Below are 57,671 nucleotides of genomic sequence, written 5' to 3' on the forward strand. Positions count from 1 at the left end.
CGCGCTGCCGTTCTTCGGCATCGTCTCGGAGATCCTCCCGGTCTTCAGCCGCAAACCGATCTTCGGCTATAAGGGCCTGGTCTACGCGACCATCGCCATCGCGGCGCTGTCGGTGACCGTGTGGGCCCACCACATGTATGTCACCGGTGCGGTGCTGCTGCCGTTCTTCGCGCTGATGACCATGCTGATCGCGGTGCCCACCGGGGTGAAGTTCTTCAACTGGATCGGCACGCTCTGGCGAGGGTCGCTGACCTTCGAGACCCCGATGCTCTGGAGCCTGGGCTTCCTGGTGACCTTCCTCTTCGGCGGGCTCACCGGCATCATCCTGGCCGCCCCGCCGCTGGACTTCCACCTCTCCGACACCTACTTCGTGGTGGCACACTTCCACTACGTGGTCTTCGGCACAGTGGTGTTCGCCATGTTCGCAGGCTTCTACTTCTGGTGGCCCAAGTGGACCGGCAAGATGCTCAACGAGCGTCTGGGCAAGATCAACTTCTGGATGCTCTTCGTCGGCTTCCACGGCACCTTCATGATCCAGCACTGGCTCGGCGTCATGGGCATGCCGCGTCGTTATGCGGATTACATGGTCGAAGACGGGTTCACCACGATGAACCAGTTCTCCACGGTGTTCTCGATGCTGCTGGGTGCTTCGCTGATTCCGTTCTTCTGGAACGTCTGGATCACCTCGCGCAAGGGCAAGAAGGTGCTGGTGGATGACCCGTGGGGCTTCGGCGGCTCGCTGGAGTGGGCGACCTCCTGCCCACCGCCGCGGCATAACTTCTACTCGCTGCCGCGGATCCGCTCCGAGCGTCCTGCACTGGATCTGCACCACCCCGAGCTCGCGGATCGTCATACCCTGCAGACCCCTGCGGGCAAGATCTTCGGCCCGGCAGATCAGTCGGATAAGGAAGGTGTCTGATGAAGGCAAATATCGGATTGTTCCTGGGCCTGGGCGTCTTCGTGTTCATCGTGGCCTTCATCTACGGCTTCTGGAGCGGATGGTCAGACCTGGCCGGATTCCCGCTGCTGCTGCTCACCGCCGGCATGGGCTTCATGCTCTGGTTCTACCTGCGCATGGTGGCGAAGAACCATGACGTGCTCGACGGGGACAACCCGGAGGGCGAGATCGAGCACATGGCCGGCAACTACGGGGAGTTCGCTCCGTGGAGCTGGTGGCCGCTGGGCCTCGGCTTCTCCGCAGCGTTTGCCTTCTTCGGGCTGGCCATCGACTGGTGGGTCTTCTTCCTCGCCCTGATCCCTGGCCTGTTCTTCATCACCGGCTGGGTCATGGAGTTCAACCGGAAGCGCTACGCGCACTGATCCACACCGACACCCGTCACAGCAAGGCCCGCCGTGAGCACAGACTCGCGGCGGGCCTTGCTGTGTCCCGGTGCAGGAGCTGGCGGGTCTCGTCCGCCGGCGCACCACGCGTTGCGTAGAATTCTGGCTATGACGATCCGCCCCATCACGATCCACGGTGAACCAGTCCTGCATCGACGAGCGCAGGAGGTCGAACGCATCGACGACTCCATCCGCGAGCTTGTCGCCGACATGATCGAGACTCAGGACGCCGCCCACGGTGTCGGGCTGGCGGCCCCGCAGGTCGGCGTCGGGCTGCGCATCTTCACCTACAGCTTCGCCGACTCCGGGGATCAGCCCTCCCGCGGAGTGATCATCAACCCGCGGCTGCGCCTGATCGGCAAGGTCTCCAAGGAATCGGCGGACCCGGAGGAAGAGTCCGAGGGCTGCCTGTCAGCCCCGGGATACAACTACCCGCTCAAGCGCAGCGAGCACGTGGAGATCACCGGGCTCGACCTGCGCGGAGAGCCGCTGCAGTTCGAGGCCACCGGCTGGTTCGCCCGAGTCCTGCAGCACGAATACGACCACCTCGACGGCTATCTCTACGTCAACCGGCTCGACCCGAAATGGGCTCGGCGCTGGAAGAAGGTCGTGAAGAAGGAGGGCTGGAACCAGCCCGGGCTGACCTGGCTGCCCGGGGTCGACCCCGACCCGTTCGGCCACGACGAGCCCGAGGAGCTGGCCGAGCCCGAGGGACTGGCCCGACCGGAGGACGCCGGATCTTCGGAGCGGGGCCTCAGCTCACACCCTGGCTGAACTCCACCCAGCGGCGCAGCACCTGCGCGGCGGCGCCTGAATCAAGGGCCTCCTCAGCCCGGCGCATATTGGTCCTCAGCCGCTCCACCAGCGGCCCGTCGGCCGGCTCATCGAGACTGGTGAGCCCTCCTGCGGCATTGAGCACGACGGCGTCGCGCACCGGCCCAGGCTCCCCGGAGAGCAGTCGGTGCACGATCTGGGCGTTCTCGGTGCCGGTGCCCCCTCGCAGGTCCGCCACCGCCACCCGGGAGAGTCCCACGTCCTCTGGCTCCAGGACGGTGTGTGAGACCTCACCGGAGCGGACCTCCCAGATGTCGGTGGCCGCAGAGGTGGTGATCTTGTCCCGACCGTCGCGGCCCCGGAACACCAAGCCTCGGGTGCCGCGCATGGCGAGCACCTGGGCCATCTTCGGGGCCAGTGTGGGACTGGCGCAGCCCAGCGCCTGGGCGGTCACCCGCGCCGGGTTCGACAGCGGCCCCAGGAAGTTGAACACCGTCCGGATTCCCAGCTGGCGCCGGACCGGTCCCACATGTCGCATCGAGGGATGGAAGCTCTGCGCGAAGAGGAAGGTGATGCCGACCTGCTCGGCGGCCCGGGCCACCTGCTCTGCGCTCAGGCTCAGGTTCACCCCGAGCGCCTCGATCACATCGGCGGCGCCGGCCGTGCTGGAGGCGCCGCGATTGCCATGCTTGACCACGCGAGCCCCGGCGCCGACCGCGGTCAGCGAGGCCATCGTGGAGATGTTCACTGTGCCCAGCATGTCCCCACCGGTGCCCACGATGTCCAAGGTGGGCCCGGGGATGCTCAGCGGCACTGCCTTGTCCATCATGGTGCTGCTCAGCCCGACGAGCTCCTCGGCGACCTCACCCTTGGCGCGCAGCGCGACCAGGAAGGCCGCCACCTGCCCGTCGCCCAGGGCGCCGCTCATGAGCTGCTCCATCGCCCAGGCCGAGGTGGCGGACGTGAGGTGCTCCCCGGCGAGCAGGGTCTCGAGCAGCTCCGACCAGCTGGCGGGCAGCGCGGGGCTGAGGGGGAGCGGATCAGGGGAGTGTGGAGGTTTCACAGCCCCAGACTATCGGCCGATTCCGTGTGGAGTCCGTCCAATTTCGACACGCTGTAGAAATATTGTCGACTTTTTTGACCCGCTCCACCTTGGCGGATCCTGGGAATGGCGCGGAATCCGCCCCCTGACAAGGATCTGGAACCACGCCATAGTGGTCAACGGTGTCGCAAATCCTTGGGGTTTCAGGACATAATGAATGCGTGACGTCTGCAACCCAAGCCCCAATCGCTCCGGCGCGAACCTTGCCGAACCGCCCGAACATGGTGTCCGTGGGCACCATGGTCTGGCTCACCAGCGAGCTCATGTTCTTCGCCGGCCTGTTCGCCATGTTCTTCACACTGCGTTCCACGCAGTCTGAGATGTTCGCCGAGGGTGCCAGTGAACTGGACATCCCGCTGGCCACCACGATCACGGTGATCCTGGTCGCCAGCTCGGTGACTGCTCAGTTCGGTGTCTTCGCGGCCGAGCGGCATCAGCCGCGCCGCACCGGAGGCGCGTTCCAGATCCAGCACTGGGGCATGGTCGAGTGGTACATCCTCTCGTTCATCATGGGCGCGATCTTCATCGGCGGCCAGACCTACGAGTTCGCGGTGATGGTCTCTCACGGGATCACCGTCTCCTCGAACGCCTTCGGCTCCGCGTTCTACATCACCACCGGCTTCCACGGCCTGCACGTGGTCGGTGGACTGATCGCCTTCCTCTACGTGATCGCACGGGCGTACTTCAGCGTGAAGTTCACCCATAAGGAGGCTCACGCCGCCGTCGTCGTGTCCTACTACTGGCACTTCGTCGACGTCGTGTGGATCGCGCTGTTCGGCATCGTCTACCTGCTGCCGCTGTTCGTCTGATCCACACGCCAGCCTCAGCACCCCAGCCTGTATCGCATCGAAAAGTTAGGAACCGGCACGTGAAGGCACTCTCACAGAAGCGTCGCCACCCACTCGCGGCAGTGGCGCTGCTCCTCCTGGGCCTCTTGCTCACTGGAGGGCTCTACGCCGCGGCGACCTCCATCAACGACGCGCAGGCGACCAACGCTGCCGAGGCCTACTCCGCCTCAGACGTGGAGGAGGGCGAACGCCTCTTCGTGGCCAACTGCGCCACCTGCCACGGCATCAACGCAGAAGGCTCGGATGCCGGTCCGTCCCTGATCGGTTCCGGCGCTGCCGCCGTGGACTTCCAGGTCGGCACCGGCCGCATGCCGATGCAGATGTCCGGCCCGCAGGCCCAGAAGAAGCCGGCTCAGTTCAATGACGAACAGACCATGCAGCTCTCGGCCTACGTCGCCTCCCTGGGCTCCGGCCCCGCAGTGCCCGACGAGGAGTACCTCGACGTCGAGCAGGGCAACATCGCCCGCGGCGGCGAGCTCTTCCGGATCAACTGCGCCATGTGCCACAACGCAGCCGCCGCCGGCGGCGCGCTGACCGAAGGCAAGTACGCGCCCGCCCTTGACGGTGTGGAGTCCAGGCACATCTACGCGGCCATGGTGACCGGTCCGCAGAACATGCCCGAGTTCAACGACTCGAACATCCCTCCCGAGGACAAGCGCGACATCATCGCCTTCCTGAAGAACAACGAATCTCAAGGCGTGCCGGGCGGGTTCTCGCTGGGCTCGCTGGGACCGGTCTCGGAGGGTCTGCTCATCTGGACCCTCGGACTGGCCCTGCTGATCGGTTCGATGGTCTGGCTGACCTCACGGTCCTCCTGAGCATCACCGGCAGCACCTAAGCACCCCGCACACGTAAACACTGAAGCAAAGGACGAGAACCATATGGGCGAGCACGGTAACGGCGGTCCTAACTCGGGCGCCGTCATCAAAGCAGGTGAGGGAAGGTCGAGTGGCTACGCCATCGACAACCCGGGCCTGCCCCCGCACCGCCCGCGGTTGAGCGACGCGGACGAGAAGGCCGCCAAGCGCGCCGAGCGGCAGGTCTCTGCGCTCTTCCTGATCTCGATCATCGGTACCGTGATGTTCTTCGTCGGCTACTTCGCCGTCGGCGTCACCGCCGGTGATCTTCAGATGCTCCGGCTGCAGAACACCCTGCTCGGCCTCGGCGTGGCCTTCGCCATGCTCGGCATCGGACTCGGCGTCGTGCAGTGGGCCCGCGCCCTGATGCCCGACCATGAGGTCATCGAGGACCGCAAGCCGCTGCGCAAGGAAGCAGACCGCGCCGAAGCCGCCCAGACGATCAATGAGATCGTCGACGAGACCCAGATCAAGCGTCGGCCGCTGCTGCGCAACACGCTCATCGGTGCCGCTCTGCTGGCCCCGCTGCCCGCGGTCATCGTCTTCCGCGATCTCGATCGTTCCGAGGACTTCGGGCCCGAACGGATGCGCCACACGATGTGGGAAGAGGGAGTGCGCCTGGTGCGCGATCCCACCGGCACCCCGATCCGCGCCTCCGACCTCACGGTCGGCTCCGCGGTGCACGCGATCCCCGAGACGCTGCGCGAGGTCTCCGGTCACGGCGATCGCCTGGCCGAGAAGGCCAAGGCCGTCGTCCTGCTGATCCGGATGAACCCCGACGATTTCGAGCCCGTGACTCCCGGTCGCGAGGACTGGAAGTACGAGGGGATCATCGCCTGCTCCAAGGTCTGCACACACGTCGGCTGCCCGGTGGCGCTCTACGAGCGTCACACGCACCACCTGCTGTGCCCCTGCCACCAGTCGACCTTCGACGCCGCTGAGGAGTTCAAGGTCATCTTCGGTCCGGCAGGCCGGCCGCTGCCCCAGCTGCCCATCACAGTCGACGATGAGGGCTTCCTCATCGCTCGCAGCGATTTCACCGAACCCGTCGGCCCCACCTACTGGGAGCGTGGCTAAAACTCATGAGCACTCAGTCTCTAGAATCTAAGTACACCGAGGAGCAGTACTCCGAGGTGGATCAGTACCAGCCGGCGACCCGTACCGGCAGGATCGCGAACTACGTGGACACCCGCGTGGGCGGTACCGGCATGGTGCGGGAGTTCGGCCGCAAGGTCTTCCCGGACCACTGGACCTTCATGTTCGGTGAGGTCGCGCTCTACAGCTTCGTCATCACCGTGATCTCCGGGGCGTTCCTGACCTTCTGGTTCGACCCCTCCATGGCCAGCACGCGCTACGACGGGTCCTACGTCCCGCTGCAGGGCGTGGAGATGTCCACCGCCTACAGCACCGCGCTCCAGCTCTCCTTCGATGTGCGCGGCGGCCTGTTCATGCGCCAGCTGCACCACTGGGGTGCACTCATGTTCGTGATGGCGATGGCCATCCACATGCTGCGCGTGTTCTTCACCGGCGCCTTCCGCAAGCCCCGCGAGCTCAACTGGGTGGTTGGCTGCACCCTGCTGCTGGCAGGCCTCGGTGCCGGCTTCACCGGTTACTCGCTGCCTGATGAGGTGCTCTCCGGCAACGGCCTGCGCATCATCGACGGCATGCTCAAGGCCATCCCGATGGTCGGCACCTACATCTCCTTCTTCCTCTTCGGCGGCGAATTCCCCGGCGACGAGGTCATCCCCCGTCTCTACTCGCTGCACATCTTCATCATCCCGGCAGTGATCCTGATCCTGATCGCGGTCCACCTGTTCATGGTGGTCACCCACAAGCACACCCAGTACCCCGGCCCGGGCCGCACCGAGCGCAACGTGGTCGGCTACCCGATCGGTCCGGTCTACGCCGCCAAGGCCGGTGGCTTCTTTTTCGTGGTCTTCGGCGTGCTGGCTCTGCTGGCCGGCACCTTCCAGATCAACGCGCTCTGGAACTACGGGCCTTATGACCCCTCCCCGGTGCAGGCGGGCACGCAGCCTGACTGGTACATCGGCTGGTTCGACGGATTGCTGCGCCTGATGCCGGGTTACATCGGCGACATCCCGCTGGAATTCGTGATCCCGACGCCGTGGGGCGGCAACAGCGTGGCGACGCCGGTGCTGGTCACCTTCCTCCCGATCACCGCGCTCCTGCTGGGTCTGTTCGTCTGGCCCTGGATCGAGGCCTGGATCACCGGTGACAAGAAGGAACACCACATCCTGGACCGGCCGCGCAACGCCCCCGGCCGCACCGCCTTCGGCATGGCCATGATGATCTGGTACTTCGTGATGTGGGCTGCCGCGTCCTCCGACCTGATCGCGACCCACTTCTCGCTCTCGTTCAACGACGTGCTCATCTGGCTTCGAGTGCTGTTCTTCGCCGGACCGATCCTCACGTTCATCATCACCAAGCGGATCTGTCTGGCCCTGCAGCGCAAGGATCGCGAGATCGTGCTGCATGGCAACGAGGCCGGTGTCATCGAGATGCTGCCCCACGGTGAATTCCGTGAGAAGCACACCCGGGTCAGCGACTACGAGCTCTACACCCTGGTCGCCTACGAATCTCCCGAGGTCACCCCGGCCCGCCCGAACGCCAAGGGCAAGGTCGGACTCCTGGAGAAGTCCCGGGTCAGGCTGAACCGGACCTTCTTCGAGGATCGGGTCGCGCCTGTGAGCCGCGAGGAGTACATCGAGGCCCTCTCGCACGACGACCACGGCACTCCCGCAGAGCTGCCTGCCGGCTCCGTCGGAGCGATCGAGTCCCGGAAGAGCTGATCACCCGGGGGCACCGATGATTCGGTGCCCACCGCGCAGAAGCGGCCGTCTCCCTCTCGGGAGGCGGCCGCTTCTGCGTGTCGCGTGAAGTCACCGGGCCGACGGGTGTGGGCTGACTTGCTCGGGCGAACTCAAACTGGGCCCGGGGGAGTCCAGCCTCAGGGCCAGTGGGTGATCTCTGCGGGGCGGCGCATGCCCGCTAGGTCCGGTCCGCACCCCGGATGATCATGCGCAGCTTCTCCAGCCGTTCGGCGACGGCGCGCTCGGCTCCGTTGCCGGTGGGCCTGTAGTAGTCCACACCGATCAGCTCATCGGGCACATACTGCTGGGTCGCGACGTGATGCGGCTGGTCATGGGCGTAGACGTAGCCCTTGCCGTGGCCCATCCGGTGTGCCCCGGAATAGTGTGCGTCGCGCAGATGCGGCGGGACCGAGCCGGATCTGCCGGCCCGCACATCGGCGATGGCGGCGTCGAGCGCCTTATAGGAGGCGTTGGACTTGGGTGCGGTGGCGATGTGCACCGTGGCCTGGGCCAGCAGGATCCTGGCCTCTGGCATGCCGATCAGCTGCACGGCGTCGGCGGCGGCCATCGCGGTCAGCAGCGCCGAGGGGTCGGCCATCCCGACCTCTTCGCCGGCGGCGATCACCAGGCGTCGGGCGATGAAGCGGGGGTCCTCTCCGGCCACCACCATCCGCGCCAGGTAGTGCAGCGCCGCGTCCGGGTCCGAACCGCGCAGCGACTTGATGAAGGCCGAGACGATGTCATAGTGCTGGTCTCCGTCCCGGTCGTAGCGCTGCACGGCGAAGTCCATGGCCTGCTCGGCGTCGCGGGCGGTGATCAGCACCGGGGAGCCCGACGCCCGATCGGCGGCGGAGGGGTCATCCACGTGGGCCGGGTCGCCGTCCTCACCGTCGTGGGCGGCAGGAGCGACGCCGTCATCGGCCGCCGGAGCGACGCCGCCATCGTCGGCAGGATTGGCGGCGGCCTCGCCGTCCTCGGGGGAGCGCCCCATGGCGACGGCGGCCGCGGCCTCCAGGGTGGTCAGCACCCGGCGCGCATCGCCGCCGGCCATGCGCAGGATATGGTCTCGGGCCACGTCTTCGAGCGCGAAGGCCGAGTCCAGGCCACGGGGGTCCTGCAGCGCCCGGGTGATCAGCCCGGAGAGGTCGTCCTGGGTCAGAGAGCGCAGCGTGAGCATCAGTGACCGGGACAGCAGCGGGGCGATGATCGAGAACGAGGGATTCTCCGTGGTAGCGGCGACCAGGATCACCCAGCCGTTCTCCACCCCCGGCAGCAGCGCATCCTGCTGCGCCTTGTTGAACCGGTGGATCTCATCGAGGAAGAGCACCGTGGTGGTCCCGCGCAGGTCCCGGTCCTCCAGCGCGCGGTCCATGACCTGCCGGACGTCCTTGACGCCGGCCCGGATCGCGGAGAGCTCCACGAACTTCCGTGAGGCACCCCTGGCGAGCACATGGGCCAGCGTCGTCTTCCCGGTGCCGGGAGGGCCATAGAGGATCACCGAGGAGGCCCCGGCGGGGCCGCGGTTGCCCTCGGCCAGCACCCGCAGCGGAGAGCCCTGCTCGAGCAGGTGCTGCTGGCCCAGGACCTCTTCCAGCGCCCGGGGACGCATCCGCACCGCCAGCGGCGTATGCCGACGACGCGCGCCCGTCTGCGGCGTGGCGGCGGGCGCGTCGTCGAAGTCGTCGGAGGCGAAGAGGTCCCCGGTGATCGGATCGGCCACTGCGCCTCCTAGGGCTGGCTGCGTGGACGGATTCGAGAAGAATCCGTTTCAGAGTACCTGGCGGGGGCTCAGGCCTGAGCCTTCGCCTTCTCCTGATCCTTCGACTGGTCCTTGCCCGCGGCGGTGCCTTCGGCCTTGGTCTCAGTCTCGGGCTTCGGTTCGGGCTTCGCGTCCACACCGGCCTCCTTGCGCTGCTGGGCGGTGATCGGAGCGGGTGCCGCGGTGAGCGGGTCGTAGCCGCCGCCGGACTTGGGGAACGCGATGACCTCGCGGATGGAGTCCTCCCCGGCGAGCAGGGAGACCACCCGGTCCCAGCCGAAGGCGATGCCGCCGTGCGGCGGCGCGCCGAACTTGAACGCGTCCAGCAGGAAGCCGAACTTCTCCTGGGCCTCGTCCTCGGGGATGCCCATGACCTTGAAGATCCGCTCCTGGACGTCGCGGCGGTAGACGCGCAGCGATCCGCCGGCGATCTCGTTGCCGTTGCAGACCAGGTCGTAGGCGTTGGCCAGGGCGGAGCCGGGATCGGTGTCGAAGCTCTCTGCGAACTCCGGCTTCGGTGCGGTGAACGCGTGGTGCACCGCGGTCCACGCCCCGGAGCCCACTGCCACATCGCCGGCGGCCTGGGCCTGCGCGGCGGGTTCGAACATCGGAGCATCGACCACCCAGACGAAGGACCATGCCGTCTTGTCGATCAGTCCCACGCGCTCGGCGATCTCATTGCGTGCCGCGCCGAGGAGTCCGCGAGAGGGGGAGACCTCGCCCGCGGCGAAGAAGATGCAGTCTCCCGGTGAGGCGCCGGTGGCGGCGGCCAGCCCGGCCTTCTCGGCCTCGGAGAGGTTCTTGGCCACCGGGCCGCCGAGCTCGCCGTCCTCGCCGATCAGCACATAGGCCAGGCCCTTGGCGCCGCGCTGCTTGGCCCACTCCTGCCAGGCGTCGAGGGTGCGGCGGGGCTGCGAGGCGCCGCCGGGCATCACCACGGCTCCGACGTAGGGCGCCTTGAACACCCGGAACGGGGTGTCCTTGAAGTACTCGGTGAGCTCGGTCAGCTCCAGGTCGAAGCGCAGGTCCGGCTTGTCCGAGCCGTAGCGCGCCATCGCCTCGTGGTAGGTGATGTGCGGGATCTCGGCGGGCAGCTCCACGTCGATGAGCTTCCAGAGCCGGCGCACCAGCTCCTCGCCCAGGGAGAGGATGTCCTGCTGCTCCACGAAGCTGGCTTCGATGTCGAGCTGGGTGAACTCGGGCTGACGGTCCGCGCGGAAGTCCTCGTCGCGGTAGCAGCGGGCCAGCTGGTAGTACTTCTCGAAGCCGCCGACCTGGAGCAGCTGCTTGAACAGCTGGGGGGACTGCGGCAGCGCATACCAGGCTCCGGGCGCCAGGCGCGCCGGGACCAGGAAGTCGCGGGCGCCCTCGGGGGTCGAGCGGGTCAGCGTGGGGGTCTCGATCTCGGTGTAGGACTCGTGGTGCAGCAGGTCCCGGGCGACCCGGTTGGCCTCGGAACGCAGGCGCAGCGCGCGCTGCGGGCCGGCCCGGCGCATGTCGAGGTAGCGGTGGCGCAGCCGCGCCTCCTCGCCGATCTCGACGTGTTCATCGATCTGGAAGGGCAGCGGGGCCGAGGTGTTGAGCACCGTGACGGTCTCGGCCAGGACTTCGACCTCTCCCGAGGGCAGGTTCGGGTTCTCGTTGCCGGCCGGGCGGCGCTCCACCGCACCGGTGACCTGCAGCACGAACTCGTTGCGCAGCGGATCGAAGTCCGCCTCCTCGCGCACCACGACCTGGGCCACGCCGGAGGAGTCACGCAGATCGAGGAAGGCCACCCCGCCGTGGTCTCGGCGTCGCGCCACCCATCCGGTGAGGGTGACGGTCTGGCCTATGTTCTCGGCGGTGAGGGAGCCGGAGGTGTGTGTGCGAAGCACGGTGTCCTTCCTGAGGGATCAGTTGCTCGAGTGCGGGCCTGCGGCCCGGGGAGTCAGTCGGTGGCCGATTCTACTATCCGCGGGAGCGCGTCCTGGGCCGGGGGCGTCCAGCTGGCCGGATCGGCGGGCGTCTGCGCGCCGGTGCGGATGTCCTTGACCTCGTGGCTGCCGTCGTCCTCGGTGAACCAGACATAGGGGATGCCGCGGCGATCGGCGTGGCGGATCTGCTTGCCGAACTTCTCGGCCTTCAGCGCGACCTCCACGTTGATCCCGCGGGCGCGCAGCGCATCGGCCACGTCCTGGGCGGCGCCCCAGTCGGCGTCGGAGCGCAGCGCCACGAAGACCGCGGCGGGAACCTTGCGGCTGGCGGAGAGTCCGCCCTCGGCCAGGATCCGGGAGACCAGCCGGGTGACCCCGATGGAGAGCCCGACGCCGGGGAAGGTGCGCTTGCCCTTGGAGGCCAGGGATTCGTAGCGGCCGCCGGAGCAGATCGAGCCCAGCGACTCGTGGCCGATCAGCACGGTCTCGTAGACCGTGCCGGTGTAGTAGTCGAGGCCTCGGGCGATGGAGAGATCGGCGGTGACCCGACCGGGGACCCGCTTGTTGAGCTCCGCGACGACCTCTTCGAGCTCGCTCAGTCCGGCCTCGAGCAGCTCATCGGGCGCCTTCGAGCCCAGCAGCTCGCGCACGGCGGCGACAAAGCTGGTGTCGGTGGCGCGGATCTGGGCGAGCTCCAGCGCCTGCTGCGCCTGTTCGGCAGTGGCGGCCCCTGAGGAGACCAGCTCCTCGCGCACCTTCTCGGCGCCGATCTTCTCCAGCTTGTCGATGGCGCGCAGCACCGCGGTGGTGTCGGTGAGCCCGATGGAGCGGTAGAAGCCCTCGGAGAGCTTGCGGTTGTTGACCCGCAGCATGAAGTCGCCGATCGGCAGCGCCTCCAGTGCCTTGGCCATCACCACGCCGATCTCGACATCGCTGCGGAACGGCAGCGCGCCGTCGCCCACCAGGTCGATGTCGGCCTGGGTGAATTCGCGGTAGCGGCCGTCCTGTGGCCGCTCACCGCGCCAGACCTTCTGGATCTGGTAGCGCCGGAACGGGAAGTCCAGGTGCCCGGCGTTCTCCACCACATAGCGGGCGAAGGGCACGGTCAGGTCGAAGTGCAGCGCCAGCCGGGCCTCGCGTCCCTCTTCCTCCTGCAGCCGGGAGACGGCGTAGATCTCCTTGTCGATCTCGCCCTTCTGCAGCAGCGTGTCGATGGTCTCCACCGCCCGTGATTCGATCGAGGCGAAGCCGTGGCGTTCGAACACTTCACGAAGCGTGTCCAAGACATGCAGCTCCACCAGCCGCTCCTCGGGGAGCCATTCGGTGAAGCCGGAGAGAGAGCTGGTTCGAGCCATGAGTGTGCGCGCAGTCCTTGGGTCGTCGGGGGAAGCCTGGAATCGGGCCCGTTCAGCATAACGGCTCCGGTAGGCTGGTGGCATGAGTCCTGCAGTCAAGCCCGACCACCATGAGACCTCCCTCGACGATGCCCGCCGATTCGCCCGGGTGGATGAGGAAGGCCATGTCTACGCACTGGCCCCCGCAACCGGTCAGCCGGTGACCGCCGCCCCCGCCGTCCCGGAGGCTGGCGCGGCCGTGCCGGAGGCGGACGGAGCAGCGCCGGAGGCCGACGGAGCAGCGCCGGAGGCCGACGGAGCAGCGCCGGAGGCCGGACAGACCGAGGCGTCCGCTGAGTCACCGGCCGCCGAGACCTACGTCGGACAGTTCTCCGGTGCCAGCGCGGACGAGGCGCTGCACTACTTCACCCGGAAGTTTGACGAGCTCTACAACCGTGCGCTGCTGCTGCGGGCCCGCGCCGCGGCCGGAGCCGACTCCGCCAAGGCGCTGCATGAGTCCCTGGGACATATCCGCAAGGAGCTCACCGCGGGCACCTGGGTGGGCGACGTGGCGGCGCTGAGCGAGCTGCTGAAGGAGATCTCCACGGAGATCGATCAGCGCGCAGCCGTGGAGGCCCAGGAGGCCGAGGTCGTCCTCGCCGAGCACCTGGCGGTTCGTGAGCAGATCGTGGCCGAGGTGGAGCTGCTGGCGGATGCCGACCCGACCACACAGCATTGGAAGAGCGCCCAGGCGCGGATGAATGAGCTGTTCGAGGCCTGGAAGGCCGAGCAGAAGAAGCCCCCGCGGCTGACGAAGTCCCAGGAAGACCCCTACTGGAAGCGATTCCGCGCCGCGCGGAACCTCTTCGAGAAGAACCGGCGCGCCTTCTTCGCCACCAGGGACAAGGAGCACGGCGAGGTCAAGGCCGCCAAGGAGGCGCTGATCGCCGAGGCGGAGCAGCTCAAGGACTCCGATGACTACGGAGCGACCACCAAGGCCTACCACCGGCTGATGGACGACTGGAAGGCCCTGGGCCGCGGCGCCCGCAAGACCGACGACGCGCAGTGGGCCCGATTCCGTGCCGCGCAGGACGTGTTCTTCGGCAACCGGGACAAGGTCAACGCCGAGACCGACGCTGAGTACGCCGAGAACCTCACCGTGAAGCTGGCGCTCCTCGAGGAGTTCGAGACGCTGATGCCGATCGAGAACCCCGAGGCCATCCGGGAGAAGCACCAGGCGCTGCTCAACCGTTGGGACGCCGCCGGGCGTGTGCCCCGGGCCGATATGAAGTCCGTGGAGGGCCGGCTCAAGCGGGTCCAGGATGCGTTCCGCGACGCCGAGCAGACACACTGGCGCAAGACCGACCCCGAGACCCTCGCACGGCAGAACTCGATGCTCACCCAGCTCGACGAGGCTATTGCCGAACTTGAGGCGGCACTGGAAGCCGCCCAGGTCAGCGGGGACGACCAGCGGATTTCCGAAGCCAAAGAAGCATTGGACGCAAGAAGAAGCTGGCGAGATATGTTGAAGTAACGAATGGATTACACTCGTCAAAGATCCGGTGACCCATGAGCCATTCCCGATGGGTCCCTGGCGTTGTGCCGTCGACATCCAGTAAGGACCCCGCGTGAGCGATCAACAGCCGCATGAGTCGGGCTCCCCGCGCAGCCGCCGCGAGATTCGCGAGGACCGGGAGCGCGAATTCGGGGCGAAGCGTGAGCGTCAGAGCGCCTCGCAGGAGCGCGCGCTCGACGAGACGCTGCGCTCCGTGCGTGCCGGCTCCGCCGCCGCTGCGGCGCGGCGCGGGGAAGACCCCGCTGCGGGGCAGCGCGAGGAGGATCCCGCTGTGGGTCAGCGCGAGGAGGACCCCGCTGTGGGTCAGCGCGAGGAGGATCCCGCTGTGGATCCCGGCGCGCCCCGGGTGCCGCTGCCGGCCATCGCGCCGATCCAGGCCACGGTGGTCTTCGACCAGACGGTCGCCTTCTACCGGGATGACCTCACCGAGGACGGCTGGGACCACACGGGACCCCAGCTGGCTGCTCCCTCCGCCGTGACCCCCTTCGATCAGGTGATGACCGGCTCCGATCAGGCGCTCTCCGGGCAGGAGGCGGAAGAGGAGTCCGAGTACGCCATGGCGGAGGAATCAGACTTCCTGCATGACGAAGACCTCGAAGACGACTACTACGAAGGCACCCGCATCGATCACGACGACGACGGCACCCCGCTGCTGATCTCCTCCTCCAGCCATGGCCGCGGCTACCAGACGGTCTCCGCCGTCGAAGGCGGTGCGACCCAGGCGGTGCTGGAGAAGCGCCGCCGTCGCCGCCGCCGGCGCAACCTCACGCTGAGCGTGGCCTTCGGGCTCTTCGCGGTGCTGCTCGTGGGCTTCGTGGTCGTGCTGCAGTCTCTGTTCGGCGGGGGCGGTCCCGAGGACTTCGAGACCCAGGCCGGCGAGGTCGTGGACTTCACGGTTGAAGAGGGCGACGGCCCCGCCCTGGTGCGAAACCGACTGCTCGAAGCCGGGATCATCGCCAGTGAGGACGCATTCGACGATGCCCTTGCGGAGCTCGAGGACGCACCCGAGCTCCAGCCGGGCGAGTTTCAGCTGCGTGAGCAGATGCCTGCCGAGGACGCGCTGGCAGTGATCTTCGAACAGGGCGAGGCGCTGCACTACATCTCGCTCCAGGACAACACCCGCATCGACGCGGCGCTGAGCTCCATCGCCGCGCAGACCGGCATCCCGGAGAGCGACATCCGGCAGGCCGCCGAGGACCCCGCGGCCTACGGGCTTCCCGAGGAGGCCGAGACGCTCGAGGGCTATCTGGCGGCCGGTGAATACCAGCCCAGCCTCGAGGCCACACCTGAAGAGATCCTGCAGACGCTGGTGGACACCACCTTCGAGCGGCTCGACGAGCTCGGCATCACCGAGGAGGACGAGCAGTGGCGCACCGTGATCGTGGCCTCGCTGCTCACCGCTGAGGGCCTGCCCGGCGACTACGAAGAGATCGCCGGGATCATCGAGAACCGGCTGGCCCCGAACAACTCCGAGACCGACGGACTGCTGCAGATCGACGCCACCGTGATCTACGGCCTCGGCACGCAGAGCGTGCACTTCACCGAGGAGGAGCGGGCCGACGCCTCCAACGAGTACAACACCTACCAGAACCCAGGACTGCCCCCGGGGCCCGTGGCCGCGCCCAATATGGCGACCCTGGAAGCTGCCGCGAACCCGGATGAGAACGACTACTTCTACTGGGTCACGGTGGACCTCGAGACCGGAGACACCGAGTTCGCCTCCACCTACGAGGAGCACCTCGGCTACGTGGAGGAGTTCAACGCGTACTGCGAGGACAACCCCGAGATCTGCGAAGGCGAGCCGACCCAGGAGAACGCGGGACCGTGACCCGACAGGCCGCTGTGCTGGGCCACCCGATCGCCCACTCACTCTCCCCGCTGCTGCACACCGCCGCCTATGCGCACCTGGGGCTGGACGCCGAGTACCGGCGCATCGATGTGCCAGAGGAGTCCCTGCAGGACTTTCTGGGCGGCGCCGGCGACGCCCAGGACTGGCTGGGCTGGTCGGTCACCATGCCGCTGAAGGCCGCCATGGTCAGTGCGACGGACCATATCTCGGCTCGGGTCGCCGCGCTGGGCGTGCTCAACACCGTCGTCCACCGACCGGCCGGCGAAGCTGCCAGCGGCACCGGCCGCACTGGCAGCTACGGTGGCTCCGGCCGCACTGGCAGCCTTGGCGGTGTGCGCACGCTCTACGGCGAGAACACCGATGTGGACGGCATCGTGGCCGCCCTGGGCGAGGCCGGGCTGCACCCGGGCGCGACGTCGGGGCGGGGAAGTCTCGGGATCATCGGCGCCGGGGCCACCGCCACCGCCGCGCTGGCCGCCGCCGCGGAACTCGGCTACACCCACGTGCGCAGCTATGTGCGCTCGGTCCAGCGCGGCCTGGAGCTGGCACCCGTGGCCTCCGCCCTGGGGCTGCGGCTCAGCGTGAGCGAACTCTCGGAGCTCCCCGCAGACCTGCACACCGGCGGTCAGGATCCTGACCGAATCCGCCCCGACGCGGTGGTCTCCACGCTGCCGCCGCGCGCCGCCGACGAGCTCTCCGCCACCCTGCCCCGGCTGGACCGCCCGATCCCGCTGCTCGACGTCGCCTACGACCCCTGGCCCTCGGCCCTGGCCAGCTCCTGGGAGGCCTCCGGAGGCCGGGTGGTCAGCGGTCTGGTGATGCTGCTGCACCAGGCGGTGAAGCAGGTGGAGCTCTTCAGCGCGGCCACCTCGACCCCTGCCGGTGAGCTCTCCGAAGAGTCCCACGCCCAGATGGTGGCAAAGATGAGGCGCTCCATCGGTTTATGATGGACCCCATGTTGCGCTGGCTCACTTCCGGAGAATCACACGGCAAATCCCTCGTCGGAATCCTGGAAGGGCTTCCCGCCGGCGTCTCGCTGAGCACCGCCGCGGTGCAGGAGAAGCTCGCCCGCCGCCGTCTCGGCTACGGCCGCGGGGCCCGGATGAAGTTCGAGCAGGACCAGGTCGCGCTGTTGGCCGGGGTGCGCCACGGCGTCACCATCGGCGGTCCGCTGACCATCGAGGTCGGCAACACCGAATGGCCCAAATGGGAGAAGGTGATGTCGGCGGATCCGGTGGACCCCGAAGAGCTGGCCCACCTCGCCCGCAACGCCCCGCTGACCCGACCCCGCCCCGGCCACGCCGACCACACCGGGATGCAGAAATACGGATTCGGCGAGGCCCGCCCGGTCCTGGAGCGCGCCTCTGCGCGCGAGACCGCCACCCGCGTGGCCCTCGGCGCCGCGGCCCAGTCCTTCCTGGACGAGCTCGGGATCACGACCGTCTCCCACACCACCGCCATCGGCCCGGTACAGATCCCGGCCGACGCCCCGCTGCCAGGCGCCGCAGACGCCTCCGCGCTGGACGCGGATCCGCTGCGCTGCTTCCACGCCGAGACCTCCGAGCGGATGGTCGCCGAGGTCGACGACGCCCACCGTGCAGGCGAGACCCTCGGCGGCGTGGTCGAAGTCATCGTCGAGGGGCTCCCACCGGGGCTCGGCAGCTACGTCCACTGGGACCGCCGGCTGGACTCACGGCTGGCCGGGGCGCTGATGGGCATCCAGGCGATCAAGGGCGTGGAGGTCGGCGACGGCTTCGAGACCACCCGACGCCGCGGGTCCGCCGCCCATGACGAGATCACCCTCGACGAGCAGGGCCAGATCGAGCGCACCTCCAACCGCGCCGGCGGGATCGAGGGCGGCATGAGCATCGGCGGTCCGCTGCGGGTCCGCGCCGGGATGAAGCCCATCGCCACCGTGCCGCGCGCGCTGCGCACCGTGGACACCGCCACCGGGGAGGCGACCACCGCCCACCACCAGCGCTCCGACGTCTGCGCCGTCCCGGCGGCCGGCGTCGTGGCCGAGGCCATGGTGTCACTGGTCATCGCCGAGGCCGTGCTGGAGAAGTTCGGCGGGGATTCGGTGACCGAGGTGCGGCGCAACCTGCGCGGCTACCTCGAGCATCTCCCCGAGCTGGGCGGCGACCCCTCCGGCGCCGGAGCCGACGGCGACCCGCTGCAGGCCCCGGCCGCGATGCAAGACTGATGCGTCAACCCGCAGCCGCTGACCAGCGAGGCGACGGCCGCAACATCGTGCTGATCGGACCCATGGGTTCCGGGAAGTCCACCGTCGGTGCGGCCCTGGCCCGACGTCTGCACCGGCCCCACGTGGACAGCGACCACTTCTTCGTCGCCCGTCACGGCCCCATCCCGGAATACTTCTCGCTCCACGGCGAGGACGCGTTCCGGGCCGAGGAGCAGAACATCGTCGCCGAGCTGCTGGACTCTCCGCGCCCCTCGGTGATCAGCCTCGGCGGGGGAGCGGTGCTCAGTGCCGGCACCCGTGAGCTGCTGCGTGATCAGCTGGTGGTCCTGCTCGACCTCACCGAGGACCAGGCCGCGCTGCGGCTGGGTGACGGCTCTACCCGACCCATCCTCGGCGCCCACCCGGTGCAGGCCTGGAAGCGCATCTACGCCGAACGCGAGCAGATCTATCGAGACTGCGCTGATATCGTCATGACCCCAGACGATGCGCACATCGACGTGCGCGTCGATCACATCGTGCGAGCCCTCAACACCACCTCCAGGAGAGACCCAAGCGTATGAGTCACCAGGCCGAGACCGAGGCTTCCGCCCCCGCCGCGGAGCCCACGATCATCACCGTCGGGGAGGGCGCGGGCACCGGAGGTCAAGAGCTGGGCTACGACGTCGTCATCGGCAACGGGCTGCTCTCCCGGCTGCCCGGACTCGTCGGCGCGCAGGCAGAACGGGTGCTGGTGATCCATCCCCGGGCGCTGCGCGCCACCGGCGACGTGGTCCGGGAGGACCTCGAGAAGGCCGGGTATCAGGCACTGGTCGCTGAGATCCCGGACGCCGAGGAGGGCAAGCACATCCAGGTCGCCGCGTTCTGCTGGCAGGTCCTGGGGCAGAACGACTTCACCCGCTCCGACGCGATCGTCGCCGTGGGCGGGGGAGCGGTGACCGATGCCGCGGGCTTCGTGGCCGCGACCTGGCTGCGCGGGATCCGCGTGGTCCACATGCCCACCACGCTGCTGGGCATGGTCGACGCCGCCGTGGGCGGCAAGACCGGGATCAACACCTCCGAGGGCAAGAACCTGGTCGGCTCGTTCCACCAGCCCGCCGGGGTGCTCGCCGATCTGGACACGCTGCTGACCCTGCCGCGCAACGAGCTGGTCGCCGGCCTCGCCGAGGTGGTCAAATGCGGATTCATCGCCGACGAGCGGATCCTGGACATCATCGAAGCCGCACCGGAGCAGGCGCAGAACCCGCACTCCTGGCAGATCCGCGAGCTCATCGAGCGCGCCGTCGCGGTCAAGGCTCAGGTGGTGGGGCAGGACATGCTCGAATCAGGTGTCCGGGAGTCGCTGAACTACGGCCACACGCTGGGCCACGCCATCGAACTCGCCGAGCGCTATCAGTGGCGCCACGGCGCGGCCATCTCGGTGGGCATGATCTTCGCCGCCGAGCTCGGGCGCAGCCTGGGCCGGCTCGACGACGCCACCGCTGACCGCCACCACGCCGTGCTGACCCTGCTCGGACTGCCCACCACCTACCGCGATGACCGCTGGAGCCAGCTGCTCGAAGGCATCCGTCGGGACAAGAAGAACCGTGGCGACCAGCTGCGATTCGTGCTGCTCAACGGACAGGGACAGCCGGCCACCGTGGAGATCCCGGACGCCTCGATCCTCTTCGCGACCTACCAGGAGATCGCCCAGCCGGAGACGGGCACCATGATGTCGCTCTGAGCTCGGCGCGCGAGCCTGTAGAATCGACTGGCGCCGCGTGGAGCAGCCATGGCGTCCAGCCGCGGCTGTGCATCGAACTCCATGCCCTCACGACCCAGGAAAGGCAGATTGTGGCCAGCTCGAACGACATCAAGAACGGCTCCGTCCTCAAGATGGAGGGGCAGCTGTGGAACACGCTCGAGTTCCAGCACGTCAAGCCGGGCAAGGGCGGCGCGTTCGTGCGCACCAAGCTGAAGAACATCCGCACCGGCAAGGCCGTGGACAAGACGTTCAACGCCGGCGCCAAGGTGGAGTTCGCCACGGTCGACCGCTCCAACTACCAGTACCTCTACCAGGATGGTGAGGACTTCGTCTTCATGGACCTGCGCGACTACGACCAGATCACCGTGCCCGCCACCGTGGTCGGCGACGCCGCGAACTTCCTGCTGGAGTCCCACGAGGTCACCATCGCCCTGCACGACGGCACCCCGCTCTACCTCGACCTGCCGCCCTCGGTGGTCCTGGAGATCACCTACACCGAGCCGGGCCTGCAGGGTGACCGCTCCAACGCCGGGACCAAGTCCGCCACCCTGGAGACCGGACACGAGATCCAGGTCCCGCTGTTCGTGGACCAGGGCACCCGCGTGAAGGTCGACACCCGCACCTCCGCCTACCTCGGCCGAGTCACGGACTGATCCCGCCAGTGGCAAAGCGAAGCAAAGCCCGCCGTCGGGCCCTCGAGATCCTCTTTGAGGCCGAACAGCGAGACATGGACCCCTTCGAGGTCCTGAGGGTCCGCCGCGAGCGCGCGGACCTGATCGTGAACGAATACGTCCTCGAGCTCATCGACGGGGTGAAGTCCGAGCAGGAGCACATCGACGAGATCCTCGCCACCTACGCGCGCGGCTGGACCCTGGAGCGGATGCCGCGGGTGGACCTGATGGCGCTTCGGATCGGGGCCTGGGAGCTGCTGTGCAACACCGAGATCCCCGACAACGTGGCGGTCTCCGAGGCCGTCTCACTGGTCAAGGAGCTCTCCACCGACGACTCGCCCAGCTTCGTCAACGGCCTGCTCGGACGGATCCAGGTGCTCAAGCCCACGCTGGTCGAGGTCGATGACGTAGAGTGAACCCGGCGCGTGCATCACGCGCCGAGCAGGACAGCAGCTGCGCCGCGATGCGGCGGCAGCCGCCCAGAACTGAAGATCCAGACTTCCTTTAAACATCGTCCAGTGAGGCGAGGAAGGAGTCATACGGTGACCCGATCACCCGAGACCTCTCATGTGATGTCCGCCTCCGACATGGACCGGGCGCTCACGCGCATAGCCCACGAGATCGTCGAATCCCACCGCGGGGTCGAAGGTCTGCTGCTGCTGGGCATCCCGCGCCGCGGAACCATCCTGGCCCGCCGACTGGGCGAGCGGCTCGCCCGGATCGACCCCGGCTTCGATCCCAGCCAGGCCATCGGCTCCCTGGACATCACGCTCTACCGCGACGACCTGCGCGCCCATGGCGCCCGCACCCCGGAACCCACCAGGATCCCCGGCGCCGGCATCGACGGTGCCACCGTGGTCCTGGTCGATGACGTGCTCTACTCCGGGCGCACCGTGCGCGCGGCCCTGGACGCCCTTCAGGCGCTGGGCCGTCCCGCGGTGGTCCGGCTCGCCGTGCTGGTGGACCGCGGCCACCGCGAACTGCCCATCCGTTCCGATCACGTCGGGAAGAACCTGCCCACCTCCCGGGACGAGCGCGTCTCGGTGCTGCTCGACGAGATCGACGGCGTGGCCCGCAGCCAGGAGGCCGTGGTCATCCAGCGCCGCGGCGGCAAGCAGTCCCAGGCGGGTGAGCGCTGATGCGGCACCTGCTCTCCACCGCCGATCTCAGCCATACCCAGGCGCTGAGCATCCTCGACACCGCCGAGGAGATGGCCGCGGTCTCCACCCGCGAGGTCAAGAAGCTGCCCACGCTGCGCGGACGCACCGTGGTGAACCTCTTCTTCGAGGACTCCACCCGCACCCGGATCTCCTTCGAGGCCGCCGCCAAGCGGCTCTCCGCCGATGTGATGAACTTCTCCGCCAAGGGCTCCTCGGTCTCGAAGGGCGAGTCGCTGAAGGACACCGTGCAGACCCTGGAGGCCATCGGCGCCGACGCGATCGTGATGCGGCACTGGGCCTCCGGGGCCGCGGCGCAGCTCGCCGGCTCGGGCTGGACCGACTGCGCGGTGATCAACGCCGGCGACGGCACCCATGAACACCCCACCCAGGCGCTGCTCGACGCGCTGACCCTGCGCCGCGGCTGGTCCGCCGCTCACGGAGCAGACCCACGCGGCACCGACCTGACCGGGATGCGGGTGCTGATCGTCGGCGACATCCTGCACTCCCGGGTGGCGCGGTCGAACATCTGGCTGCTGCGCACGCTCGGCGCCGACGTCGGCCTGGTCGCCCCGGCCACGCTGCTGCCGGTGGGCGTGGAGAAATGGCCGGTGAGCGTGTACTACAGCCTCGATGAGGCGCTGGGCTCCGGCCCGGAGGCCGGCCCCGATGCGATCATGATGCTCCGGGTCCAGGCCGAGCGGATGGGCGGAGCCTACTTCCCGACCGCCGCCGAATACACCCGCCGCTGGGGCCTGACCGACGAGCGGCTGGCCCGGCTGGCCGCCCACCGCGGCGCCGCCGGGCAGCGACCGATGATCCTGCACCCAGGCCCGATGAACCGCGGAGTCGAGATCTCCGCCGCCGCCGCAGACTCCCCGATGAACCAGGTCCTGGATCAGGTCTCCCACGGGGTCTCCGTCCGTATGGCCGTGCTGCACCTGCTGCTGAGCAGCTCAGAGAGGAACACCGCATGAGTGACACCCCCACCGCCGCGACCCTGATCCTGGGCGCCCGGCCCTATGGGGAGGCGCCGCTCGACGTGCTCATCAGAGACGGCCGGATCGCCGCCCTCGGAGAAGCGGCCCGAGCCCAGGCCGAGCAGCTGAAGGCCGAGCAGCCGGAGCAGGTCAGCACCGTCGAGGCGGAAGGCCTGATCATGCTCCCGGGCATGGTGGATCTGCACACCCACCTGCGTGAACCCGGCCGTGAAGACGCCGAGACCGTAGAGACCGGCAGCCGAGCCGCCGCCAGGGGCGGATTCACCGCGGTCCACGCGATGGCGAACTCCTCCCCGGTGGCCGACTCCGCCGGCGTCGTGGAACAGGTGCACCGGCTGGGTCGGGCCTCTGGCTGGACCGAGGTCTACCCGGTCGGCGCTGTCACCGTCGGTCTCGCCGGGGAGCGGCTCGCCGAGCTCGGCGCCATGGCCGAGTCCTCCGCGCAGGTCCGGATGTTCTCCGACGACGGCATGTGCGTGCACAACCCGGTGCTGATGCGCCGAGCCCTGGAGTACGTGAAGACCGTGGACGGGTTCATCGCCCAGCACGCCCAGGAGCCGCTGCTCACCGAGGGTGCCCAGATGAACGAGGGCGACGTTTCCGCGATCCTGGGCCTGCCCGGCTGGCCGGCGGTGGCCGAGGAGTCGATCATCGCCCGCGACGTGCTGCTGGCCCAGCATGTGGGCTCGAGGCTGCACATCTGCCACGTCTCCACCGCCGGTTCGGTGGAGATCATCCGCTGGGCCAAGGAGCGCGGCATCGACGTCACCGCCGAGGTGACCCCGCACCACCTGCTGCTCACCGACGAGCTGGTCCGCGGCTATGACCCGGTGTACAAGGTCAACCCGCCGCTGCGCACCGGCGCCGACGTCGAGGCGCTGCGGGCCGGACTGGCCGACGGCACCATCGACATCATCGGCACCGACCACGCCCCGCACCCCACCCAGGCCAAGGAATGCGAATGGTCCGCCGCGGCCATGGGCATGACCGGGCTGGAGACCGCGCTGCCGGTGGTCATCAAGACCATGATCAACACCGGACTCATGGACTGGCGACGTTTCGCGGAGGTCACCTCGATCGCCCCGGCGCGGATCTACCGCCACGCGCATCAGGGCCGGCCGCTGGAGCTGGGGGAGCCCGCCAACCTGATCCTGGTCGACGCCGAGGCCACGCAGACCGTGGACCCCGACGGCCACGCCAGCAAGGGCCGAAACTCGCCCTTCCGCGGCATGGAGCTGCCCGGCGCGGTGCGCGCGACCTTCCTGCACGGACACCCGGTGGTGCTCGACGGCGAGCTCAACACCCCGCTGGCCGAGGCCGCTGCGGGCGCCGCCGGATCCTCACAGGTGAGGCCATGACGCTCACGCCTGCCACGCTGGGACTTCCCGCGACCCTGGGCACCACCGCCGCGGACATGACCGGTACCTACCTGAACTACCTGTGGATCGCCCTGGGCATCATCGCGGTGCTGCTGGGCCTGCTCTGGCTCGGCTGGCGCGGGCGCAAACGCCGCCAGGGCGGACTGCCGGCGCCCGATGAGGTCCCCGCCACGCTCATCGAGGCACAGCCGCGCGCAGCGGCCGAGGGCATGGTCATCGGCACCGTGAAGGCCGGGGACTACCTGGACCGGATCGCCGTCCACGGACTCGGCGTGCGCACCAACGGACGCCTCGAGGTCCACGACCAGGGCGTCGCCGTCTTCCGCTCGGGAGCCCCGAACTACCTGATCTCCGCGGCCGCGCTGGAGCATGTGCGCACCGACCGGGGAGTGGTGGGCAAGTTCGTCGAACGCGACGGGGCCATCATCATCGGCTGGCGACTCGGCGAGGAATCCGTGGAGACCGCCTTCCGCGCCCGGCATGCAGAAGCCCACCAAGAGCTCCTCGACGAGCTCACATCCGTCATCCGTCCCTCCGACGAGGAGTCAGAACCTTCATGACAGCACAACCCTCCGCCACCCAGGCTCAGTCACCGGCCGCCACTGAGGCCGCCACCGATGCCGCCACGCAGGCACCCCTCCAGGCCGCCGCCCCCGCGCTGCTGGTCCTCGAGGACGGCACCGTGCACCGCGGCGCCGCCTACGGCACCCAGGGCGCCCGCCTGGGCGAGGCGGTCTTCGCCACCGGGATGACCGGCTACCAGGAGACGCTCACCGACCCGTCCTACGCCCGCCAGATCGTGGTGCAGACCGCCCCACACATCGGCAACACCGGCATCAACGATGAGGACGCCGAGTCCCGCAAGATCTGGGTCGCCGGCTATGTGGTGCGCGACGCCGCCCGCCGGCCCTCCAACTGGCGCTCCCGGCGGACCCTGCACGAGGAGCTCAACGCCCAGGAGATCATCGGCATCAAGGACGTCGACACCCGGGCGATCACCCGACACCTGCGCAGCGCCGGATCGATGAAGGCCGGGATCTTCTCCGGGGACCAGTCGGCCCGCCCCATCGCCGAGCTGATCGCCGAGGTCAAGGCCCAGCCCTCGATGGCCGGAGCCCGGCTGGCCGAAGAGGTCTCCACCGACACGGCCTACACCGTCGAGCCCAGCGACCACGGCTGGGGCGCGGAGATCGTCGCCACCGTGGCCGCCATCGACCTCGGCATCAAGACCATGACCCCGGTGCGGATGGCCGAACGCGGACTGCGCGTGCATGTGCTCCCGGCCACGACCAGCTTCGCCGAGATCGAGGCGCTGAACCCGGACGGGGTCTTCCTATCCAACGGTCCCGGGGACCCGGCCACCGCCGCGAACCAGATCGGGCTGCTGCGCGAAGTGCTCGATGCCAGGACCCCGTTCTTCGGGATCTGCTTCGGCAACCAGATCCTGGGCCGCGCGCTGGGCTTCGGCACCTATAAGCTGCCCTTCGGTCACCGCGGGATCAACCAGCCGGTGATGGATCACGCCACCGGCAAGGTGGAGATCACCTCGCAGAACCACGGATTCGCCGTGGACGCCCCGGTGGGCGAGGTGCTCACCGCCCCGCAGGACCGCTTCGGGCGGGTCGAGGTGAGCCACTCCAGCCTCAACGACGGTGTGGTGGAGGGCCTGCGCTGCCTGGACATCCCCGCCTTCAGCGTCCAGTACCACCCCGAGGCTGCGGCCGGACCGCATGATTCGGCCTACCTCTTCGACCGCTTCGTCGAGCTGATGACCGACGCGCGCACCAAGACCGGGGCCGACACCGTGAGCGCCGCCACCACTACCGACACTGAGACCCGTGGAGGGAACCCACTCAATGCCTAAGCGTCAAGACCTCAAGTCCGTCATGGTCATCGGCTCCGGCCCGATCGTGATCGGACAGGCCGCCGAGTTCGACTACTCCGGCACCCAGGCCCTGCGAGTGCTCAAGGAGGAGGGCCTGCGGGTCATCCTGGTCAACTCCAACCCGGCCACCATCATGACCGACCCCGAGTTCGCCGACGCCACCTACGTGGAGCCGATCAGCCCCGAGGTGGTCGCGAAGATCATCGAGAAGGAGCGTCCCGACGCCCTGCTGCCCACCCTCGGTGGGCAGACCGCGCTGAACACCGCGATCGCACTGGACAAGGACGGTGTGCTGGAGAAGTTCGGGGTCGAGCTGATCGGCGCGAACATCGCCGCCATCGAGCTCGGCGAGGACCGGCAGAAGTTCAAGGGCGTGGTGGAGCGCTCCGGCGCGGAATCCGCGAAGTCGCTGATCGTGCACTCCATGGAGGAGGCGCTGGCCGCCGCCGAGGAGCTGGGCTACCCGATGGTGGTGCGCCCCTCCTTCACCATGGGCGGGCTCGGCTCCGGCATGGCCTACGACGAGACCGACCTGCACCGGATCGCCGGCGCCGGGCTGCAGTACTCACCGACCACCGAGGTGCTCCTGGAGGAGTCCATCCTCGGCTGGAAGGAGTACGAGCTGGAGATGATGCGCGACTCCAAGGACAACGTGGTCGTGGTCTGCTCCATCGAGAACTTCGACCCGGTGGGCGTGCACACCGGGGACTCGATCACCGTGGCTCCGGCCATGACGCTCACCGACCGCGAGTACCAGCGGCTGCGTGACATCTCGATCAACGTGATCCGTGAGGTCGGGGTCGCCACCGGTGGCTGCAACATCCAGTTCGCCATCGAGCCCGGAACCGGCCGCGTCGTCGTCATCGAGATGAACCCGCGGGTCTCGCGCTCCTCGGCGCTGGCCTCGAAGGCCACCGGGTTCGCGATCGCGAAGATCGCAACCAAGCTCGCCCTGGGCTACACCCTGGATGAGATCCCCAACGACATCACGCAGAAGACCCCGGCCAGCTTCGAGCCGGTGCTGGACTACGTGGTGGTGAAGGTCCCGCGCTTCGCCTTCGAGAAGTTCCCCGCCGCGGACCCCACGCTGACCACCACCATGAAATCGGTGGGCGAGGCGATGGCCTTCGGGCGCAACTTCACCGAGGCCATGCAGAAGGCGCTGCGCTCCCTGGAACAGCGCGGCAGCGAGTTCGACTTCACTCTGGCCGATCCCGAGGAGCTCGAGCAGCTGCTGGAGAAGATGGCGACGGCGACCACCGAGCGGCTGCACCAGGTGCAGCGGGCGCTGCTCTCCGGCGCCTCGATCGAGACGGTCTATGAGATCACCGGGATCGACCCCTGGTACCTGGACCAGCTGCAGCTGATCAACGAGACCGCGACGGCGGTGGCCTCGGCCCCCGAGCTCGACGTCGAGGCGCTGCGCCTGGCCAAGCGGCACGGCTTCTCGGATGAGCAGATCGGCGCGCTGCGGCATATGGACGCCGCGGTGGTCCGCGGGGTCCGGCATGCGCTGGGGATCCGCCCGGTCTACAAGACCGTGGACACCTGCGCCGCCGAATTCGAGGCCTTCACCCCGTACCACTACTCCTCCTATGACCTCGAGGACGAGATCGTGCACCACGATCAGCCCTCGGTGATCATCCTGGGCTCCGGACCCAACCGGATCGGGCAGGGCATCGAGTTCGACTACTCCTGCGTCCACGCCACCATGGCGCTGCGCGAGGCCGGCTACGAGACCGTGATGGTCAACTGCAACCCGGAGACCGTCTCCACCGACTACGACGTCTCCACCCGGCTGTACTTCGAGCCGCTGACCCTGGAGGACGTGCTGGAGGTCATCGCGGCCGAGGAGCGCACCGGGGGCGTGGCCGGGGTCTTCGTCCAGCTCGGCGGGCAGACTCCGCTGAAGCTCGCCCAGCAGCTCGCCGACGCCGGGGTCACCATCCTGGGCACCTCCCCGGAGGCCATCGACCTCGCCGAGGACCGCGGCGCGTTCGACCAGGTGCTCCAGCGCGGCGGACTGATCGCGCCGAAGAACGGCACCGCGGTGAGCTTCGAGGACGCCAAAAAGGTGGCCGACAGCATCGGCTACCCGGTCCTGGTCCGGCCCAGCTACGTGCTCGGCGGACGCGGCATGGAGATCGTCTACGACGAGCCCGGCCTGGAGCGTTACATCGCCAACGCCACCGAGGTCACCCCGGAGCACCCGGTGCTGGTGGACCGGTTCCTGGAAGACGCCATCGAGGTCGACGTCGACGCGCTCTACGACGGCGAGCAGCTCTACGTGGGTGGCATCATGGAACACATCGAGGAGGCCGGGATCCACTCCGGCGACTCCGCCTGCGTGCTGCCCCCGATCACGCTGGGCCCCGACGTGCTGGAACGGGTCCGGGTCGCCACCCGGGTGATCGCGGAGGGCGTGGGGGTCAAGGGCCTGATCAACATCCAGTTCGCCCTGGCCTCCGACATCCTCTACGTGATCGAGGCCAACCCGCGGGCCTCGCGCACCGTGCCGTTCGTCTCCAAGGCCACCGGGGTCCAGATGGCCAAGGCCGCCGCGCACATCGGCACCGGGGTCAGCATCGCGGCGCTGCGAGCCGGCTCCGGAGACCCGCTCTCCGGACTGCTCCCGGCCACCGGGGACGGCTCCGAGCTGCCCCCGGGCGCCCCGGTCTCGGTGAAGGAGGCGGTGCTGCCCTTCGCCCGCTTCCGCACCCCCGAGGGTCGCGTGGTCGACTCGCTGCTCGGCCCGGAGATGCGCTCCACCGGAGAGGTGATGGGCATCGACAAGCACTTCGACACCGCCTTCGCCAAGGCGCAGCAGGCGGCGAACAACCCGCTGCCCACCTCGGGCAAGGTCTTCGTCTCGGTGGCCAACCGGGACAAGCGCGCGATCATCATGCCGGTCAAGCGGCTGGCCGACCTGGGCTTCTCCATCGTCTCCACCGGCGGCACCGCCGATGTGCTGCGCCGCAACGGGGTCGAGACCACCACGGTGGCGAAGATCGCCGACGCCGAGACCCAGGGCGGCACCATCCTGGAACGGGTGGAGAGCGGTGAGATCGCGCTGATCATCAACACCCCCTCGGGTGGTGATGCGCGCAGCGACGGCTACGAGATCCGCGCCGCCGCGACCTCGGTGGGCACCCCGGTGATCACCACCGTGGCCGAGTTCGGTGCGGCCGTGCAGGCCATCGAGGCGCTGGGCCAGTTCAGCTGGTCGGTGGCCTCGCTGCAGGAGCACGCCGAGCGGCTGAAGCAGGCCGAGGCGCGTCATCAGGTGGAACAGCGCCGGCAGGCCGACCTGCGTGAGCAGGCCGACGCATCGAAGCAGGCCGAGCCGGCGAAGCAGGCTGAGCCGGCGGGGCAGGCCGGGGCATGACCTCGCCTCTGCCGGGCCAGTCCGCCGGAGCCTCCTTCGGCGGGCGCCTGGCCGCGGCGATGCGCACACACGGCAGGCTCTGCGTCGGCCTGGATCCGCACCCGCAGCTGCTCACCGACTGGGGGCTCACCCAGGACGCCGCCGGACTGGAGGCGTTCTGCGACCGGGTGCTCCAGGCCTGCATCGGCCGGGTCGGGGTGCTCAAGCCCCAGGTGGCGTTCTTCGAACGCTTCGGGGTCGCCGGCATGCAGGTGCTCAGCACGGTCCAGCACCAGGCCCGTGCCGCCGGTCTGCTGGTGATCGCCGACGCCAAGCGCGGAGACATCGGGTCCACCATGGCCGGCTACGCCGAGGCCTGGCTGAACCCAGAGGGGGACTTCGGCGCCGACGCGCTCACCGTGAGCCCCTACCTGGGCTTCGGGTCGCTGCAGCCCGCGATCGAGGCCGCCGCCCGCCACCAGGCCGGACTCTTCGTGCTGGCCCTGACCTCCAACCCTGAGGGCCAGCAGGTCCAGCTCGCCCAGGACGCTCGGGGTGTCACCGTGGCCGGCCAGATCGCGGCCGAGGCGGCGGCGGCCTCCACCGCGCTGGCCCAGGCCGACACTGCGCTGGGCAGCATCGGACTCGTCGTTGGCGCCACGACGGCGGGGCTCGCCGCCCAACATGGAATCGACCTCGCCGCCGGCCGCATGCCGCTGCTGGCACCGGGCTACGGCGCCCAGGGCGCCGGCGCCGAGGAGCTGCGCGCGGGCTTCGGCGCGTCCTACGCCGAGCAGGTCCTGGTGAACTCCTCGCGCGGGATCCTGGGTCAGGGTCCGGACCCGGATTCGCTGACCAGGGCCATCGAGCAAGCGAAGGCTGATCTGGGCTGAGAACTCGCCAGGCCGCACTCTCTTGATGTTCCACCGTCCAGCCGTTAGATTCTGCTCATCATCACCTGGTGCAGTCCGCAGAAAACCGTTCCTAGCGGGTGCACCACGGAAGTTGGGGGAGAATCGTGGCACTGCGAGAACTGACCAAGGAAGAGCGGGACACCGCCCGTCGCAAAGCACTGGCCGCCCGCGTGGAGCGGGCCCAGTTGAAGAAAGAGTTCGGCAACGGGGGCATCGGCTTCGATGAGGTGCTGCAGCGCGCGTCAAGCTCCGAGGCGGTGGCCCGGCTCAAGACGCTTGAACTGCTGGAGTCCCTTCCCGGGGTCGGCCGCGTCACCGCCACCAAGGCGCTGGAGGACCTGGGCATCTCGGTGAACCGGCGTCTCGGCGGTCTCGGGGTCAAGCAGCGACGAGCCTTGAAGGAGTATCTGGCAGAATTGGGTTGACCACCCCAGCCCTAGGAGCCAGTGCATTGTCAGCAGTCCCCGGCAGTCCCGCCGTCACCGTGCTCGCCGGACCGACCTCCGTCGGGAAGTCCACGCTGAGCCGATTCATCCGCACCCACTACCCCGAGGTGCACTTCTCGGTCTCGGCCACGACCCGACCCCCGCGCCCGACCGAGGAGGACGGTGTCGATTATCACTTCATCGACCCGGCTCGCTTCGACGCACTCGTCGAGGCCGGGGAGTTCCTGGAGTGGGCCACCGTGCACGGGAAGCACCGCTACGGCACGCTGCGCTCGACTGTGGACGCCGCCCTGGCGGCCGGGAAGCTGGTCCTGCTGGAGATCGATCTGCAGGGAGCCCGCCAGGTCAGGGCCACGATGCCGGAGGCTCAGTTCGTGTTTTTGGCGCCTCCTTCATGGGAGGACCTGGTCTCCCGGCTGGTCGGTCGCGGCACCGAATCCGAGGAGGAACAGCGGCGCAGGCTGGAAACGGCTAAGATAGAACTCGCTGCAGAGCAGGAATTCGACGTCTCGATCATCAACGACGAGCTCGACCGTGCCGCAGCCGAACTTGTAGCCCGCATGGGCTTCACCCATGCATCACCCCAATCTGAAGGACGACTCCCCACGTGACTGAGCAGACCGAAGGCATCATCTACCCGTCGATCGACTCCCTCCTGGAGAAGAGCGCCTCGAAGTACTCGCTGGTGCTCTTCGCCTCCAAGCGCGCCCGCCAGATCAACGCGTACTACGCACAGCTGCACGAGGGCCTCTTCGAGTACGTCGGACCGCTGGTGGACACCAAGCTCAACGAGAAGTCGATGTCCATCGCCCTGCGCGAGATCAACGAGGACCTGCTGGTCAACCACCCCGCGGTCAACCCCGCCTCCTGATCAACAGCCGCTGCTGACCCGCTCCGCCGGGTGAGCAGCACGACCCCGCAGTCACCCTCACCTGGGCCTGCGGGGTAATCTGGGCGGATGCGCATCGTTCTTGGAGTCAGTGCCGGCATCGCCGCCTATAAGGCGGTCCACCTTCTGCGACTTATGCGAGAAGCCGGCCACCAGGTCGATGTCATCCCCACTCCCGCCTCCGAGAAGTTCGTCGGACGCGCCACCTGGGAAGCGATCAGCGGCCGCCCCGTGACCACCTCGGTGTTCTCCGGAGTCGACGAGGTCCGTCACGTCCGGCTGGGGCAGGAGGCCGACCTGGTCGTCGTCGCCCCCGCCACCGCCGATCTGCTCGCCCGGGCGCGGGCCGGCATGGCCGATGACCTGCTGACCACCACGCTGCTGGCCTCCGAGGCTCCCACGCTGCTGGTCCCCGCGATGCACACCGAGATGTGGAACAGCGCCGCCACCGCGGACAACGTCGAGGTGCTGCGGTCCCGCGGCGTCGAGGTCATGGAACCCGCCGTCGGCCGGCTCACCGGCAAAGACACCGGGCCAGGGCGGCTGCCGGAGCCCGAGCAGATCTTCGCCAGGGTCACCGAGATCCTCAGCCTCCCCGGTGACTTCGGATACGCCTACGCCCCGCGCGCCGGAACCTTCCACGCGCCCGACCCGGAGGTCCAACCGCCGCTCTCGGGCCAGACCGTGGTGGTCACCGCCGGCGGCACCCGTGAACCCCTGGACCCGGTGCGCTACCTCGGCAACCGCTCCTCCGGCAAACAGGGCATCGCGCTGGCCGAGACCGCCGCCGCCGCGGGCGCGGCGGTGCATCTGATCGCCGGGATCATGGATGTCCAGGCCCCGGAGCACATCGCGAACATCACCGTTGAACGCATCGAGACCGCCGCCCAGCTGCAGGCCGCGGTCCAGCGCGTCGCACCACAGGCGGACCTGCTGATCATGGCCGCCGCCGTCGCCGACTTCCGGCCCACCGCCTACGCCGCGCAGAAGATCAAGAAGACCGAGGACGGCGAGAACCCGGTGATCACCCTGGAACGCAACCCCGACATCCTCGCCGAGACGGTGGAGCACCGCCGCGCCGAAGGCACCGGGCCGCGCGTGATCGTCGGCTTCGCCGCAGAGACCGGCAGCGCCGAGGCCGACCCGCTGGAGCTGGCCCAGGCCAAGCTGCTGCGCAAGGGCTGTGACCTGCTGGTGCTCAATCAGGTGGGGGAGGCGCTGGTCTTCGGACGCGACGAGACCGAGATCCACATCCTCACCTCGCCCACGCTCACCGCACCGACTGGCAGCTCACCCGGCCCCGCAGAACCGGGTCTCACAGAACCGACTGTCAGCGCCGGCGACGCCAGGGTGACCACGCTGCGCGGGTCCAAGCACGAGGCCGCCCAGGCGATCATCGCCGCGGCCGCCGCTTACGTCGTGTGAAGCAGGCTCCTCAGGTCAGGATCGGCCTGCCGTAGGATGACCCAGTGACGAATTCCAACACCTCCGCGGCTGGGTCCTCGCTGCGCCTCTTCAGCTCAGAATCCGTGACCATCGGCCACCCGGACAAGATCTGTGACCAGATCTCCGACGCCATCCTCGACGCGCTGCTCGCCGAGGACAAGAACTCCCGTGTGGCAGTGGAGACGCTGACCACCACCGGGCTGGTGCACGTGGCCGGCGAGGTGACCACCTCGGGCTACGTGGAGATCCCGCAGATCGTGCGCAACACGCTGCTGGACATCGGTTATGACTCCTCGGCCAACGGATTCGACGGCGCCCGCTGCGGCGTCTCGATCTCCATCGGTCAGCAGTCCCCAGAGATCTTCGCCGGAGTCTTCAACTCCATGGAGGCCCGCGGGGGAGCAGATGACCGCCGGGACGCCCAGGGCGCCGGTGACCAGGGCATCATGTTCGGCTACGCCACCAATGAGACCCCTTCCTATATGCCCAGCGCCATCTCGCTGGCCCACCAGCTCTCCGCGCAGCTGACCAAGGTCCGCCAGGACGGCCAGCTGGCCTACCTGCGCCCCGACGGCAAGACCCAGGTCACCATCGGCTACGACGGCGACCGTCCGGTCAGCCTCGACACCGTGGTGGTCTCCACCCAGCACACCGCCGAGATCTCCCAGGAGCAGCTCCAGAGCGAGATCAGCGCCCAGGTGATCGCACCGGTGCTGGAACACACCGACCTGGACCTGGCCACGCTCTCCGAGATCATCAACCCCTCGGGCCCCTTCGTGGTCGGCGGACCCGTGGGCGACGCCGGGCTGACCGGACGCAAGATCATCGTCGACACCTACGGCGGCTTCTCCCGGCACGGCGGCGGCGCCTTCTCCGGCAAGGACCCCTCCAAGGTGGACCGCTCCGCGGCCTACGCGATGCGCTGGGTGGCCAAGAACGTGGTCGCTGCGGGGCTCGCCGACCGCGCCGAGATCCAGATCGCCTACGCGATCGGTCGTGCGCACCCGGTGGGCATCTACGTGGAGACCTTCGGCACCGAGAAGGTGGATCCGGCCCGGATCTCGGCGGCCATCGACGCGATCTTCGACCTGCGCCCGCTGGGCATCATCGAGGACCTGGACCTGCTGCGCCCGATCTACCGTGAGACCTCCAAGAACGGGCACTTCGGCCGCGACGGGGAGAACTTCCCCTGGGAGCGCCTGGACCGGGTGGATGCACTGAAGTCCTTCTTCAACGCCTGACCCGGACCGGTCGGGGCGGGCCCCCAGCGGGTGGCGCCATTGCGTTCAGGCGGCGGGTCCTGCTCCGGGGAGGCGGTGACTCGAGGTCCCGCGCCAGCTCCGGTAGGCCCAGATGGTCATCGCCACCACCACCGACCAGGCCACACCGATCACCACGCCGTTGACGATGGTCTGATCCGCGATGAAGGCACCCAGCGCCACCAGAGCGACCTGTCCAGGCACCGTGGCGACCGCACTTGCCACGACGAAGTCACGCTGGGTCACACCGAAGGCGCCGCTGCCGTAGTTCACCGGCCAATAGGGGACACCCGGGGTCAGCCGCAGGGCGCAGACGGCCTCGAAGCCAGCACCCTCCAGATGCGCCTCGACCTTCTCCGCATGGGACCCCAGCAGCTTACGCACCGCCTGGGTGCCCAGGAAGCGCGCCAGGTGGTATGCCGCGAAACAGCCGATGAGCACCCCGATCACCGAGAGCAGACTGCCCAGCATGGTGCCGAAGATCAGCCCGCCGCTGACTGCCATGATGGTGACCGGGATCGGGGTCATGGCGACCGCCGCGTAGACGGCGATGAACACGATCCACGCGGCCCAGCCGAAGTCCTCGATACGCTGCTGCAGCTCGTCCAGAGGCGGCAGCCGCAGATTGAAGGCGGCATAGATCATGCCGGCGAGCACTGCCACCAGCAGCGCGTTGCGGATGAAGGAGCCCCAGGCGGGACCGAGGGCTTTTTCGCTCATTGGCTCAACTCTACGCATCGGTGCGTGTCCCTGGTGGGAGATACGATCGCAGGGCAGCGGTAATCAGGGCGAGGGGGTGGATCAGCGTGGCGCAGGAGCCGACATCGCAGGCGGGGCAACAGTCGAACCAGCCAGCCCTCTTGGACTCGCTCGCGCCCGCGCCTGCTCCGCAGCTGCCCGCCGGCGCCACCGATGAGCTTCCCGTGGCAGAGGTGCTGCTGGAGTCCGCCGTGCCCCACCTGGATCGCCCGTTCGACTACGTGGTGCCCGTCGATCTCGCCGAGAAGATCGTCCCCGGCTGCCGGGTGAAGCTGCGGTTCTCCGGTCGGGAGATGACCGGCTATGTGCTGCGCCGCAAACAGGAGCCCTCCACCGCCTCACGGCTCTCCCTGATCACCAAGCTCGTCACCGCCCTGCCGGTGCTCTCCGAGGACATCCTGGAGCTCGCCCAGCAGGTCGCCGAACGCGGGGCCGGGGTCACCGCTGATGTGCTGCGCGCCGCCATCCCGCCAAGGGCCGCCCGGGTGGAGAAGGACTACGCCGGCCTGCGCGCACCTGCGCCCGATCTCGACCCCGAGCACCCCCGTCCACGCAGCGCCGCGCTGGCGCTGAAGTCCTACGGCGAGCAGTCCTGGACGACCCAGGTGCTGGATCGGGTGCACGAGTGTCTGGCGGGGGAGGGCGACGCCGTCGTGGTGGTCCCGGACCAGCGCGACGTCGAAGCCCTGATGGAGGTGCTCACCGGCACGCTGGGCAGCGGGGTCGCGGTCCAGCTGACCGCGGAGATGGGTCCCTCCGCGCGGTACCGGTCGTTCCTGGATCTGCGTTACGGACAGGCCCGAGTTGCTGTGGGCACCCGTTCCGCGGTCTTCGCCCCGGTGGCCCGGCTGCGGTTGCTCATGGTCTTCGAAGACGGCGAGCTGACCCACGCCGCGCCACGCGCGCCATATCACCATGTGCGTGAGGTGGCGCTGCTGAGGACGGTGCAGACCGGCGCTGAGCTGGTGATGCTCTCCACCTCGCGCAGCCTGGAGGTGCAGCGGCTGGTCGAGCGCGGCTGGCTCGCCGAGGCGGCGCCCGAGCGAGAGGAGCGCCGAACCGCGGCCCCGCGGATGATCGCCACCGCCGACTCCTACGAACAGGAGCGCGAGCCGGCCTTCCGCGCGGCCAGGCTGCCCGCAGCCGCATACAAGGCGGCGCGGGACGGGCTGGCGCAGGGGCCGGTGCTGATCCAGGTCGCACGCAGCGGGTTCATCCCGGCGGTGCTCTGTGAGCGCTGCCGCAGCCGTCAGCAGTGCCCGCAGTGCCACGGACCACTGAGCCTGCCGGCTCATCACGGCCAGTCCCGGACGCTGAAGTGCCGATGGTGCGGGCTGCACCACCGGAACCACCGTTGTACCGAGTGCGGCTCCACCACCTTCCGTGCCGGCACGCGCGGGGCTGATCGCACCGCCCAGGAGCTCGGTCGCGCTTTCCCGAACACTCCGGTGATCTCCTCGACCTCGGATCACCCGATCGCCGAGGTCGGACAGGAGCCGGCCCTGGTGGTCAGCACCCCCGGAGTGGAGCCCGTCGCGCAGACCGGCTACGCCGCCGCGCTGCTGCTCGACGGGGACACCCAGCTCAGCCGTGAGGGCCTGGACGTGCCTCGCCAGGTGCTCTCCCGGTGGTTCCGGGCGGCCTCGCTGGTCCGCCCGCACAAGACTCACGGCGGCACCGTGGTGATCACCGCCGAGGCCGAGGAGCTCACCGCAGCCCTCGTGCGCTGGGATCCGGTGGCCTATGCCCGCAGGGAGCTCTACAGCCGATTGGAGCTGGGACTGCCGCCGGCGCAGCGGATGCTCAGCCTCACCGGAGACCCGGCCGAGGTCGAGGCATTCCTCGCCCAGGTGCAGCTGCCCGAGGGCCGAGCGTGGATCGGGCCTGCGCCGCTGGATGATGGGCGGCACCGCTACCTGCTGTTCTTCGGCTACGCCGAGGCCGCCGCAGTGGTCACCGAGATCCGCCGGATCCGACGCACCCACAGCGCGGCACCCCCGGGAGCCGCACGCGGCAGCCGCGGTCTGCGGATCGCTATGGACGACATCGCGAGCCTGCAGTTCTGATCCCGCAGTTCTGGTCCCGCGGTTCTGAACCAACGGTTCTGGTCCCGCGGATCAGGGGCGCCGCGAGGGTGCTCAGTCCAAGCTGGAGATGAAACGGCGCAGCGCCCGGGCCGCCTGCGCCGGCTTCTCGTAGTGCAGCAGATGCCCGGTCTCGCACAGCACCTCGGTGTGCGCTCCTGGAATCATTCGGCGCAGACGCTGCTGCCCGGCCGGGGTGCTCAACTGATCCTTTGACCCCGGCGCCAGCAGAACCGGCAGCTCCAGCCGGTCGGCGAACTCGGTGACGGTGTGCCGGCTGGAGGCCCAATAGGCCTGCAACAGGGTCTTCGGGTCCGCGTAGCCGCTGAAATGCTGTCGGTGCTGATCCCGGATATAGGCCACCTGATTCGGATCGCGGGTGACGATCATCGAGGCGTTGGTGACCGCCTGCGCCAGCGGAGACCGCAGCAGCGCCTGCGCCACAGGCTCGGGCAGCCACTGGCTTGCTCGGTAGTACAGGTCCACAGCGGCCGCACCGGGGAGCAGGCTGCCGGTGAAGATGTCATTGCTGATCGGGGCGAACAGCGCCAGCCCCGCCCAGCGCCGAGGTTCCTCTGAGCGGTCTGCTGGGCTGGTCTGCGCGGCGTGGGCCGCTGGGTTGGTCTGCGCGGCGTGGGCCGCTGGGTTGGTCTGCGCGGCGTGGGCCGCTGGGTTGGTCTGCGCGGCGTGGGCCGCGACGATGATCGAGCCGAAGGAGTGACCCACCAGGACATCCGCTGCTCCCAGCTCGAGGGCCTCCGCCAGCGCCTCCACGAAGCCCGCATAGGCGTCCAGGGTGTGCTCGGCGGGGACCCGCTCGCCGGGGACGGCGTCGGCTGGGTCCGCAGCGGCGCGCTGCAGCGGCGGGGTCGCCCCGAAGCCGGGGAGATCCGGAACGAAGACCTCGAACTCCGGCAGTGCATCCACGATCAGCGCCATCCCGTGATGGTCCCCGCGGAAGCCGTGGATCAGCAGCAGCCGGCGCGGCGGAGCCTGCGAGGCGGCGGAGGCACCGGGGGTCGGCGCCTGGGCGGGGTAGTGCCAGACCGCAGCCGCCGTGCCCAGCCGGGCGTCGTCGTCGACGACGGTCTCGCGTCCCGGGCCGCTCACGGGCTTCGGGGCGGCGAAGTCCACCGGGACGTCTCGTCTGATTCCTGCCCGAACTGGGTGCTCGGTCCACGTCTGGCTCACTGGCCCAGCCTACCGGGGAACTCAATTAGACTGGCGGGGTCCAAGATACGACCCGACGACGACGAGGTGCCCCCCAGGTGAGCCACGCGAGCGAAACCGCTGCAGCCGATACCACTGCGACGCAGCCCAGCAGCCCTTCGGCTGACGCCCAGGGCGGCGAGAAGAAGCAGTACTCCTTCCAGGAGATGGAGGCCCGCTGGCAGCCGGTCTGGGAGGAACAGGGCACCTTCGTGGTGGACCCGGCGGACACCCGGGAGAAGAAGTACGTGCTGGACATGTTCCCGTACCCCTCCGGTGACCTGCACATGGGCCACGCCGAGGCCTTCGCCATCGGCGACATCCCCGCCCGGTACGCCCGGCTGCGCGGCTACAACGTGCTGCACCCGATCGGCTGGGACTCCTTCGGGCTGCCGGCCGAGAACGCCGCGATCAAGAACGACGCTCACCCCGCGGACTGGACCTACGCCAACATCGAGACCCAGGCGGCGTCCTTCAAGCGCTACGGGATCAGCACCGACTGGACCCGCCGGCTGCACACCTCGGACGAGTCCTACTACCGGTGGACCCAGTGGCTGTTCCTGCAGTTCTACAACAAGGGACTGGCGTATAAGAAGGACTCCCCGGTCAACTGGTGCCCGAAGGACCAGACCGTGCTCGCCAACGAGCAGGTCGTCGAGGGCGCCTGCGAACGCTGCGGGACCGCGGTGATCAAGAAGTCGCTGAACCAGTGGTACTTCAAGATCACCGACTACGCCGACCGGCTCCTGGAAGACATGGACGAGCTCAAGGGCCACTGGCCCGACCGGGTGCTCTCCATGCAGCGCAACTGGATCGGCCGCTCCACCGGCGCCTCGGTGCGCTACCAGATCCCCGCCACGCAGGGCGCGCCCGAGCACCCCCCGGTGGAGGTCTTCACCACCCGCCCCGACACCCTCTACGGGGTCACCTTCATGGTGGTCGCCGCCGACGCCGACCTGGCGATGGACCTGGTCACCGAGGAGCAGCGCGCCGAGCTTGAGGCTTACCGGGCCGCGCTGGGCAGCGTCTCCGACATCGAGCGCCAGTCCGCCGAGCGGGAACGCACCGGGGTCTTCCTGGGCCGCCACGCGATCCACCCGATCACCGGCGAAGAGCTGCCGCTGTGGGCCTCGGACTATGTGCTCGCCGACTACGGCACCGGCGCCGTGATGGGCGTGCCCGCCCACGACCAGCGCGACCTGGAGTTCGCCCGCACCATGGGGCTGAAGGTCCGCGTGGTGGTCGACACCGGTGAGGAAGACCCGGCTGAGACCGGCACCGCGACCGCCGGCGAGGGCACCGCGATCAACTCCCCGGCCTGGGACGGGCTGAGCAAGGACGCCGCGATCGCGCGTGCCATCGAGGTGCTCGCCGAGCAGACCGTGGGCGAAGCCAAGGTCAACTACCGGCTGCGCGACTGGCTGCTCTCCCGGCAGCGCTTCTGGGGCGCGCCGATCCCGATCATCCACTGCACCGACTGCGGCGAGGTCCCGGTGCCCGAGGACCAGCTCCCGGTGAAGCTGCCCACCGGCATGCGCGGCGAGCAGCTCGCGCCGAAGGGGAAGTCCCCGCTGGCCGGCGCCACCGACTGGGTCAACGTGGACTGTCCCTCCTGCGGCGGCGCCGCCACCCGCGACACCGACACCATGGACACCTTCGTGGACTCCTCCTGGTACTACCTGCGCTATATCGACCCGAACAACGACGCCGAGATCTTCCCCAGCGCGGAGATCAACAAGTGGCTGCCGGTGGATCAGTACGTGGGCGGCGTGGAGCACGCCATCCTGCACCTGCTCTACTCCCGGTTCTTCACCAAGGTGCTCTTCGACCTGGGCCTGGTGAACTTCACGGAGCCGTTCAAGGCGCTGCTGAACCAGGGTCAGGTGCTCAACGGCGGCAAGGCCATGTCTAAGTCCCTGGGCAACGGGGTGAACCTCGGCGAGCAGCTCGACATCTACGGCGTCGACGCGGTCCGGCTGACCATGGTCTTCGCCTCCCCGCCGGAGGATGACGTGGACTGGGCCGACGTCTCGCCCTCGGGCTCCGCGAAGTTCCTGGCCCGTGCCTGGCGCTTCGCCCAGGACGTCAGCTCCGAGGCCGGCGTCGACCCATCCCACGGGGCCAAGGCGCTGCGTGTGGTCACCCATCGGACCATCCAGGACGCCGCCCAGCTGGTGGAGGACAAGAAGTTCAACGTGGTGATCGCTCGCACCATGGAGCTGGTGAACGCGGCCCGCAAGGAGATCGACTCCGGTGCCGGCGCGGGTGATCCTGCGGTGCGTGAGGCCGCCGAGGTCACCGCGCAGATCCTCTCCCTGGTCGCGCCCTACACCGCCGAGGACATGTGGGCCCTGCTCGGCCACCAGCCCTCGGTGGCGAACTCCGCCTGGCCCGCAGTGGATGAATCTCTGCTGGTCCAGGACACCGTCACCGCGGTGGTCCAGGTCAAGGGGAAGCTGCGCGACAAGCTGGAGGTCGCCGCAGACATCACCGAGGCCGAACTCGAGGCCCAGGCGCTGGCGCTGCCAAGGATCCAGAAGTACGTCGCCGAGGGCGGCGGGGTGCGCAAGGTGATCGTGCGTGCGCCCAAGCTGGTCAACGTCGTGACGGGCTGATGAGCCCCCGGCCAGCAGAACGCTGCCAGCAGAGCCTGGCCCGATGGCGCAGCGCGCTTGAGGCCGACCTGCTGGCTCGGCGGGCTGCGATGCCGGGGCGTAAACCCCATCTGCGCCGCAAGAAGGGGCGCATCGCGGTGGTCACCGACTCCTCCTGCTCGCTTCCTGTAGATCGCGGGCCCCAGGAGCTGCTGCTGGGCCCGGTCGGGGTCAACATCACCTCGGTGCCGATCCCGGTGATGATCGGGGATCAGATCTATCCGGAGACCAGTCACGAGCTGGACCGGGATCTGCCCCTGGCGCTGGCTCAGGGGAACCCGGTGCGCACGTCTCGACCGTCCCCGGGACGGTTGCTGGAGTCCTACGAGTCGCTGCGGGCCCAGGGCTACGCCGGGGTGGTGTCCATCCACCTCTCGGCGAAGCTCTCCGGCACCGTGGAGGCCGCCCGGCTGGCCGCCGAAGGGCTGGACTTTCCGGTCATGGTGGTCGATTCCCGTCAGGCCGGCCTGGGTCTGGGGCACAGCGTGATCGACGCGGCGATCACCGCGCAGCTCGGCGGATCCCTGGCGGCGGTCGCGGAGTCCGCGACGCGCAGCGCCCACGCCGCAGAGACGATGTTCGTGCTGCCCAACCTGGACCAGCTGCGCCGCGGGGGACGGATCAACGCGATGTCCACGCTGATCGGTGGACTGCTCTGGGTCAAGCCGCTGCTGCAGCTGACCGAGGGTGAGATCCAGCCCATGGAGCGTCCGCGCACCATGCCGCGCGCCCTGGAACGACTTCAGGCCCGGGTGGCGCAGCACGCCCACAGCATGGACGCGCCCCGCCTGGGAGTGCATGGATTCGGTAATCCTGCCCAGGCGCTGGAGCTGGCCGAGACGCTGGCCCCGCTCTCCGCGGCCCCGGTGCCGGTGGTGGACCTTCCCCCCGCCCTGGGCGCTCACCTGGGCCTGGGAGCGCTGGCGGTGTCGTTGAACCCGGCCCTGCCCGCCACTTCCTGAACCCGGCCCTGCCAGCCGCTTCCTGAGGCTGCCCACCGAGTTCTCCGGCTCGGACCGGTCTTCCCCAGCCCCGCACTGAGGACGACGCCGCGGCCCGCTGCGCACAGCGGATGCTGCACCGCGGATCCGAGTCGATCACGGTCCTAGCGTGATCCCATGGAGGATCGGGCTGAGGAGCAGCTGACACGGCGGGAGCGGCTGCGCGCTGAGCGCGAAATCGAACACGCCGCCCCGGCCCGGATCCGGATGAAGCTGGCCGGCGTCATCGTGATCGTCATCGCCCTGCTGAGCTGGCTCGCCGTGTCCTGGTTCAGCAGCGCCGCTCCCTCGGGAGCGCCCACCCTGCCAGAGCCCCCGCAGCTGCAGGGCGCGGAGCAGCCCGGAGCGAGCCCCGGAGCCGGCCCCGGAGTCGGCCCTGGAGCGGGTCCTGGAGCCGGCCCCGGGGCCGGCCCTGGTGGTGCCTCGGGTCAGGCCGAGGGCCCTCCGGCGTCGAACAGCCCCGGGGCCTCCGCCGGGGCCCGGCCCGACACTGGGGCCGAGGGTGCCGCGGATGAGGCCCAGAGTGCTGTGCCGGGCGCGCAGGGGACGAGGCTTGTGGTGGTCCACGTGGGCGGCGCGGTGGCGGAACCGGGCGTGGTGGAGCTGGCCGCCGGGGCACGCGTGCATGAGGCGATCGAGGCTGCGGGCGGGATGACCTCGAAGGCCGATCCTGGCGGCCTGAATCTCGCCGCGCCGGTCCAGGACGGCACTCAGATCTGGGTGCCCACCCCGGAGGAGCTTGAGGCCGGGACCGGACCCCCGTCCGCCGGGCAGGACTCGCCCGGGCCGCCGGGGGCGGCGCCGGGAACAGCACCCGCCCCGGAGTCAGGAGCAGCACCTGGGGCCGAAGCAGCCCCCGGGGCCGGTGACTTGATCAACCTCAACACTGCCGATGCCACAACACTCCAGGAGCTCCCCGGGATCGGACCGGCGCTCTCGGAGCGGATCATCACCTACCGCGAGGCCAACGGCCCCTTCGGCTCGCTGGAGGAGCTTGCCGGGGTCAGCGGCATCGGGCCTGTGATCCTCGCGGATGCGGAGGGTCTGGTGACCTGGTGACGACAGGGAAGCCGTTGGACCTGCGGCTGCTGCCCGCCGCGCTGGCCGCCTGGGCGGCGGCCCTGATGGCGGTGCATCTGCCGTGGGAGTCCGCGGTGCGGCTGGGCTGGGGCTTCCTGGGTGCGGCCACGCTGCTGAGCCTCGGTGCCGGACTGGTCACGCGGCTGCTCGCCCACCCGGCGACGCTGCATGCGCTGCTGTGCTGCGTGGTGGTGGCAGTCGTCGCGCTCCAGGCGGGGACGGACGCTCGGGCGCACGCGTTGAGCGGGTGGATGCAGGCGGTGCAGGGCGACGCCCCGGTCACGGTGACACTGCGGATCTCCGGCCAGCCAGAGCTGCTGGACACCCCGGGGTTCGGCGGTGAGGCCCGAATCATGGCCCACGGGGTTGTGGAGACGGCGTCCATGCCGGGGGAGCCGCTTCCCGTGCCTGTGGGTGCCCCGGTGGTGATGATCCAAGATGCCCCGGCGGACTTCGATCTGTTGCCCCCAGACGAATCTGCCCCGGCGCCCGGTGAGGCAGCCAACGAAAAACCTGCCGGTGACCCGGCCGAGGGCCCGGCCGGGGACCTGGCCGGTGACCCGGCCGAGGGCTCCGTCGAGGTGTCCGCCGGGAAGCCCGCCGCACCGCGTCTGCCGCTCATCACGGGTCAGCGCTATCAGGGGCTGGTGAAGCTCAGCCCCACCGACCCTGGCCAGCGGGAGACCGCTGTGCTCTTTCCGTCAGGGGCGGAGCTGGAACGGCTCCCCGCTGATCCTCGTGCCGAGTTCACCGAAATCTTCAACGGATTGCGCTCTGCCACCGCGGCCGCGTCCTCCCACGCGGTGGGCGATGCTCCGGGGCTGCTGCCGGGGCTGATCCTGGGTGATCGGACACACCAGGATCAGGAGGTCCGCGAGGCGATGCGTGCCGCAGGCCTGAGCCACCTGACCGCTGTGAGCGGGGCGAACTGCGCGCTGGTCATGGGCGCTCTGATCGGAATCGTCAGGCTGTTGCGCGCGCCGCGCTGGATGACGGTTCCGGTCGCGCTGATCGGTCTGGTGCTGTTCGTGCTGCTGGTGCACCCCGAGCCCAGCGTGATCCGTGCCGGGGTGATGGGCAGCATCGCCGCAGTCTCGCTCTTCGCCGGGCGAGGTCGGGCGGCGTTTTCGCTGCTGTGTGTCTGCGTGATCGGGCTGCTGGTCTTTGATCCGTTCTACGCGATGGAGCCGGCGTTTCAGCTGAGCGCCGCTGCCACGGCGGGGATCGTGGTGATCGGGACCCGGATCCGGGAGCGGTTGGAGAGGTTTCTGCCGGTGGTGCTCGCGGCGCCGCTGGCACTGGCGTTCTCCGCGCAGCTCTTCGTCACCCCGGTGCTGCTGCCGCTCTCGGCGGCAGTCAACACCTACGCGGTGCCCGCCAATGTCCTGGCCGCCCCTTTCGTCCCGTTCATCACCGTCCCAGGGACCTTCGCCGCAGTGATCTCCACGACGCTGCCCTGGCTGGCGGTACCGATCCTCTGGTGCTGCGGGTTGGCGGCAGCCTGCCTCGGGCTGATCGGCCGGGCCGCGGCTGGGTTTCCGCAGGCCACCGCCCCGTGGCCGGAAGGGTGGGTGGGCTGGGGTCTGGTGGTGCTCTACGTCTTCGCGGCCCTGGTGCTGGCCTGGGGTCTGGTGGACCGGTTCCGCTACTGGCACATGGTCCTGCTGGCGGGAGCCGCGGCGGCGATGCTCGCCCTGGTGCTGCCGGTGACGGCATTGGCCCCGTCGCGTGGCCTGGATCATTGGCGGGTGGCCCTGTGTGACGTGGGGCAGGGCGACATGCTGGTGATCCGCACACAGGAGTCCGCGGGCGTGGTCGTGGACGCGGGGGAGGATCCGCTGCTGGCAGACCAGTGTTTGGAGAAGCTCGGTCTCGACACCGTGGAGGCACTGGTGCTCACCCATGAACACAGCGACCATTACGGCGGGACCGCGGGGGTGATCGAAGATCGTGCGCCGGGCACGGTCCTGCATGCCGGAAGCGCAGACTGGGACGTGGACGCTGAGGTCGAGTCTGTGGCCGAGTTGCCGGCGAGCGTCCCGGTGTACCGCCCCCAGGCCGGGGAGGTCTTCGAGTTCACCCGCGAGCTACGGGTGCGGCTCACCGTGTGGGTCGCGGAGGCCCATCACGCGGAGGCCAACGACAACTCGCTGGTGGCGCTGTTCGAGATCGCGGACCCGCAGCTGCCGGTGGGGCAGATCGGTGCGGTGAGCCACCCGCTGCGTCTGCTCGCGATGGGGGACATGGAGGAGGCGGCGACGGCGTCGCTGCTGCGCCGCGACGGCGTGCCGCCGGGCGTGCACCTGTTGAAGGTCGCTCATCATGGGGCGGCCAATGGCGGCACCGAGCTCCTGGAGGCGACGCGACCGGCGGCGGCGCTGATCGGGGTGGGGCAGGACAACAGCTATGGGCATCCCTCCGCCGAGATCATCCGGACTCTGGAGGCTGTGGGCGCCTCGGTCTACCGCACGGACCTCCACGGCACGGTGGCCTTCAGCCTTGGACCCAACGGGCTTGAAGCGATGGAGCTGCGGTGACGAAGGTCTGCTGGTCGAGGAATCGCGTCAGCGGGCAGAAGTCGGGAGCATCGCATCACGCCGGGCATGCGTGAGCAGCGAGGGGCACCGAAAGTGAGTGGAGTCTGCAGGCGCAGGCGTCCAGACTCCACTCACCGAGGTGGCTTGCGGCGGGCTAACGCTTCTTGGCGTTGCGGTAGGCCTCCACGACCTCCCGATGCAGCCGGCCTCTCGAGGAGACCTTGAAGCCGTTGTTCACCGCCCACTCCCGAATCTGTCGAGCCTCGTTCTGCGGTGACGGAGGGGCGATGACCCGACTCTTGCTGATGTACTGCTTCAACGAGTCACGCAGCTCCTTAGTGTGCTGATCGCTGAGATCAATTTCGTAATAGCGAGCATCCAGACCAAAAGTCACCGTCTCCTTAGCTTCACTGCCGTCAAGGTCATCGACAAGCACCACTTCGATTCTCTGGGCCATATCCAACACCTCATTGCCTCATCGACGATGAGGAAGCAACTGCCTCACCCGTCGTATCGACTTCTGCATGTGAAAGTCATGCAGAAGGTATAGCTGATAGTGATTACTCCGCAGATGTGCCCAGCGTTCAATGCATGTGGCAAATAAAAATACGTTTCTGAAAAACAAGCGGACGACGGGCCAGGGGTAAGTGGACACGCGCTTCGGTTCCAAAGCAGCCGATCAAGGACGCTGCGAATCTGGGGAATCAGTTCTACGCCTGTTGCATCGGCGAGGCAGATCGCCCGACCTATGGCTGCACGGGACTGGTCAGCGACCCGCCGACAGAGCTCCACCCCAGGCAGTGCTGAAGACAGCCCCGCCATTGGGACAGATCTTATGCATTCCCACAAGAGCTGTATCGCCTTTCCGAAGTGGACATTCGGTCACTCCGCGGCACCTCGGGACGCGGGGGCCAACCGCAGCGGGGCCCTTCGTACGCTCAGATGCGGCCGGTCTCGTGGGCCCACATGGCGACCTCGACACGGTTTCGGGCGCCGAGCTTGCGCATCAGGCTGGCGAGGTGGGCCTTGACGGTGCTTGGGGTGATGTAGAGCTCGCGGGCGATCTCATTATTGGTCCGGCCTTGGGCTACAGGCAGGAGGACCTCCTCCTCGCGCGCGGTGAGCGGTTCTATCGGCTGTTTCGGTGGTGCGGTCTGTGCATCGGCGAAAGCCGCGAGCAGTTTGAGCGTCACGCTGGGTGCGATCAGTGCGTCTCCATCGGCGGCGGCGTGGATGGCCTGGGTCAACAGGGCAGGCCCGGCGTCCTTGAGCAGGAACCCGCGAGCGCCGGCCTTGAGCGCCCCGTGGACATATTCATCGAGGTCGAAGGTGGTGATGACGATGATCGGCAGGGGGTCGGTGACGTCGGGGCCAGCGAGGCGCCGCGTGGCTTCGATGCCGTCCATCAGCGGCATGCGGATGTCGAACAGGCCGACGTCGGGGCGCAGCTGCCGCGCCAGGCGGACCGCCTCGCGCCCGTCTGCGGCCGCGCCGACGACTTCGATCTCGGGCTGGGCCTCAAGCAGCATGCTCAGCCCGGTGCGCACGATCGGCTGGTCGTCGGCGATCAGGACCCTGATGCTCATCGGGGAGCACCGCCTCGGGGCAGGACCGCCTCCACCCGCCAGCCCTGCGCGGCGGGGCCCGCCTGGAACGTGCCGCCGAGCAGTGAGGCGCGTTCCCGCATGCCGATCAGCCCGTAGCCCACCAGACCGTAACCTGCTGCGCCGCGGCCGCTGACGGGGGAGCCGTCGTCGTCGATGGTCAGCCGCACCCGGTCGGCCTCGCCCGTGACGGCGACGGCGACCCGGGTCGCGTGGCGGGCATGGCGTCGGGCGTTGGTGATGGACTCCTGGGCCAGGCGGTAGATCGCGGCCCTGACCGCTGGGCTGAGGTCGTCGAATTCTCCGGAAAGGGTCACCGTGACACTGGGCCGCGTCTGTCCGCCGGTGGCGAGCGCTTGGATCTCGGCCACGCCGGGCTGCGGCACGAACTCGGTGTCCTGCGAGGCGCGAAGCACGCCGACGATGGTGCGCAGCTCGGTGAGCGTCCGGGTCGCTGCGTCCTCGATGATGCCAAGGGCCTCGATGGCACGCTCGGGGTGCGAAGCTGCGATGGCCCGTCCTGCCTGGGCTTGGATGGCGATGCCCGAGACGTGGTGGGCGACGGTGTCATGGAGTTCACGAGCGAGCTGTTCGCGCTCCCGGGCCTTGGCCTGGTCGACGTCGCGGAGGTGGATCTTCGCGCGGTACCGGATCGCAGCGCCGAGCGCGGCGGCAAACAGGAAGAACCCGTATCCGGCGACTGCTCCCCAGAGGCTGACGGGGTCGGCGACGTTGGTGATGGGCAGCCACAGCAGGATCACGCCGAGGCCGCCTGCGGCCTCGCGACCGGAGCCCCACCGGAACAGCGAGTAGGCCAGGATCAGCGCCGCCGACATGCTGTTCAGCATGCCGCCTTCCGACCCGGTGAGAATTCTGACCGAGTCGACCACCGTCCACGTGCCGAAGCAGACCGCGACGGCCAGGAGGGGGTGCGAGCGTCTCCACAGCAGCGGGCCCAGGACTGCGAGCACCGCGAGCAGCAGCAGCGCCAGGGGAGCCAGGTCCTGGCGGAGCGCGACTTCCACCACGGACCAGCCGATCAGGACGGCGACCAGCGCCGCGTCCCGCGGCCCCGGCTCCGGAGCATTCGCGGGTCGCGGTTCAACCCACAGCGAGCGGAGCGCGTGGATGGCCATCTGGTCAGCCTAGGCAGCCCATGGGCTCGACACATCGGCCGAAAGTACCAGAGCGCGACCGTGCCAATGGCCAGGTGGAATCAGGCTCCGGGGCTGATGTGCCCGCCGCCGGCATCGATGAAGGTGGAAGCACCCACTCAATCTAGCCAAGGAGCATCGTCATGAGAACGCCTGAACCCCACCTCACCCGAGAGAACCTTCCGTCCCAGGGCCGTCTCGAAGACCTGCGCCTGCCCGTGCAGGCCAGACTCGCAGCGGCATGGACCAGCTTCATGTTTCTCTACATCTACGTCGACTATCTCGCGCTGTACAAGCCCGGCTTCCTCGACGAGATTCTGGGCGGCACCGTCCACGAGTTCGACACCGGCCCCACCTTCGTCGCCCTTTCGCTCACGCTCATCGCCATCCCGAGCCTGATGATCCTGCTCTCCACGACGCTGCCCGCGCGGGTCAGCCGCACCATCAACCTCGTCGTGGCGACGCTCTACATCCCCGTCACGATCTACAACGCAGCGGGGGAGTCGTGGAGCTACTCCTACTTCTACGGCCTCTCCATCGGACTCGAGGTGCTGCTGCTGGCCTTCATCCTGCGCTCCTCATGGACCTGGCCCCGCCACACCGCCTCCGGGCACGGTCAGGATTCGTCCCGGTCCGCGGTTCTAGCGGTTCCGCACCCGAGACAAGTACGTTGACAGGAGTCCCATCGGGCCTTGCACCCACCCACGAAGAAGAGTCGGACTGGTGTGCCGTGCCGATCAGGAATGTCGTGGGTCGTCGGAGCCCCTGCATGTCGGCGGGCTCGAGCACCCCCGGCAGCTCAACCCACCCACCCCACGGGCACACCGCAGGGCAGATCCTAGCCGCAGGGCATCGTGGCGACCGCCCACGCAGGCCACCTCAGCGATCGACTCACTACCAGTGACGGGAGAACAGCATGACATCGCAGAGACACCACGCCGACACGAGCGGCGCTCCCCACGCCTCGCACCGAGAAAGTGTCTCGATGCAGGCCATGGTGCAGACCGGCTACGGCTCCACGGAAGTCTTCGAGCTCGCAGAGATCGAGCGCCCCAGGATCGGCGAGCACGAGGTGCTGGTCCGTGTGCACGCGGCCGGCCTCGACCGTGGAACCTGGCACATGATGGTTGGCCGACCGTATCTGCTGCGGGTGATCGGCTTCGGCTTCCGCAGGCCGAAGAATCCCGTGCCGGGAATCGACGTCGCCGGAACTGTGGCTGAGGTGGGCTCCTCGGTGACCGGGTTCGCCCTCGGTCAACCGGTCTACGGGATGTCCCGCGGCTCCTTCGCCGAATACGCCGCGGTTCTGGAGACCAAGCTGGCGGCGAAACCGGCGAACCTGACCTTCGAACAGGCCGCCGTCGTTCCCATCTCCGGCGGTACAGCCCTCCAGGCGCTGAGTGACTCTGGCCAGGTGAAGCAGGGCCAGAAGGTGCTGGTCCTGGGTGCCTCCGGTGGTGTCGGCAGCTTCGCCGTGCAGATCGCCAAGGCATGCGGCGCGGAGGTGACGGGGGTTTGCAGCCCCGGCAAGCAGGACTTCGTGCGATCCCTCGGCGCTGATCACGTCATCGACTACACCCGGGAGGACTTCGCGGACGGCTCGGATCACTACGATCTGATCCTCGACATCGCCGGCAATCCCCCTCTCGCCCGGCTGCGACACGCCCTGACCCCCACCGGGACCGCCGTCATCGTCGGTGGCGAGGGAGGTGGTGACTGGACTGGTGGATTCGGGAGAAGCCTGCGGGCGCCATTGTTCTCGAGATTCCTGAGCCAGCGGCTCACCATGCTTGCGTCCAAGGAACGCGGAAGTGACCTGGAACGACTTGCCGAGCACTTGAAGAGCGGCACGGTCACGCCGCGTGTGGACCGTACCTTTCCCCTGGCGAAGGTTCCAGAGGCGATGCGGCGTCTCGAAGCTGGAGACGTGTGCGGCAAGATCGCGATCACGCTGCCGGGGTCTGACCTCCCGGGGTGAATCCGCGGTTCGTGCCTGATGAATGTGATGCCAGGTGCAGACACAGCTAGGGGGCGTCAGCTACGCGCTGACGCCCCCTAGTGGTGTGCCTTCTGGCACAAACTTGAATCAGCCTGCTGCGGGCAGCTTCAGCTGATCGCCGACGAAGATCAGGTTGGGATCCTGGACGGTGTCGGTGTTGGCGTTCCAGATGTCCTTCCAATCCAGGCCGAGGGCGTTGGCGATGCTGGAGAGCGAGTCGCCGGCCTGCACGGTGTAGGTCTCGCCGGAGGTCTGAACCTCAACCTGCTGCGGTGCCTGCTCGACCGGAGCCTGCTCCACGGGTGCTGGCTCAGGGGCGGGTGCCGGTGCCGGCTCGGGTGCCGGTGCAGGCTCGGGAGCGGGCTCAGGGGCCGGTGCTGGCTCAGGAGCTGACTGCTCCGGTGCCGGCTCGCTCTGCGCGGGAGCAGTGTTGCCGCCGCCGCCACCCGGGTTGCCGGAGAGGCCGAGCTGAGCGGAGCAGGAAGGCCATGCGCCCCAGCCCTGGATCTCCCAGAGTGCGTGGGCGCGGCTGATCTGCTCGGACTTGCTGGCATCGCTGGGGAGACCGGAGCCGCCCACTGCCTGCCAGGACTGCTGGGAGAACTGCACGCCGCCGTAGTAGCCGTTGCCGGTGTTGATCGACCAGTTGCCACCGGACTCGCACTGTGCGAGCTGGTCCCACTGGCCCGAGGCGCTTGCGGCAGGAGCCTGTGCGACGACGGCTGCGCCGGCGAGCGTGGCAGCTGCGAGGCTACCGCCGAGAACCTTCTTGAAAGTCTGCTTGGTCTGCATGAGAGTTGAGTCCCGAAGTCCCTGCACTCGTGACCCTCCCGGGCCGTCCTCGTGTCACCGTCCGCCTTCATGATGTGTAGCGGTCAAGTTTCACCTGAGTCGGCGTGGACGGTGGTGGGCAGCCGGCTCCGGTGCTTCCTGATTGCCGTGTGTGGGCCTGGGAACGGAGGCCCAGTCGTTACAGCGGCATCACGGAAGATGTCCGTTAACCAGTAAAAGGTCTCGATTTGATTGCGTCAACCGGGGCCTGGGTGACCTCGAACACTCAAAAACCCCGGAACTACGCGGAATTTACTTCGTTACCTGGCCGTTATCAACGTTCCTGTGAATAGTATGTGAGTGATGAAACCGTGACGCGCGACGCGTGCTGGAGGGCCGCTCTGCGCTCGCTCGACGAGGGGGAGCGGTTTCCACCATGTGGGAATTTTGGTGCGCGAACCGCCAAAGTTTCGAATCTGGTGCAAGAATCAGATGATGGACGGTGTGGATCGCGCAATCATTTCTGCGCTGCGAAAAGATGGACGGATTCCCAACGCGGCGTTGGCCCAGAAGGTCGGACTCACCGCCGGGCCCTGCCTGCGCCGGGTCCAGCGGCTCGAGGCCGAGGGTGTCATTCTGGGCTATACCGCTGACATCAACCCCGAAGCACTGGGGCAGTCCTTCGAGGTCGGTCTGGACATCGAGCTCAAATGGGGCGACCGAGAGACCGTAGAACGGTTTGAGGACACCATGGCGAGTTACGAGGAGGTCCTCGAGCTGCTCCGGCTCTTCGGCTCACCGGACTATTTCGCCCGCGTCGCGGTGGCGGATCTCCATGCCTACGAGCGGTTCCTCACCAAGAAGGTGCTGACCATTCCCGGGGTTCAGGGCACGGACTCCGCCTTCCCGATGAAGATCATCAAGAGCCAGCGCCCGCATCTGAACACCGGGAAGTCCTTCGACGAGTGAGTCGCGCATGAGCGCGGCCGGAGAGGCTGCTCCTCGGCGCCTGCCGCAGCTGATGATGATCGTCACGGTCCTGATCGTGGCGGCGAATCTGCGTCCCGCGATCACCGCGGTGGGTCCGCTCATCGAACGCATCGGCCAGGACACCGGCCTGGGTCCGGCAGCCCTTGGGCTCCTCGGCGCCATCCCGGCCCTGGGCTTCGGCATCGTCGCGCTCTTCATCGCGGCGCTGGGGCGCCGCTGGGGGCTCGAGCGGACCATCTTCATCTCGCTGCTGCTGCTGGGACTCGGCACGCTGCTGCGGTCGCTGCCCCTGGGCGCCTTCTCGCTCTTTGCCGGGACGGTCATCCTCAGCGCCGCCATCGGGGTGGCCAATGTGCTGGTCCCCGCGGTGGTCAAACGTGACTTTCCCGCCCGGGTCCCGGTCATGACCGGGCTCTACACGGCGGTGCTGGTCGGCTGCGCCGCGGTGGCCTCCGGCACGGCGGTGCCGGTGGCGGCGGCCAAGGGCTGGGAGTTCACCCTCGGGGTCTCGGCGATCTTCGCGCTGCTCTCCGCCGGCCTCTGGGGAATCCGGCTCAGGGGGAGCCGGCGGGTCGGCTCCGCCACGGCCCCCGGCTCGCTCGGCGCGATGGTCCCCGACCCCGCGTCGCTCGTGTCGGGCTCCCGCGGCGGGACGATGTGGCGCTCCGCGGTCGCCTGGCAGGTCACCGCCTACTTCGCCCTGCAGTCGGGCATCTTCTACCTGATGCTCACCTGGTTCCCCGCCATCCAGACCTCCCACGGCGTGACCGAGGCCGCCGCCGGGTTCTGGCTCGGCGCGTATCAGGCCATCGGGATCCTCGCCAGCCTGGTGGTGGGACCGATCATGCAGCGCGCCCAGGACCAGCGCGCGGTCGTGGTCGCGCTGGCGGGCATCATGTTCCTCGGTGTGCTCGGCATCTTGTTCTTCCCGGCGGCGATGCCCGCCTGGGCGCTGATCGTCGGGTTCGCCTCGGGCGGCAACCTGCTGGCGGGACTGACCCTGATCAGCATGCGCGCCCGCACCTCGGCGGAGGCCGGTCGGCTCTCCGGCATGGCCCAGGGTGTGGGATATCTGCTCGCCGCCGTGGGGCCGCTGCTGGCCGGCACGCTCTTCGAGTTCACCGGCTCCTGGTCCCCGGTGCTGTGGATCATCGCGGCCGCCGTCGTCGTGATGGCGGTGGTGGGGCTCTTCGCCGGGCGCCGGGTGGACGTGCTCTGATCCCCTGTCCGAGGCCTACGGGGGAGACGCCTCGCGGTCACGCCGCACGTGGCTGCGGGCATGCTCCACCGCAGGGGCCAGTTCGGTGAAGAGGTGCTTGTGGTGGCGCAGGGATTCAAGGACGCCGACCCGGGTGACCAGAGCGAGATGTCGGTCCTGGATGCCCTTCACCAGCACTGTGATGCCGCGCCGTTCCAGTGCGGTGACCATCTCCGACACCACCCGGGCGCCGGTGGCGTCGAGCACCTGCAGCTGAGACATCCGGATGATCACCACATCGACGTTCTGGATCTCGGTGACCTTCTCCAGAACCCGCTCGGCCGCGCCGAAGAAGAGCGCCCCATCCAGACGGAACACCGCGATATGGCCGTCCCCGGCCTGCGCCGGGCCAGGAATCACCTCCCGGTGCACCCCGCTGGTCGCGACCATCGAGCGCAGCGCGAAGAACGCGGCGACGACGACGCCGATCTGCACCGCCTCGATCAGATCCAGGGACACCGTGATCACCGCGGTGACGAGGAAGACCAGGGTGTCGGCACGTGTGGAGCCGACGATCGCGCGGACCGCGGCCACAGAGACCATGCGTGCCGCGGTGACCATCAGCACCCCGGCGAGGGCCGCCAGCGGGATCTGGGACACCGGGCCGGTGGCCAGGTAGACGACGCCGAGCAGCACCGCCGCGTGGACGATGGCGGCCAGCCGGGTGCGCGCCCCGGAACGGATGTTCACCGCCGTGCGAGCGATCGCTCCGGTGGCCGGCATGCCGCCGAAGAAGCCCGAGGCCACCGAGGCCAGGCCCTGCCCGACGAGCTCGCGGTCCGCGTCATAGGGACCGGTGTCGGAGATCGAGGTCGCCACTCGCGCCGAGAGCAGCGATTCGATCGCCGCCAGTGCGGCGATGGTGGCCGCCGGAGCGGCCAGCGCCAGGAGGGTGGCGCCGTCGAACTCGGGCAGCACCGGGGCCGGAAGCGAGTCGGGCAGCGCACCGATCCGGGCCGTGGGCAGGTCCAGCAGCGCTGCCGCGACGGTGGCAGCGATGATCGCCAGGATCGATCCGGGCATCTGCGGGTGGATGCGAGGCGCCCCGATCATGATCACCGCGACCAGCACGACCAGTCCCACGGGTGCGGCGATCTGCTGCCAGGGCACGGTGGCCAGGCTCTGCGCGGCGGATACCGCGGCGTTGGCGCTGGGTCCGGCGAGGACGCCAAGCGCGGCGGGCACCTGTTGTAGGAAGATGATGACGGCGATGCCGAGGGTGAAGCCCTCGATCACCGGCCAGGGCAGGAAGGAGACCACCCGGCCCAGCTTCAGCGCCCCGGCGGCGATCACCAGGAGCCCGGCCAGCACGGTCACCACGGCCAGGGCGAGGATGCCGTGGGCGGCGATTACCGGGCCCAAGACGACGACCATGGCGCCGGTGGGGCCCGAGACCTGCACGTTGGACCCGCCGAACACCGCGGCGATGAACCCGGCCACGACCGCGGTGATCAGACCGCTCGCGGCCCCGGCTCCGGAGCTGACCCCGAAGGCCAGCGCGAGCGGGAGCGCCACGATGCCCACGGTGACCCCGGCGACCAGGTCGCCTCTCCAGGTGCGCGGGATCGCGGCGTAGTCAGAGCGTCGGGGCAACAGCGCCCGGATGGACGCCACGGCCTTCATCGGTGGCCAGTGACAGTGGCGGAATCCGCCGGTGACTCCGCGGCGAGCGCGTGGGCGAGATTCCGCTCGGTGCTGCGCAGGATCTCCTGGAGCAGCGCCTTCGCCACCGCCAGCAGCTCGGCCACCTGAGGGTGGGCCAGTGAGTAGAACATCTGCAGTCCGCGCCGTCGGGACACGACCAGATCGTAGCGTCGCAGCACTGCCAGGTGCTGGGAGAGATGCGAGGCCTCCAGCGCGGTCTCGGCGAGCAGATCGGTCACCGAGACCTCCGGCTGCTCGGCGAGCAGCTCCAACACCCGGATCCGTACCGGGTGGGAGAGGCCCTTGAAGAGGTTCGCCTTGACCTGGTTCAACGGGCCTCGTGCCTCGACTTGATCGTCCACGATCGTCTCCTCACAGCCGCCCAGTAGTTTACTGATTGATGAACTCATCATATAGCGCTGGGGGTGAAGGGTCCACGGGTGCTCTTCCTCCACGTGCACGGCCCGGTCGATGACGGGGTCCATCACCCCGGCCGGGCCGGCTCAGCTCCAGGGGATCAGTCCCAGCACCAGCGCCAGCACCAGGGCGACCACGGAGAAGATCCACATCGGCACGAAGGAGTACCGGATGTGCTTGCCGATGTCACAGCCGGCCAGTCCGAGCGCGAGCCACAGGGCCGCGGAGAAGGGGCTGATGAAGGTGCCGATGATATTGCCCACCAGCACGGCGTAGACCACTGCGAGGGTGCTCACTCCGGCCTGGGTGGAGACCCCCTCCACCACGGGCAGCAGCGCGAAGTAATGCGCATCGGTGCTCAGCAGCAGCTCCAGCGGTAGTCCGAAGACCCCGACGATCAGGTGCAGATAAGGGATCAGTGCGGCCGGCAGGATCGACACGGCGTCGGTGGCGAGGGATTCCAGCATGCCGGATTCCTCCAGGATGCCCAGGAAGCAGCCGGCGGCGAGCACGATCGCGCCAGTGGTCACCGCGGCGCCGCCGTTGATCTTCAGCGCCTCCATCTGGTCGCTGACCTTCGGGTAGTTGATCACCAGGGCGCCGCTGAGGCCGAGCATGAAGGCCAGTGGGGAAGGCAGGATGTCCGAGATCAGCAGGGCAAGCATGCCGAGGACCAGGATGGTGTTCACGGTCATCTTCCACCGCGGGGTTGCCAGGGCGTTCTCGGTCCCGCCCCAGAGGTCATCGGCCTCGCCGCTGTAGGCGTCCGTCGTGGCCGCGCCCTGGGCGTTGCGGTCAGAGCCGCCGGAGGTGGTGGAGCTGGTGGCGCTGCTGCCCCTGCCGGCGCCGGTGTCGCTGACGCTGCTGCCCGTGGTGGTGCGGCTGGTGACGTCGCGGTTCGAGGCGACGGAGACGAGCTCGCGCTCCTGGACCCGAGCTTCTGCGGGACCCTCTACCGGCTCCTCGGCCGGCTCGACGATCTGCCCACCGGACTGCTGACCGGACTGTTCACCGGACTGCGCCTCAACCTCCGCAGCTGCCCTGGCGCGGGCAGCGATCCGGCGCTGCTCGCGCAGACCCAACAGGACTGCAGTCACCACGAGCATCACCAGGCACAGGATCTGCACCGGGATCAGGCCGCGCCAGAGCTCGATCGGATCCATGCCGACCACGGCGGCCGAACGGGCCACGGGTCCGCCCCAGGGCAGCATGTTCAGCACGCCCATGCTCATGCCGGCCAGAAGCAGCAGCAGGTACGGGCTCATGCCCAGGTGTCGGTAGAGCGGGAGCAGCGCCGGGATCACGATCAGGAATGTGGAGGCGCCCGCGCCGTCGAGGTGGCAGACCGCCGCCAGCAGCACCGTCCCCACACAGATCGCGATCACATTGCCGCGGGTCAGCCGCACGGTGAGTCTCACCAGCGGGTCGAAGAGCCCTGCGTGGTTCATGATCCCGAAGAACAGGATGGCGAAGATCAGCATCACCGCGACGTCGAGCACCGAACCGATGCCCTCGCCGAAGAAGTCACCGATCTCGGTGAAGCTGAAGCCGGCCAGCAGTGCCCCCGCAAAGGGGATCACGGTCAGTCCGACGATGGGAGCGATGCGCCCCATGATCAGCAGCGTCGTCATGGTGACGATCACCGCCAGGCCGATTAGGCTGAGCATGATTTTTCTCCTCGATGCGGGTGTGGGGATCGATCAGCGGCAAAAATGTGAGCCACGTGACAGCATGGAACGACTGTGATCGGGCCCACAGTTTTGTGCACCTGCGCGCAATATTGGTCATATTGGTCTCGATCATGACCTTGCGCGGCGAATGATCCGTGAGCCATCAGTCCCGACCCGCAGCATCAGGAGGCAGCAGTGTCCGTGCGGTCATCCCAGGCCCCCACCACTGGTGAGGTCTCCCTGGTCCGTCGGCTCTTCCGCTGGAACATCATGCTGCTCATCGGCGCGGTGACCCTGGTCA

Annotated in this window: 50 protein-coding genes (1 of these 50 running past the window's edge); 37 read left to right on the forward strand and 13 right to left on the reverse strand. The window is 68.7% G+C overall.

Features of this window, described 5'->3' with window-relative positions:
• The 3 genes from I2487_RS08665 to def form a co-directional block, all read left to right on the forward strand.
• Positions 1 to 919, forward strand: a 919-nt coding sequence (locus I2487_RS08665; protein ID WP_207173032.1) for a cytochrome c oxidase subunit I, incomplete at its 5' end; no start/stop codon positions are given.
• Positions 919 to 1,320, forward strand: a complete 402-nt coding sequence (locus I2487_RS08670; RefSeq protein WP_207172310.1) for a cytochrome c oxidase subunit 4 — start codon at positions 919 to 921, stop codon at positions 1,318 to 1,320. The genes I2487_RS08665 and I2487_RS08670, both read left to right, overlap by 1 nt.
• A 129-nt stretch (positions 1,321 to 1,449) precedes the next feature.
• A complete protein-coding gene (gene def / locus I2487_RS08675) occupies positions 1,450 to 2,115 on the forward strand; it encodes a peptide deformylase (RefSeq protein ID WP_207172308.1) in 666 nt (221 codons plus the stop codon).
• On the opposite strand, the gene trpD is transcribed toward def, so the two are convergent.
• Positions 2,096 to 3,178 (reverse strand): anthranilate phosphoribosyltransferase, encoded by a 1,083-nt coding sequence (trpD, locus tag I2487_RS08680; protein WP_345941378.1) that lies wholly within the window; start codon positions 3,176 to 3,178, stop codon positions 2,096 to 2,098. The two genes, def and trpD, sit on opposite strands and share 20 nt — an antisense overlap.
• 200 nt (positions 3,179 to 3,378) lie before the next feature.
• On the opposite strand from trpD, the gene ctaE reads away from it, so the two are divergent.
• From ctaE to qcrB, 4 genes are all read left to right on the forward strand, one after another.
• Positions 3,379 to 4,026, forward strand: coding sequence for an aa3-type cytochrome oxidase subunit III (gene ctaE / locus I2487_RS08685; RefSeq protein WP_518523714.1), 648 nt, complete (start codon positions 3,379 to 3,381; stop codon positions 4,024 to 4,026).
• Between the two features lie 59 nt (positions 4,027 to 4,085).
• Positions 4,086 to 4,883 carry a cytochrome bc1 complex diheme cytochrome c subunit gene (gene qcrC / locus I2487_RS08690; protein WP_207172306.1) on the forward strand — a complete coding sequence of 266 codons (798 nt, stop codon included), beginning with the start codon at positions 4,086 to 4,088 and terminating at the stop codon, positions 4,881 to 4,883.
• A gap of 63 nt (positions 4,884 to 4,946) precedes the next feature.
• Positions 4,947 to 5,999 (forward strand): cytochrome bc1 complex Rieske iron-sulfur subunit, encoded by a 1,053-nt coding sequence (gene qcrA / locus I2487_RS08695; protein WP_207172304.1) that lies wholly within the window; start codon positions 4,947 to 4,949, stop codon positions 5,997 to 5,999.
• A gap of 5 nt (positions 6,000 to 6,004) precedes the next feature.
• Positions 6,005 to 7,732: a cytochrome bc1 complex cytochrome b subunit gene (gene qcrB, locus I2487_RS08700; RefSeq protein WP_207172302.1), complete on the forward strand. Its 1,728-nt coding sequence runs from the start codon at positions 6,005 to 6,007 to the stop codon at positions 7,730 to 7,732.
• 199 nt (positions 7,733 to 7,931) lie between these two features.
• Here qcrB and I2487_RS08705 read toward each other — a convergent pair whose 3' ends face one another.
• The 3 genes from I2487_RS08705 to hisS form a co-directional block, all read right to left on the reverse strand.
• Complete coding sequence (locus I2487_RS08705; protein WP_345941379.1) at positions 7,932 to 9,473, reverse strand: replication-associated recombination protein A; 1,542 nt, start codon at positions 9,471 to 9,473, stop codon at positions 7,932 to 7,934.
• Between the two features lie 68 nt (positions 9,474 to 9,541).
• Complete coding sequence (gene aspS / locus I2487_RS08710; protein WP_207172300.1) at positions 9,542 to 11,386, reverse strand: aspartate--tRNA ligase; 1,845 nt, start codon at positions 11,384 to 11,386, stop codon at positions 9,542 to 9,544.
• Between the two features lie 53 nt (positions 11,387 to 11,439).
• Positions 11,440 to 12,780: a histidine--tRNA ligase gene (gene hisS / locus I2487_RS08715; RefSeq protein ID WP_207172298.1), complete on the reverse strand. Its 1,341-nt coding sequence runs from the start codon at positions 12,778 to 12,780 to the stop codon at positions 11,440 to 11,442.
• Between the two features lie 82 nt (positions 12,781 to 12,862).
• Between hisS and I2487_RS08720 the strand changes: the two genes are divergently transcribed.
• The 20 genes from I2487_RS08720 to metK all read left to right on the forward strand — a co-directional run bounded on the left by I2487_RS08720 (position 12,863) and on the right by metK (position 34,521).
• Complete coding sequence (locus I2487_RS08720; protein WP_207172296.1) at positions 12,863 to 14,293, forward strand: DUF349 domain-containing protein; 1,431 nt, start codon at positions 12,863 to 12,865, stop codon at positions 14,291 to 14,293.
• A gap of 94 nt (positions 14,294 to 14,387) precedes the next feature.
• Positions 14,388 to 16,163: an endolytic transglycosylase MltG gene (locus I2487_RS08725; RefSeq protein WP_207172294.1), complete on the forward strand. Its 1,776-nt coding sequence runs from the start codon at positions 14,388 to 14,390 to the stop codon at positions 16,161 to 16,163.
• Positions 16,160 to 17,131 (forward strand): shikimate dehydrogenase, encoded by a 972-nt coding sequence (locus tag I2487_RS08730; protein ID WP_207172292.1) that lies wholly within the window; start codon positions 16,160 to 16,162, stop codon positions 17,129 to 17,131. Before I2487_RS08725 ends, I2487_RS08730 begins: the two co-directional genes overlap by 4 nt.
• 8 nt (positions 17,132 to 17,139) lie before the next feature.
• Positions 17,140 to 18,387 carry a chorismate synthase gene (gene aroC / locus I2487_RS08735; RefSeq protein WP_207172290.1) on the forward strand — a complete coding sequence of 416 codons (1,248 nt, stop codon included), beginning with the start codon at positions 17,140 to 17,142 and terminating at the stop codon, positions 18,385 to 18,387.
• Positions 18,387 to 18,947 carry a shikimate kinase gene (locus I2487_RS08740; RefSeq protein WP_207172288.1) on the forward strand — a complete coding sequence of 187 codons (561 nt, stop codon included), beginning with the start codon at positions 18,387 to 18,389 and terminating at the stop codon, positions 18,945 to 18,947. Before aroC ends, I2487_RS08740 begins: the two co-directional genes overlap by 1 nt.
• On the forward strand, positions 18,944 to 20,107 hold the full coding sequence (aroB, locus tag I2487_RS08745; protein ID WP_207172286.1) for a 3-dehydroquinate synthase: 1,164 nt from the start codon (positions 18,944 to 18,946) through the stop codon (positions 20,105 to 20,107). Before I2487_RS08740 ends, aroB begins: the two co-directional genes overlap by 4 nt.
• Before the next feature lie 110 nt (positions 20,108 to 20,217).
• Positions 20,218 to 20,781 (forward strand): elongation factor P, encoded by a 564-nt coding sequence (gene efp, locus I2487_RS08750; protein ID WP_207172284.1) that lies wholly within the window; start codon positions 20,218 to 20,220, stop codon positions 20,779 to 20,781.
• Between the two features lie 8 nt (positions 20,782 to 20,789).
• On the forward strand, positions 20,790 to 21,215 hold the full coding sequence (gene nusB / locus I2487_RS08755) for a transcription antitermination factor NusB (protein ID WP_207172282.1): 426 nt from the start codon (positions 20,790 to 20,792) through the stop codon (positions 21,213 to 21,215).
• Positions 21,216 to 21,371: 156 nt separating this feature from the next.
• A complete protein-coding gene (gene pyrR, locus I2487_RS08760; protein ID WP_218624335.1) occupies positions 21,372 to 21,938 on the forward strand; it encodes a bifunctional pyr operon transcriptional regulator/uracil phosphoribosyltransferase PyrR in 567 nt (188 codons plus the stop codon).
• Positions 21,938 to 22,933 (forward strand): aspartate carbamoyltransferase catalytic subunit, encoded by a 996-nt coding sequence (locus I2487_RS08765; RefSeq protein ID WP_207172279.1) that lies wholly within the window; start codon positions 21,938 to 21,940, stop codon positions 22,931 to 22,933. Before pyrR ends, I2487_RS08765 begins: the two co-directional genes overlap by 1 nt.
• Entirely contained in the window at positions 22,930 to 24,315 is a 1,386-nt protein-coding gene (locus tag I2487_RS08770) for a dihydroorotase (protein ID WP_207172277.1), read from the forward strand. Before I2487_RS08765 ends, I2487_RS08770 begins: the two co-directional genes overlap by 4 nt.
• On the forward strand, positions 24,312 to 24,896 hold the full coding sequence (locus I2487_RS08775; protein WP_207172275.1) for a PH-like domain-containing protein: 585 nt from the start codon (positions 24,312 to 24,314) through the stop codon (positions 24,894 to 24,896). The genes I2487_RS08770 and I2487_RS08775 overlap by 4 nt, the downstream gene beginning before the upstream one ends.
• A complete protein-coding gene (carA, locus tag I2487_RS08780; protein WP_207172273.1) occupies positions 24,893 to 26,200 on the forward strand; it encodes a glutamine-hydrolyzing carbamoyl-phosphate synthase small subunit in 1,308 nt (435 codons plus the stop codon). Before I2487_RS08775 ends, carA begins: the two co-directional genes overlap by 4 nt.
• Entirely contained in the window at positions 26,193 to 29,606 is a 3,414-nt protein-coding gene (gene carB, locus I2487_RS08785) for a carbamoyl-phosphate synthase large subunit (RefSeq protein WP_207173033.1), read from the forward strand. The genes carA and carB overlap by 8 nt, the downstream gene beginning before the upstream one ends.
• The gene (gene pyrF, locus I2487_RS08790) at positions 29,603 to 30,478 is read left to right on the forward strand and encodes an orotidine-5'-phosphate decarboxylase (RefSeq protein WP_207172265.1); all 876 of its coding nucleotides are present in this window, start codon (positions 29,603 to 29,605) and stop codon (positions 30,476 to 30,478) included. The genes carB and pyrF overlap by 4 nt, the downstream gene beginning before the upstream one ends.
• Before the next feature lie 125 nt (positions 30,479 to 30,603).
• Positions 30,604 to 30,924: an integration host factor, actinobacterial type gene (mihF, locus tag I2487_RS08795; protein WP_036476025.1), complete on the forward strand. Its 321-nt coding sequence runs from the start codon at positions 30,604 to 30,606 to the stop codon at positions 30,922 to 30,924.
• 26 nt (positions 30,925 to 30,950) lie between these two features.
• Positions 30,951 to 31,556 (forward strand): guanylate kinase, encoded by a 606-nt coding sequence (gene gmk / locus I2487_RS08800; RefSeq protein WP_207172263.1) that lies wholly within the window; start codon positions 30,951 to 30,953, stop codon positions 31,554 to 31,556.
• Positions 31,553 to 31,816, forward strand: a complete 264-nt coding sequence (rpoZ, locus tag I2487_RS08805; protein ID WP_036476028.1) for a DNA-directed RNA polymerase subunit omega — start codon at positions 31,553 to 31,555, stop codon at positions 31,814 to 31,816. The genes gmk and rpoZ overlap by 4 nt, the downstream gene beginning before the upstream one ends.
• An 87-nt stretch (positions 31,817 to 31,903) precedes the next feature.
• Positions 31,904 to 33,259, forward strand: coding sequence for a bifunctional phosphopantothenoylcysteine decarboxylase/phosphopantothenate synthase (locus tag I2487_RS08810; RefSeq protein WP_207172261.1), 1,356 nt, complete (start codon positions 31,904 to 31,906; stop codon positions 33,257 to 33,259).
• A 44-nt stretch (positions 33,260 to 33,303) separates the two neighbouring features.
• Positions 33,304 to 34,521, forward strand: a complete 1,218-nt coding sequence (gene metK / locus I2487_RS08815) for a methionine adenosyltransferase (RefSeq protein WP_207172259.1) — start codon at positions 33,304 to 33,306, stop codon at positions 34,519 to 34,521.
• Between the two features lie 45 nt (positions 34,522 to 34,566).
• Here metK and I2487_RS08820 read toward each other — a convergent pair whose 3' ends face one another.
• Entirely contained in the window at positions 34,567 to 35,259 is a 693-nt protein-coding gene (locus I2487_RS08820) for a TVP38/TMEM64 family protein (protein WP_255546139.1), read from the reverse strand.
• A 140-nt stretch (positions 35,260 to 35,399) separates the two neighbouring features.
• On the opposite strand from I2487_RS08820, the gene I2487_RS08825 reads away from it, so the two are divergent.
• A complete protein-coding gene (locus I2487_RS08825) occupies positions 35,400 to 37,364 on the forward strand; it encodes a primosomal protein N' family DNA-binding protein (RefSeq protein ID WP_207172257.1) in 1,965 nt (654 codons plus the stop codon).
• Positions 37,365 to 37,436: 72 nt separating this feature from the next.
• On the opposite strand, the gene I2487_RS08830 is transcribed toward I2487_RS08825, so the two are convergent.
• On the reverse strand, positions 37,437 to 38,573 hold the full coding sequence (locus I2487_RS08830; RefSeq protein ID WP_207173034.1) for an alpha/beta fold hydrolase: 1,137 nt from the start codon (positions 38,571 to 38,573) through the stop codon (positions 37,437 to 37,439).
• 77 nt (positions 38,574 to 38,650) lie between these two features.
• On the opposite strand from I2487_RS08830, the gene leuS reads away from it, so the two are divergent.
• The 4 genes from leuS (at position 38,651) to I2487_RS08850 (ending at position 45,863) form a co-directional block, all read left to right on the forward strand.
• Complete coding sequence (gene leuS, locus I2487_RS08835; protein ID WP_207172253.1) at positions 38,651 to 41,206, forward strand: leucine--tRNA ligase; 2,556 nt, start codon at positions 38,651 to 38,653, stop codon at positions 41,204 to 41,206.
• Complete coding sequence (locus I2487_RS08840) at positions 41,206 to 42,207, forward strand: DegV family protein (RefSeq protein WP_207172251.1); 1,002 nt, start codon at positions 41,206 to 41,208, stop codon at positions 42,205 to 42,207. The genes leuS and I2487_RS08840 overlap by 1 nt, the downstream gene beginning before the upstream one ends.
• Positions 42,208 to 42,363: 156 nt before the next feature.
• Positions 42,364 to 43,305, forward strand: coding sequence for a ComEA family DNA-binding protein (locus I2487_RS08845; RefSeq protein WP_207172249.1), 942 nt, complete (start codon positions 42,364 to 42,366; stop codon positions 43,303 to 43,305).
• The gene (locus I2487_RS08850; RefSeq protein ID WP_207173035.1) at positions 43,302 to 45,863 is read left to right on the forward strand and encodes a ComEC/Rec2 family competence protein; all 2,562 of its coding nucleotides are present in this window, start codon (positions 43,302 to 43,304) and stop codon (positions 45,861 to 45,863) included. The genes I2487_RS08845 and I2487_RS08850 overlap by 4 nt, the downstream gene beginning before the upstream one ends.
• A gap of 154 nt (positions 45,864 to 46,017) precedes the next feature.
• Here the strand turns inward: I2487_RS08850 and I2487_RS08855 are convergent, their stop codons facing one another.
• From I2487_RS08855 to I2487_RS08865, 3 genes are all read right to left on the reverse strand, one after another.
• On the reverse strand, positions 46,018 to 46,320 hold the full coding sequence (locus I2487_RS08855; RefSeq protein WP_207172232.1) for a histone-like nucleoid-structuring protein Lsr2: 303 nt from the start codon (positions 46,318 to 46,320) through the stop codon (positions 46,018 to 46,020).
• Positions 46,321 to 46,801: 481 nt separating this feature from the next.
• The gene (locus I2487_RS08860) at positions 46,802 to 47,449 is read right to left on the reverse strand and encodes a response regulator (protein ID WP_207172230.1); all 648 of its coding nucleotides are present in this window, start codon (positions 47,447 to 47,449) and stop codon (positions 46,802 to 46,804) included.
• Positions 47,446 to 48,603 (reverse strand): sensor histidine kinase, encoded by a 1,158-nt coding sequence (locus I2487_RS08865; protein WP_207172228.1) that lies wholly within the window; start codon positions 48,601 to 48,603, stop codon positions 47,446 to 47,448. The genes I2487_RS08860 and I2487_RS08865 overlap by 4 nt, the downstream gene beginning before the upstream one ends.
• A gap of 161 nt (positions 48,604 to 48,764) precedes the next feature.
• Between I2487_RS08865 and I2487_RS08870 the strand changes: the two genes are divergently transcribed.
• Entirely contained in the window at positions 48,765 to 49,295 is a 531-nt protein-coding gene (locus I2487_RS08870) for a DUF6326 family protein (RefSeq protein ID WP_207172226.1), read from the forward strand.
• Positions 49,296 to 49,537: 242 nt separating this feature from the next.
• Positions 49,538 to 50,599 (forward strand): NAD(P)-dependent alcohol dehydrogenase, encoded by a 1,062-nt coding sequence (locus tag I2487_RS08875; protein ID WP_255546140.1) that lies wholly within the window; start codon positions 49,538 to 49,540, stop codon positions 50,597 to 50,599.
• A gap of 108 nt (positions 50,600 to 50,707) precedes the next feature.
• Here I2487_RS08875 and I2487_RS08880 read toward each other — a convergent pair whose 3' ends face one another.
• Entirely contained in the window at positions 50,708 to 51,412 is a 705-nt protein-coding gene (locus I2487_RS08880) for a LysM peptidoglycan-binding domain-containing protein (protein WP_207172224.1), read from the reverse strand.
• 474 nt (positions 51,413 to 51,886) lie between these two features.
• On the opposite strand from I2487_RS08880, the gene I2487_RS08885 reads away from it, so the two are divergent.
• A complete protein-coding gene (locus I2487_RS08885; protein ID WP_207172222.1) occupies positions 51,887 to 52,360 on the forward strand; it encodes an Lrp/AsnC family transcriptional regulator in 474 nt (157 codons plus the stop codon).
• 7 nt (positions 52,361 to 52,367) lie between these two features.
• Positions 52,368 to 53,600, forward strand: coding sequence for an MFS transporter (locus I2487_RS08890; RefSeq protein WP_207172220.1), 1,233 nt, complete (start codon positions 52,368 to 52,370; stop codon positions 53,598 to 53,600).
• Positions 53,601 to 53,615: 15 nt separating this feature from the next.
• Here I2487_RS08890 and I2487_RS08895 read toward each other — a convergent pair whose 3' ends face one another.
• The 3 genes from I2487_RS08895 to I2487_RS08905 all read right to left on the reverse strand — a co-directional run bounded on the left by I2487_RS08895 (position 53,616) and on the right by I2487_RS08905 (position 57,367).
• Complete coding sequence (locus tag I2487_RS08895) at positions 53,616 to 55,262, reverse strand: SulP family inorganic anion transporter (RefSeq protein ID WP_207172218.1); 1,647 nt, start codon at positions 55,260 to 55,262, stop codon at positions 53,616 to 53,618.
• A complete protein-coding gene (locus tag I2487_RS08900) occupies positions 55,259 to 55,645 on the reverse strand; it encodes an ArsR/SmtB family transcription factor (protein ID WP_345941380.1) in 387 nt (128 codons plus the stop codon). Before I2487_RS08900 ends, I2487_RS08895 begins: the two co-directional genes overlap by 4 nt.
• A gap of 141 nt (positions 55,646 to 55,786) precedes the next feature.
• Positions 55,787 to 57,367 carry a CitMHS family transporter gene (locus I2487_RS08905; protein ID WP_207172214.1) on the reverse strand — a complete coding sequence of 527 codons (1,581 nt, stop codon included), beginning with the start codon at positions 57,365 to 57,367 and terminating at the stop codon, positions 55,787 to 55,789.
• A gap of 198 nt (positions 57,368 to 57,565) precedes the next feature.
• Between I2487_RS08905 and I2487_RS08910 the strand changes: the two genes are divergently transcribed.
• Positions 57,566 to 57,671, forward strand: partial view of an ATP-binding protein gene (locus I2487_RS08910; RefSeq protein WP_207172212.1) — the 5' end (the start) only. It continues 1,526 nt past the right edge of the window; only the first 106 of its 1,632 coding nucleotides appear in the window; the start codon lies at positions 57,566 to 57,568; its stop codon lies off the right edge, out of view.

The sequence above is a fragment of the Nesterenkonia sp. E16_10 genome, from assembly GCF_017347085.1.
Lineage (GTDB): Bacteria > Actinomycetota > Actinomycetes > Actinomycetales > Micrococcaceae > Nesterenkonia.

What these genes read in the sequence shown, in the direction of transcription:
- I2487_RS08670 (WP_207172310.1), top strand. Translation starts at nt 919, where the DNA reads ATGAAGGCAAATATCGGATTGTTCCTGGGCCTGGGCGTCTTCGTGTTC.
- def (WP_207172308.1), top strand. Translation starts at nt 1,450, where the DNA reads ATGACGATCCGCCCCATCACGATCCACGGTGAACCAGTCCTGCATCGA.
- qcrA (WP_207172304.1), top strand. Translation starts at nt 4,947, where the DNA reads ATGGGCGAGCACGGTAACGGCGGTCCTAACTCGGGCGCCGTCATCAAA.
- qcrB (WP_207172302.1), top strand. Translation starts at nt 6,005, where the DNA reads ATGAGCACTCAGTCTCTAGAATCTAAGTACACCGAGGAGCAGTACTCC.
- hisS (WP_207172298.1), bottom strand. Translation starts at nt 12,780, where the DNA reads ATGGCTCGAACCAGCTCTCTCTCCGGCTTCACCGAATGGCTCCCCGAG.
- I2487_RS08720 (WP_207172296.1), top strand. Translation starts at nt 12,863, where the DNA reads ATGAGTCCTGCAGTCAAGCCCGACCACCATGAGACCTCCCTCGACGAT.
- aroC (WP_207172290.1), top strand. Translation starts at nt 17,140, where the DNA reads ATGTTGCGCTGGCTCACTTCCGGAGAATCACACGGCAAATCCCTCGTC.
- I2487_RS08740 (WP_207172288.1), top strand. Translation starts at nt 18,387, where the DNA reads ATGCGTCAACCCGCAGCCGCTGACCAGCGAGGCGACGGCCGCAACATC.
- aroB (WP_207172286.1), top strand. Translation starts at nt 18,944, where the DNA reads ATGAGTCACCAGGCCGAGACCGAGGCTTCCGCCCCCGCCGCGGAGCCC.
- pyrR (WP_218624335.1), top strand. Translation starts at nt 21,372, where the DNA reads ATGTCCGCCTCCGACATGGACCGGGCGCTCACGCGCATAGCCCACGAG.
- I2487_RS08765 (WP_207172279.1), top strand. Translation starts at nt 21,938, where the DNA reads ATGCGGCACCTGCTCTCCACCGCCGATCTCAGCCATACCCAGGCGCTG.
- I2487_RS08770 (WP_207172277.1), top strand. Translation starts at nt 22,930, where the DNA reads ATGAGTGACACCCCCACCGCCGCGACCCTGATCCTGGGCGCCCGGCCC.
- I2487_RS08775 (WP_207172275.1), top strand. Translation starts at nt 24,312, where the DNA reads ATGACGCTCACGCCTGCCACGCTGGGACTTCCCGCGACCCTGGGCACC.
- carA (WP_207172273.1), top strand. Translation starts at nt 24,893, where the DNA reads ATGACAGCACAACCCTCCGCCACCCAGGCTCAGTCACCGGCCGCCACT.
- carB (WP_207173033.1), top strand. Translation starts at nt 26,193, where the DNA reads ATGCCTAAGCGTCAAGACCTCAAGTCCGTCATGGTCATCGGCTCCGGC.
- pyrF (WP_207172265.1), top strand. Translation starts at nt 29,603, where the DNA reads ATGACCTCGCCTCTGCCGGGCCAGTCCGCCGGAGCCTCCTTCGGCGGG.
- I2487_RS08810 (WP_207172261.1), top strand. Translation starts at nt 31,904, where the DNA reads ATGCGCATCGTTCTTGGAGTCAGTGCCGGCATCGCCGCCTATAAGGCG.
- I2487_RS08820 (WP_255546139.1), bottom strand. Translation starts at nt 35,259, where the DNA reads ATGAGCGAAAAAGCCCTCGGTCCCGCCTGGGGCTCCTTCATCCGCAAC.
- I2487_RS08840 (WP_207172251.1), top strand. Translation starts at nt 41,206, where the DNA reads ATGAGCCCCCGGCCAGCAGAACGCTGCCAGCAGAGCCTGGCCCGATGG.
- I2487_RS08845 (WP_207172249.1), top strand. Translation starts at nt 42,364, where the DNA reads ATGGAGGATCGGGCTGAGGAGCAGCTGACACGGCGGGAGCGGCTGCGC.
- I2487_RS08855 (WP_207172232.1), bottom strand. Translation starts at nt 46,320, where the DNA reads ATGGCCCAGAGAATCGAAGTGGTGCTTGTCGATGACCTTGACGGCAGT.
- I2487_RS08860 (WP_207172230.1), bottom strand. Translation starts at nt 47,449, where the DNA reads ATGAGCATCAGGGTCCTGATCGCCGACGACCAGCCGATCGTGCGCACC.
- I2487_RS08865 (WP_207172228.1), bottom strand. Translation starts at nt 48,603, where the DNA reads ATGGCCATCCACGCGCTCCGCTCGCTGTGGGTTGAACCGCGACCCGCG.
- I2487_RS08870 (WP_207172226.1), top strand. Translation starts at nt 48,765, where the DNA reads ATGAGAACGCCTGAACCCCACCTCACCCGAGAGAACCTTCCGTCCCAG.
- I2487_RS08875 (WP_255546140.1), top strand. Translation starts at nt 49,538, where the DNA reads ATGACATCGCAGAGACACCACGCCGACACGAGCGGCGCTCCCCACGCC.
- I2487_RS08880 (WP_207172224.1), bottom strand. Translation starts at nt 51,412, where the DNA reads ATGCAGACCAAGCAGACTTTCAAGAAGGTTCTCGGCGGTAGCCTCGCA.
- I2487_RS08885 (WP_207172222.1), top strand. Translation starts at nt 51,887, where the DNA reads ATGGACGGTGTGGATCGCGCAATCATTTCTGCGCTGCGAAAAGATGGA.
- I2487_RS08890 (WP_207172220.1), top strand. Translation starts at nt 52,368, where the DNA reads ATGAGCGCGGCCGGAGAGGCTGCTCCTCGGCGCCTGCCGCAGCTGATG.
- I2487_RS08895 (WP_207172218.1), bottom strand. Translation starts at nt 55,262, where the DNA reads ATGAAGGCCGTGGCGTCCATCCGGGCGCTGTTGCCCCGACGCTCTGAC.
- I2487_RS08905 (WP_207172214.1), bottom strand. Translation starts at nt 57,367, where the DNA reads ATGCTCAGCCTAATCGGCCTGGCGGTGATCGTCACCATGACGACGCTG.